This is a genomic window from Kitasatospora sp. NPDC029367 (genome assembly GCF_055569135.1).
The window spans coordinates 1-46,057 of sequence record NZ_JBVHYH010000076.1 but is presented as its reverse complement, the minus strand read 5'-3'; the positions used below and the strand labels follow the sequence as shown (position 1 = coordinate 46,057).

The following is a 46,057-nucleotide window of genomic DNA, read 5'->3' as shown; positions in this document are numbered from 1 at the left end:
ACCCCCCCCCCCTCCCTCGCGGCACCCCCCCCCCCCCCCCCCCTCCCCCCCCCCCCCCCCCCCCCCCCCCCCCCCCCCCCCCCCCCCCCCCTCGCCCGGCTACTCCATGCCCGCCAGGACCAGCGGGAGGCGGCGCACGCCGTCGGCGACCAGCTTCACCGGCACGCCCCAGTCCTGCTGGTGCACGTGGCAGGCCGGGTACTCGATCTCCGGGTCGTCGTCGCAGGAGGCGGCCATCGCCGAGACGTGCAGCACGCCCTCGGTCACCTCGTCGGAGAGCACCAGCTCGCGGGAGAGGGCGGAGTCCGCGCCCGCACCGGAGACCAGCAGCTCGGGCGGGGTCGAGCTGACCAGCAGCCGGGTGGACGGGCCGTAGCGCTCGTCCAGCTTCTGGCCGCTCGGCGCCTCGAACACCACGTCCAGCCGCAGGGCGCCCGGGGCGACCTCGGTGGCCGCGCGCTGGGTGCGGTGCGCCACCGACTCCACCCGTACCGCCTCCTCCGGCAGCCGCAGCCTGGTCAGCCGGTGCCGGGCCGACTCGACCACCACGATGTCGCCGTCGACCAGCACCGCCCCGGAGGGCTCGCGCAGGTCGGTGGCCAGCGTGGTGACCTCGCCGCTCGCCGGGTCGAAGCGGCGCAGCGCGTGGTTGTAGGTGTCGCTGACGGCCACCGAGCCGTCCGGCAGCACGGTGACGCCCAGCGGGTGCTGGAACAGGGCCTGGTCGGCGGCGCCGTCCCGGTGGCCGAAGTCGAACAGCCCGGTCCCGACGGCCGTTTCGACCGCGCCCGTTTCACGTGAAACGAAGCGCAGCGCGGAGGTCTCCGAGTCGGCGACCCAGAGCCGCTCGCCGTCCGCGGAGACCGCGAGGCCGGACGGCTGGGCGAACCAGGCCTCGGCGACCGGGCCGTCCACCAGGCCCTCGTTGGTGGTGCCGGCCGCCACGCCGACCGTGCCGGCAGCCGGGTCGTACGCCCACAGCTGGTGCACGCCCGCCATCGCGATCCACAGTTTGCCGTCGAACCAGGCGACGTCCCACGGCGAGGAGAGGTCCACCTCGCGGGCCGGGCCCTCGGTCGGCGAGCCCTGCCACCACTGGCGGCCGGTGCCCGCCAGGGTGGTCACGCTGCCGTCGGCCAGCCGCACGCCGCGCAGCGCGTGGTTCACGGTGTCCGCGACGACCACGTCGTAGTCGTGGCCCTCCGGCAGCAGCGCCAGGCCCTGCGGCTCGCTGAACCGCGGGCTGGTGCCGTCCACCAGGCCGCGCTGCCCGTCACCGATCCGGCGCACCACCTTCTCGCCGTCCTCGGCCAGCTCGACCAGGGAGTGGTGGCCGGAGTCGGCCACCAGGAAGTGGCCGTTCGGGAGCCGCACCGCCTTGCCGGGGAACTTGAGGTCCTCGCTGCTCGGCTCCGGCGGCACGTACGGGCCGTCGCCGCGGCGCAGTGTGCCCTTGGCCTCGTGCTCCGCCTCCAGCTCGGCCACCAGCCGGGCGATCGCGTGGGCGTGGCCCTCACCGGCGTGCTGGGCCACCACGTAGCCCTCGGGGTCGATCACCACGAGGGTCGGCCAGGCCCGGACGGCGTACTGCTTCCAGGTCGCCAGGGCCGGGTCGTCCAGCACCGGGTGGTGCACCTCGTACCGGGCGACGGCGTCCACCACGGCCTGGTGGTCGGCCTCGTGCACGAACTTGGGGGAGTGCACCCCGACGATCACCACGGTGTCGCGGTGCCGCTCCTCGAGCTCGCGGAGCTCGTCCAGGACGTGCAGACAGTTGATGCAGCAGAAGGTCCAGAAGTCCAGGACGGTGATCTTGCCTCGGAAGTCGGCGAGGGTGAGGGTCTTGCCGCCGGTGTTCAGCCAGCCGCCTGCTCCGATGAGTTCGGGGGCGCGGACGCGTGCACGAGATGCCATGGGTGTATCCAACCGTATTGGGGGTGGGGGCATTCCGGGGGTGTGTGGGGGCCGCTGCGCGGGGCTGGGGTGTGGGGGTGGGCTTTCGGGAGGGTGGGTTGGTCCGGGGGCGGTTCCGGGGGTGGGCGCTCCGGGGGCTGGATGATTTTCGGACCGCCGACCCTCATGGTGGGGGGTGCTCGCCGTTGGCGGTCTGAAAATCACCCGTCACGCCCCTCTCCGCACCCACCCCCTCCACCGCCCCCTCCCGCAGCGCGTCCCTCTCGCCTGGGTCGGGTGGGGGGAGGGGGGTGGTGGGGGTGGGTGGGTTGGTGCGGGTTGGGGGGTGGGGGTTGGGGGGTTGCTGAGGGGTGGGTTGGTTGGGGGTGGGGGTGGTGCGGGTCAGGGGAGGAGGCGGAGGTCGGTGGTGGGGTGGGTGGCGGTCTGGTGGCGGAGGAGGTGGGGGCCGAGCCAGAGGGCGAGGTCGAGCTGTTCGCCGGGGCGGGTGAGGGTGGCGGTGAGGTGGTCGGCGAAGGCGTCGAGTTGGTCGGGGGTGACCTGGCGGCCGGTGTAGCGGGTGGTGTGTTGGGTGGGGAGTTCGGCGGCGCGGGCGGCGAGGGCGCGGGTGATGTCGTCGGGGCCCGGGGGTGGGGAGGGGGTGGTGGGGGTGCTGGGCGTGGTGGGCGTTTCGGTGCCCCACCAGAGGGTCAGGTCGACGTCTGCGGGCTCTGGGCCGAGCAGGGTGCGGGCGGCCGTCCAGTAGCCGTCGGCGCCGGAGGCGTCGATGCCGAAGGTGGCCTCCACCAGGCCGTGGCGGCGCAGCAGGGCGATGGTCTCGCGGGCGTGGGCGCGGAGCACTGCGTAGGTGTCCAGGGGGTACGGCTCGCGTCGGGCGGGGGTGAGTACCAGCCAGTGGTCGTAGCGGTGCTCGGTGGCCCGGCCGGGGCGGGGGCCGAGGAGGTCGGCGGGGTCGGTGGAGATGCGGACCCGCATGGTGCTGCCGCCGTCCGGGGCGGGGGTCTCGCCCCAGGGCCCGCCGTCCGCCCCGTACCGGAGGCCGAGCAGGGTGGCCAGTTCGCCGCTGGTGGGGGCGAGGCCCGCGGGCCAGCGCAGGTGGAGGTCGGCGTCGACGGACACGGGGGGCTCCTGGGGCTGCCGGGCGGGGGTGCTCGGATGCTACGGGTGCGGAAGATCGGCCTGCCAGCGGATTTCGCCGTCCACGGTGTGCGGGGTGGGGTGCAGGCCGAGGGTGCGGGCGATGTGGGCGGAGGCGAGGGGGTGGGGTCCTGCGCGCGGCGGTGCTTTGCGGTGGGGGTGGGGGAGGGTCGAATGGGTGGTTCGAGTTCGACGACGGAGGAGGTCCACGTGCGGTATCTGGTCAGGGAGAAGCTGTTCGCGGTCGGTGACGACTACTGGATCGAGGACGACCGGGGGCACAAGGCCTACCTGGTGGACGGCAAGGTGCTGCGGCTGCGGCACACCTTCGAGCTCAAGGACGTGCACGGGCGCGTGGTCGCGGTGGTGAAGGAGAAGATGCTCACCGTCCGCGATGCGATGAAGATCGAGGACGCCGACGGCGAAGTGGTCGCGACCGTACGGGAGAAGCTGTTCACCCCGTTCCGCGACAAGTACCTGGTGGAGCTGGCCTCCGGCGGCGAGCTCAGGATCCACGGCGATCTGATCGACAAGGACTACCGGGTGGAGAACCACCACGGCGACCAGCTCGCCCGGATCTCCCGCAAGTGGTTCCGGGTCCGCGACAGCTACGGGGTGGAGGTCGCCGACGGGGCGGACACCGGGCTGCTGCTCGCGATCGCGGCCTGCGTCGACCACCTGGTGGCGGAGGAGCACTGAGTCATCGGTCGCCGTGCCCCCAGCCCTTCCGACCTCGTCGCTCACCTCGGGGTAACCACCCACTCCGAAGTGCGTACTTGATCACGGACGCGGCTGGGCCGAGGCTGATCGGCATGGCACAGAACACAGTTGAGACCTCGCCCAGGACCCCCGTCACCCTGCTCGGCCTCGGCGCGATGGGCACCGCGCTGGCCCGTACCTGGCTCGCCGCCGGGCACCCGCTCACCGTCTGGAACCGCACCGCCGCCCGTGCCGAACCGCTCGCCGCCGAGGGCGCCGTGGTGGCGGCCACCGTCGCCGAGGCCGTCGCCGCCGGGCGGCTGGTGGTGGTCTGCCTGCTCGACGACGACTCCGTCGAGCAGGCGCTGGACGGGGTGGAGCTGGCCGGGAAGGACCTGGTCGACGTGGTCACCAGCACCCCCGAGCAGGCCCGGGCCCGGGCGGCCTGGGCCGAGGCGCGCGGGGCCCGCTACCTGGACGGCGGGATCATGGCCGTGCCGCCGATGATCGGCGTCCCGGAGGCCGGGGCGTACGTCTTCTACAGCGGTTCGGCGGAGGTCTTCGAGGAGTACCGGGAGGTGCTGGGCGTGCCGGCCGGGGCCCGGTACGTCGGCGCGGACGCCGGGTACGCGGCGCTGCACGACGTGGCGCTGCTCAGCGCGATGTACGGGATGTTCGCCGGGATCGCCCACTCCTTCGCGCTGGTCCGGGGCGAGGCGGTGGCGCCGGGCGAGCTGGCGCCGCTTCTGCGGGAGTGGCTCACCGCGATGGCCGGATCGGTCGAACGGACGGCGGCGCAGCTGGAGAGCGGGGACTACACGAGTGGCGTGGTCTCCAACCTGGCGATGCAGGTCGCGGGCAAGGGGACGCTGCTGCGCACCGCCGAGGAGCAGGGGGTGAGCGTCGAACTGCTGTCCCCGTACTTCCGGTTGATGGAACACCGGTTGGCGCTCGGCAGCGGCGCCGAGGACCTCACCGGAGTGGTCGACCTGCTGCGGCGGTGAGGGCCGGCCGGTAACGTACCGGCATGGCTGACCTTGAAGAACGCGCCAATGTCGTCGCGTCCGGCCCCCGGCAGACCGGGGCGGGGGTGGGCGTCCGCCGACGCCGCGCCGCCGACCTCGCCGACTGCGTACGGGCCCTGGGCGACGTCCACACCACCGACGGCTACCCCGCCGAGTGGCCCGAGCGGCCCGCCGCCTGGCTCAGTCCGGACGGCCTGCTGGCCGCCTGGATCGCCGAGGCGGACAACCGGATCGTCGGCCACGTCGGCCTGGTCCGCAGCGGCCCCGGCGACCTCGCCCCCGGGCTGTGGAGCCTGCGCACCGGCGGCAGACCGGAACTCACCGCCCTGATCGGCCGCCTGTACGTCGCCCCGGCCGCCCGCGGCCGCGGGGCCGGCACCCGGCTGCTCGCCCACGCCGTGGTGCACGCCCGGACCCTCGGGCTGCACCCCGTGCTCGACGTGCTCGCCACCGACACCGCCGCCCTGGCCCTCTACCGCCGCCTCGGCTGGACCCTGCTCGGCAGCGGTGAACAGCGCTGGGCCTCCGGGCGCACGGTCGACGTGCACTGCTTCGCCGCGCCGCGGGGGTAGGGCCGGCGGGTGCGGCTCGGCGGCTCGGGCGATCGGGCGGCTCGGGCGATCGGGCCGCCGGACGTCAGTTCCGGGTGTAGAGCGGCAAGCCGTGGGCGGCCGCCGTTGCCGCGATCATCAAATCCATGCGGTGAGGCCGGGGATCGCGCTTGACCTGGATGGTGAGCGCGGTCAGCGTGCCGAATCTCCGAGCTGCCTCCCGGTCGAACGGGAGCGTGGTGAACCGGCAGGAGCCGTGGGTCGATCTGAGGCAGGTGTCGAGCAGCCCGCGTTGGTGTCGCCCGGTCACGCCTGCTCCCACGGGTCGTCGTCGCCGACCCGGTCCTCGTCGCCGTAGAAGGCATCGGCCTTCGGCACGGATCTCTGCTGCGTCGATCACGGGTGCGTTCTGCCACTTCCGTTGGAGCTCTTCGACGGGGACGAACCGGCGGCGACTGCTGATCGGCCGGACCTCGGCGATCGCGGTGCCGTTTCGGGTGATGTGGTAGATCTCTCCGGCTTCGACGTCGTCGAGCACGGCCTTGGACCGCGCCGCGAGTTCGCACTGCGTGATGGTCTTCATGGAGCCATTGTGTTGCGGCGAAGGCAAGGGGATCCCCCGGCGGGGGGAGGGGGATGGTCATGCCGGGGGAGGCCGGGGCCGGGGCGGGTGGGTGAGCCTGGGGCCATGGTGAACAGGGAGTGGGTGCGGGACGGTCGGGCGGTGGTCGGCTGGGGCCTCGGGTACGCGGGGTTCGGGGCGGGCTGTGGGCTGAGCGGGACGGCGCTGTGGGGGACCGGCTGGGTCGGGTGGGCGGTCGCCGGGGTCGGGGTGGTGGCGGTCGGGGCGGGGTGGGCGGCGGCACGGGGGCGGCCAGGGCGGTGGCTGACCGGGGGGTTGTGGCTGCTGTGCGGGCTGGCCGCGGCGGCGTCCTGGAGCCTGCTGATGGACGTGGTGACGCTGCTGTTCGGGCAGGCCGTGGACAGCGTCCCGGACGCGGTGCACAAGGTGCTGGCGGCGGCCGGGGCGCTGCTGCTGGCGCGCACCGCGCGGGCCCGGGGGCCGGTCCCGGCTCGGGCGGCCTTGCGGCCGGCGCCCTCGGCGGCCCCGGCCACCGTCCAACTCGCGGCCTGGGCGGGGACCTTGGCCTTCGTGCCGTACCTGGTGATGAAGCTGGTCTGGGCCTTCGGCGGCAGCTTCGCGGGGATCAGCGGCGACCGGATGTACGCCGACTACGTGCGCAACGGCTCCTCCGGGCTCTGGCTCACCCTGGAGCGCTGGGGGCTGGACGGCACCGTGCTGCTGGCGGCGGTCGGGGTGTTCCTGCTGTGGGGGCTGGTGCGGCCGTGGGGGCAGGTGTTCCCCCGCTGGACCCTGCCGCTGCGCGGCCGGCCCGTACCGCGCTGGCTGCCGCTCACCCCGGCGCTGATCGGCGCGGTCACGCTGGCGCCGTACGGGCTGCTCGGGATCGGCTACCTGTCGCTGTGCGCGGCCGGGGTGGCCGAGATGCGGGTGGGCGCGCTGGGGACGCCGGAGCAGGCGATGCAGATCGGGTGGGTGGGGATGTGCGCGTTCGCCGGGTACGGCATGGCGCTGGCGGTGGCCACCCGCTCCTACTGGCGGCGGACCGGGGCGTGAGCGGGGCCGGGGAGCGAGGGGTGTTTGCTGAGGCGGCAACAAAGCTTGCCGATACGGGATGGTCGGTCGCAGCCTGGCGGTGGAAGCTACCTTCGACCCACCGACCCATGCACCGGAGAGGGAACACCATGTCCGCACACCAGCACGGGCAGCACCAGCACGGCCACGGGCAGGTCCCCGCCGCCGACCTCGACTGGGACGCGCTCGCGGCCCACCTGGAGCGGGAGGCCGACCTGCGGGCCGACGCCGTCACCGCGGCCGGGCAGTGGCTCGCCGGCCTCGCCGGGGACGGCACCGTCCGCCGGATCCTCGACGTCGGCGCCGGGCCCGGGGTGATCGCCCAGCAGCTCGCGGCCGTCTTCCCGGCCGCCGAGGTGGTCGCCGTCGACCGGTCCGCCGCCCTGCTGGAGCGCGCCCGGACCCGCTCCGGCGGTCGGCTGGACACCCAACAGGCCGACCTGCCCGCCGAGTTCGACAAGCTCGGCGAGGCCGACCTGATCTGGTCCGGCAACGCCATCCACCACCTCGGCGACCAGCAGGCCGCGCTCACCGCGCTGGCCGGACGGCTGCGCCCCGGCGGCCTGCTCGCCGTCGCGGAGAGCGGCCTGCCGCCGCGCTTCCTGCCCCGCGACTTCGGCCTCGGCCGGCCCGGCTTCCAGGCCCGGCTGGACGCCGCCCACGAGGACGGCTTCACCGCCATGCGGGCCGAACTGCCGGACGCCACCGAGGAGATCGAGGACTGGCCGGCCATGCTCCGGCGGGCCGGACTCGAACCCAGCGGCACCCGGACCTTCCTGGTCGACCACCCGGCGCCGCTGGCCCGCCCCGTCCGCGAGTACCTGCACACCCAGCTGGTCCGGCGCCACGACCAGCTGGCCGAGGCGATCGACCCGCAGGACCGGGCGACCCTGGAGGCGCTGATCGACGAGGACGCGCCGACCGGGATCCTGCGGCGGGCGGACGCCTTCTACCTGTCGGCGATGACGGTGCACACCGGGCGCAGGGGCTGAGCGGGCCGCCGCGCGGGGCCGGGATCCCGGCTGGGGTCAGGGGGCGACCTGGAGGAAGGCCAGTACGGCCAGGACCCGGCGGTGGTCCTCCTCGGAGGGGGGCAGGTCGAGTTTGAGGAAGATGTTCGCGGTGTGCTTCTTCACGGCCCGCTCGGTGATCACCATCCGCTCGGCGATGGCCCCGTTCGAGCGTCCCTCCGCCATCAGCTCCAGGACTTCGCGCTCACGCGGCGTCAGGCGCTCCAGCGGACCGCTGCGGCCGGTGTTGTTGACCAGCATCGCGATCACCTGCGGGTCCAGCGCGGTGCCGCCCGCCGCCACCCGGTGGACCGTCGCCACGAACTCGTCGGGGTCGAAGACCCGGTCCTTGAGCAGGTAGCCGATCGCGCCGCTGCCGTCGGCGAGCAACTCCTTGGCGTAGAGCTGCTCCACGTACTGGGAAAGCACGAGCACCGGCAGACCGGGGATCTGCCGGCGCGCTTCCAGAGCCGCCTGCAGGCCCTCGTCGGTGAACGTCGGGGGGAGTCGTACGTCGACGACTGCCACGTCCGGCCGTTCGGTGAGGAGGGCCTGCAACAGGTCCGGTCCGGTGTCCACCGCGGCCACGACCTCGAAGTCGTAGGCCTGCAGCATCCGGACCAGACCGTCCCTCAGGAGGAAGAGGTCCTCCGCGAGTACAACTCGCACGGCAGCTCCATCGTCAGGGTCGTGGGGCCGCCGAGCGGACTGCGGACGGCCAGGACTCCGTCGAAGGTAGCAAGCCGGCGCTCCAGGCCGCGCAGGCCGGTGCCGCGCGAGGGGTCGGCGCCGCCGGTGCCGTCGTCCGTGACCTGGGCCTTCAGGGTGCCGTTCTCGTACCAGAGTTGGACGTCGACGTGGCTCGCGCTGGAGTGCTTGGCGGCGTTGGTGAGCGCCTCGGAGACGGCGAAGTAGACGGCGGACTCGACCGGGGCCTCGGGGCGGCCGGGCAGTTCGGCGGAGACCGTCACGTTCAGCGGGCTGTCCATCCCGAGGGCCCGGACGGCGTCGGCCAGGCCGCGGTCGGCCAGCACCGGCGGGTGGATGCCGCGGACCAGGTCGCGCAGCTCGTTCAGGGCGGAGGCGGAGGCCTGGCGGGTCTCGGCGAGCAGCTGCTTGGCGGCCTCCGGGTCACGCTCGACCAGCCGCTCGGCGACGCCCAGGTTCATGCCCATGGCCACCAGCCGGGCCTGGGCACCGTCGTGCAGGTCCCGCTCGATCCGGCGCAGTTCGGCGGCCTGGGTGGTCAGCGCGTCGCGCCGGGTCTCGGTGAGGTGGGCGACCTTGCGCTCGGCGGCCAGCGCCTCGGCCCGGGCGGTCGGGCCCAGCAGCGCCTTGGCGAGCCTGGTGTGGCCGCGCAGGGCGGCCGGGGCGAGCGCCAGGCCGGCCAGCATCACCGGGACGCCGAACAGGGCGGCGGTGCCGGCGGCAGCCGAGTCGGTGACGTGGATCCACAGGTACCAGGTGTTGCCGCCGTGGTCGGAGATCGACTGCCAGACCTGCGGCAGCACCAGGCCGAGGACGCCGTAGCCGACCACCAGGAGCGGGAACAGCGCCACCGTGAGGCCGATCACCGGATCGACCAGCAGCCAGAGCAGATCGCGCCAGGTGGCCTGGTCCGACAGCAGCGCCTGGCAGCGCTTCCAGGCCCCCTGGAGGCCGGGCGCCGTCTCCGGCAGCGGCTGGTAGGGGTCACGGATCTCGACGCCGGCCCAGCGGGCGGCGAGCCGGCGCCGCAGCCCGGCCAGGCCGCGGACCGCGAGGATCGTGGGCGGCACCAGCAGCGCACCGACCGCGAGGCCCATCAGCGAGGCGGCGACCGAGGCGGCGACCAGCAGCAGCAGCTGCGGCACGGCGAACGCGGCCAGCGCGGGGCCCCGCAGCAGGGACCGGACGGCGTGGCCCAGCATGCCGAGCGGGTTGCGCCGGCTGCGGCCGCCCGTGGTGTCGGTGTTCTGCACGTTGTTCACAACTCCCGTGGTGATGCTGCTGGTCATGACCGCTCGGCCCTTTCCGTGACGGCCTCGCGGCCGGTATCCCTACCCGTTGCTTGCTGACGACATCCAGACTGCCGCCCGCCGTCGCTCCGATCACTGGGCCCTGGACCCCTGTTGGTGGTACCTGGGTACACCCCCCGATCGACGCCCAGAGGCCATGTCCCGGAAACGGTGCCCGGCCTAGTGTTGCGGGTGTCGGGAAGCGACCCGCCGCAAGGGCGCCGGAGCTTCCACAAATCACTTGTATCGAACGGGAGTTCATCATGAGCGTGCGACGCGTCGAGGGGAACCGGCCGCTGGTCCGACGGGGTTGGGTGCGACTGGTCCTGGTGCTCGCGGCGATCGGTCTGTTCCTGTACGGGCTCACGCCGGACCGGGCCCACGCGGCCACCGCGACGGCGGGCAGCGGGAGTTCGGCGGCGGCGGGCGGCTCGACGGCGCCACCCGACCCCGGATCGGTGAAGCGGCTGTTCGACGAGCTCGTGCCGAAGCTGCTCGCCGAGCACCGGATCCCCGGCGCGGCGGTCAGCGTGGTGGCCGGCGGCCGGCAGGTCTTCGCCGGTGGCTACGGCGTCTCCGACGTGCCCGGGCACAAGGCCGTCGACCCCGACCGGACCGCGTTCTTCATGGGCTCCGACGCCAAGGTGTTCACCGCTGTCGCCGTCCTCCAGCAGGTCCGGGCCGGGAAGTTGGACCTGCACGCGGACGTCAACACCTACCTGTCCAAGTTCAGGATCGAGGACAGCTACCCGGGGCACCCGGTCACCGTCGAGAACCTGCTCACCCACACCGGCGGCTTCGACGACACCTTCATGGGGCTGGCCGAGGCCGGGCCGCAGCACGTCGGGAGCCTGGGCGACGCGCTGGCCGCCCACCAGCCGGACCGGGTCCGGGCCCCCGGGGTGGTCGCCGCGTACGACAACTACGGTGTGGCGCTCGCCGGTTACCTGGTCGAGGTGGTCTCCGGCCAGCCCTTCGACCAGTACGTCGCCCAGCACGTGCTGCAGCCGCTCGGGATGGAGCGCACCACCTTCACCCAGCCCCACCCGGCCGCCGTCGACGCCGAACTCGCCCACGGCTACCGGCCCGATGGCGACGGCCAGACCGAGACCAAGGGCCTGTACGGGCCGCTCACCCCGACCGGCGCGGCCGCCGTCACCACCGTCACCGACATGGGGCGGCTGATGCTCGCCCTGCTGAACGGCGGCTCCCTGGACGGGCGTTCGGTCCTGGACCGGGACGGCACCGCGCAGCTGCTCGCCCGGCACTTCGGGCCCGACCAGCGGATGCCCGGGATGGCGTACCTGCTCGAACAGCGCAACCGCAACGGACAGCAGCTGCTGGTCAAGGACGGCGACGTGCCCGGATTCCACAGCAACCTGGCGCTGCTGCCGGAGCGGGGCGTCGGGCTGTACGTGACCGTCAACGGGGACGGGGAGGACTCCACCGGGGGATGGCTGACGCAGCAGGTGCTCAACGCCTTCGTGGACCAGCTCTACCCGGCGCCGGCCGCCGCCGCACCCGCGGTGGTCGGCGGGGACCTCGGGAAGTTCACCGGGGACTACCGGTCGACCAGGGTCAGCCAGTCCAACCTGACCAGGGCCTCGGCGCTGATGGGGTCCGTGCACGTGGCCGCGCAGGGCGCGGAGCTCGTCGTGAGCGGGCCGGTGAGCCGGGATCCGCAGGCGGGCGAGACCCGGTGGCAGCAGGTGGAGCCGGGGCTGTTCCAGCAGGTGGGCGGCAGCGCCCGGATCGCCTTCGAGCTGAACGAGGACGGGGACGTCGTCTCGATGCTGACGGACGGCGACCCGACCGTCGCCTACCAGCCGCTGGCCTGGTACCAGGCGCCGGAACTGCACCAGCGGGTGGCGCTCGGGAGCCTGGTGGTGCTGGGGCTCACGGTGATCGGGTGGCTGGTCGCCGCGGTGGTGCGGTCGGTGCGGGGCAAGGGGCGGGCCGGGGCGCCGGCGGCCCGACTGCTGGGGTGGGTGACGGGGCTGGTGCTGGTCGTGGCGACCGGGTGCTTCGCGCTGCTGACCTCGGACTCCAACGCCCTCAACCAGACGCTGTTCCTGGGGGATTCGGCGCTGCTGACGGTGGTGCCGGCGATGTACCTCGGGGCCCTGGGGCTGACCCTGCTGACGGTGGTCTGCGCGGTCCTCGCCTGGACGCGGGGCTGGTGGGGGGTGTTCGGTCGGCTGCACTACACGGTGGTGGCGGTGGCGGCGGTGCTGTTCCTGGTGCTGGCCGGGGGCTACGGCCTCATCGGGACGGGGCACTTGGCGGGCTCCTTGGATCTGATCGGGTGAGGTGGGAGCGGACGGTCACGGCCCCCGGCGGCGCGCCGGGGGCCGTCGGGCGTCGGGCGTCAGGCGACGATCTGCCAGGAGGTGGTGGGGACGGGCGGGCGGAGGGAGACGTCGTGCCAGCGGACGGTGCGCCGGGTGGGCGGGGCGGTGGCGGCTGCCGCGGTCAGGGCGGCCCGGTGCTGGAGGAGGAGGACGGTGAGGGTGGCGGCGATCTCCTCGGGGGTGAGGTCCTGGTCGGTGCGGAAGAGGACGGGGCGGCAGGGCGCGGGGCGGAGGACGGCGGGGCGGTCGGTCACGGGAGTCTCCGGGTGAGGGAACCCCGACGGCCCCGACGCGGGGCGTCGGGGCCGTCGAGGGGGGTGGGTGGGTCAGGCGTGCTTGACCAGGAGGAGGCGGTGCATGGGGGTGTCGAGCAGGGCGACCCGGCGCAGGCCGGCGTCGGCGAGCCACTGGTCGTAGTCGTGGACGGTGAAGGCGTCACCGCCGCCGGTGGCGAGCATGGAGGCGGCGAAGAGGCGGAAGAAGCGGTTCTGGGTGTTCCCGTCGGTGCTGTCCTCGTCGACGATGTGGTCGGCGATGGCGATGACCCCGTCCTCGGTGAGGGCCTTGGCCGAGCGGAGGAGGAGTTCGCGGGCCGACTCGGGGGTCTGGAGGTGGAAGATGTTGACGAAGAGGGCGACGTCGACGCCGGTGCCCCAGTCGTCGGACCAGAAGTCGGCGATCTCCGGGTTGAAGCGGTCGGCGACGCCGAGGCGGTGGGCCTGGGCGTTGGCGATCGGGACGATCCGCTCGGCGTCCAGGGCCCGGGCGTTGAGGCCGCTGAACTCCTGGAGCAGCAGCTGGCTGTAGATGCCGGTGCCGCAGCCGACGTCGAGCAGGGTGCGGCCGGCGCCGTCGGTCCAGCCCTGCTCGCGGAGGGCGCCGGCGAGGGTGGCGGTGATCGGCGGGGCCCAGAAGTTGATGCCGCGGACGAGGGAGGTGTAGTCCTCCTCGGAGATCTGGTTGAGCTGCTGGGAGCCCTCGGAGTTGCGGGCGCCGGTGCGGACGTTGGTGGCGAGGTTGCGCCAGGCGCCCCAGGCGACGTTGCGGTCGTGCCGGATCTTGCCGACCAGGCTGTACAGGCCCTCGGGGGCGAAGACGTCGTGCATCTCCGGGGGCAGGGTGTAGACGGCCTGGCCGTCCGCCGCGCGGCTGCGCTCGACCACGTCGTAGGCGGCCAGGCCGTCCAGCAGGACGCGGGTGGCGCGCAGGTCGGTGCCGAGCCGGCTGGAGAGCTCGCCGGCGGTGGCCGGGGCGGCGATCAGGGCGGTGAAGGCGCCGAGGTCGTGGGCGGCCTCGATGACGCCGGTGGCCCAGATGCCGATGAGGTGCTCGTACATCCGGTGGGCGGCGTTGACGCCGGTGCCGCGGCCGGGGAGCAGCTCGGTGTCGACGAGCGGGGTGTGGTTGTCGAAGCTGCGCACGGCGGGGATGGTCATGGTCGTTTCTCCTAGTCGAGGTGGGCGGTGCGTCTGGTGCGTCCGGTGCGTCTGGTCACAGGACGATTCCGCCGTCGATCTGCAGGACCGAGCCGGTGAGGTAGGCGGACTGCGGGCCCGCCAGGAAGGCGACCGAGTCGGCCACCTCGTCCGCCGTGCCGAAGCGGCCGAGCGGGATGTGCTTGAGGGCGTCGGTGCGTTGGGCGTCGGTGAGCACCGAGGTCATGTCGGTCTCGATCATGCCGGGGGCGACCGCGTTGACCCGGACCCCGTACCGGCCGACCTCCTTGGCCAGGGCGCGGGTGAGCGCGATGATGCCGGCCTTGGAGGCCGCGTAGTTGCTCTGGCCGGGGTTGCCGTAGACGCCGGAGACGGAGCTGAGGGTGATGATCGAGCCGCCGCGGCGCTTGACCATCGGGAAGGCCACCGCGCGGCAGAGGTTCGCGGTGCCGGTCAGGTTGGTGTCGGTGACGGACCGCCAGTCGTCATCGGACATCAGGAGGAGCGGCTTGTCGCGGGTGATTCCGGCACTCGCGACGGCGACGGTGATCGGGCCGAGCTCCTCCTCGGTACGGGTGACCCAGGCCCGGACGGCGGCGGCGTCGGTGACGTCGACCTTCGCGGCCAGGACGGCGGCGCCGAGGGCGTCGAGCTCCTTGCCCAGGAGGTCGGCGGCCTGCCGGTCGGACTGGTAGCAGAAGCTGACCGGGTGCCCCTCGGCGGCGAGCCGCAGGGCGGCGGCCTTGCCGATGCCGCGGGAGCCGCCGCTGATCAGGACGGTGCCGGGAGTGCTCATCGGTCACCGCCGGTGAGGCGCAGGACGGCGCAGGCGGCCAGGCCCTGGTGGTCGAGCGAGGCGATCACGGCGAGGCGGCCGGCGGCCGCGGGGTCGTGCTCGGCCAGGGACAGGACGGTGGTGAGGGAGAAGACGGTCGCGGCGGAGCCGGTGTCGCCGAGCAGGTCGGGGACCCGTTCGACGGCCTCGGCGCCGACCAGCTCGGCGAGTCGGTCGCGGGCCGGCTGCCCGGTGACGGCCGCGGCCCAGACCTGCTCGGGGGTCGCGCCGGCCTGGGCGAGGGCGTCCCGGACGGTGGCGGCCAGGGCCGCCTGCGGGTCGTCGTCGACGTCCAGGCGGACGTCCAGGGCGAGCAGTTCGGCCAGCACCCGGCGGCCGGGCGGCAGGGTCCGCGCGGTCTCCACCAGCAGGACGGCGCTGCCCTCGCCGCCGGGCCGGTCGCGCTCCCCGGCCAGCCACTCGCGGGTCTCGGACTGCTCCTCCACCGCGCCGACCAGGGCGCGTTCGGCGCGGCCGGCCGCCAGCAGGCGGCGGGCGTAGCCGAGGGCGAGCAGGCCGCCCGCGGCGCCGCCGGCCAGGGTGGTGTTGGGGCCCTTGAGGTCGAAGCGGATGGCGGTGGCCGCGGCCGGGCCGTTCATCAGCACGTTCGGCATCAGCTGGGCGGGCACGTCGTAGGGCTTGTCGCCCTCGAAGGAGGCCCGGCTGAACCCGGCGGCGCTCTGGGCGCTGCCGAGGGTGGTGCCGAGGACGAGGGCGGTGCCGCCGCCGGTGGCGATCGGGCTCTGCGCGGCCTCGGCCTCGCCGAGCAGTTCGCGGACGGCGGTGACGGCCAGGCCGGTGGCCCGGTCGAAGGTACGGGTACCGGCCTTGCCGAGCACCTTGCGGGGCTCGAAGTCGGGTACCTGGTGGGCCGGTTGCCCCCGGCCGACCCCGGCCGCGAACGCGTCGCGGCCGAGGCCGAAGGGGGAGACCGCGGACCATGCGGTGATCAGCGGCCGGTCCCGATGGATCGTGGTCGAGCTGGTGCGCTCGCTCATCGGCTGGGCTCCTCCTCGTGGCGCCCCAGGACGACGGAGGCGTTGTTGCCGCCGAAGGCCAGTCCGTTGTTGACCACCACCCGGAGGTCCGCGGGGACGGAGTGGTTGGGCACGCAGTCGATCTGGCACTGGGGGTCGGTGGTGCGGTGGTTGACGGTGGGCGGGACGAAGCCGTGGGCCAGCGCGAGCGCCGAGGCGGCCGCGCCGAGCGCGCTCGCCGCGCCCATCGAGTGGCCGAGCATCGCCTTGAGGGCGACGGTGCGCGGCGGGGTGTCGCCGAAGACCTCGCGGATCGCGCGGGTCTCGGTGATGTCGTTGGTGGGGGTGCCGGTGCCGTGGGCGGAGACCAGGTCCACCTCGGCCGCCTTGACCCCGGCGTCGTCGAGCGCCAGCTCCATGCAGCGGGCGACGCTCGACTGGTCGGGGGCGGTGGGGTGGTGGGCGTCGCAGTTGAGCCCGTAGCCGAGCAGTTCGGCGTAGATCCGGGCGCCGCGGCGCCGGGCGGAGTCGAGCGTCTCCAGGACGAGGACCCCCGCGCCCTCGGCCGTGAGGAGCCCTTCGCGGTGCGCGTCGAACGGACGGCAGACGTCGGAGGAGACCAGGCCGAGCCGGCTGAACCCGGCGAAGGTGCGGCGGCAGATCGCGTCCGCGCCGCCGACGACGGCGATGTCCGCCTCGCCGGTGCGTACGGCGTCGAAGCCGTCGCCGATCGCGTAGTTCCCGGCCGCGCAGGCGGTGCCGAGGACGGCCGGGACGACCCGGGGGAGCCGCAGCTCCCGGGCGATCGCCAGGGCCAGCTGGTGGGCCGGCAGGCGGCCGGCCACCAGCTGGTCGGCCGGGTGCTCCGGACCGTTGGCGACCGACTCCGCCATCAGCTTGTCCAGCTCGGGCGCCTCGCCGTCGGTGGTGCCGATGGTGATCTGGGCGCGGAGCCCGGCGAGCTCCTGCTCGTCGAGCCCGGCGTCCCGGACGGCCATCCGGGCCGCCGCGACGGCGAACTGGGTGGCGCGGCCGAGCTCCTCGACCGGGAGGCGGTGGATCCACTGCTCCGGCTCGAAGCCCTCGACCTCGTGGCCGGAGGTGCGCAGGAACCCGGTGGTGTCGAAGCTGGTGATCGGACCGGCGCCGCAGCGGCCCTCGCGCAGGGCCGAGGTGAAGTCCTCGACCCCGTTGCCGATGCTCGACAGGACGCCGATGCCGGTCACCACCACGCGCTGCGGCGCGGTCATCGGGCGGTCGCCCGGGACAGGACCTCCAGCACGGCGCCCAGGTTGACCATGTTGGGCAGCTCCTCCTGCGGGATGGTGACGTGGAACTCCTTCTCCAGGCGGGCGAGGACCTCGATGGCGTTCAGCGAGTCGGCGCCGTAGTGGTCGATGAAGTGGTCGGTGAGGGTCAGTTCGTCCAGCTCGAGGTCGAGGCAGTCGGCGACGATCTCGCGGACCTTGGACTCGTCGATGGCGACGGCGCTCATGGGTGCTCCTCAGGTGGTGTCGGATCGGTGGTGCTCGGGTCGGTGGTGCTCTGGTCGGTGCCGTTCGGGTTGCTGCTGTTCGGGTTGCTGCTGTTCGGGTTGGTGCTGTTCGGGTCGTGGTGCCCGGCCGGGTCGTGGTGCCCGGCCCGGTCAGGCGGTGGCGTCGATCAGGCTCTGCGGGCGCAGGTCGGTCCAGGTGCGCTCGATGTGGTCCAGCGCCTCCTGCCGGGTGCAGGCGTCCTTGACGGTCCGCCAGCCGGCCGGGACCTCCGCGAAGGCGGGCCAGAGGCTGCGCTGGTTCTCGTGGTTGGCGAGGACGAGGAAGGTGCCCTGCTCGTCGTCGAACGGATTGCTCATGATTTCTCGGTCCTTTCGGAAATCCCGGAAATCGTCCGGTGCTCGGGCGCAGTGCCCCCGGGGCGGAATTTCCGGGGTGGCCACCGGTATTTCGGTGCGGTTTTTCAGGATTCGTTGCGGAGGGCGGCGGAGAGGGTCTTTCCGATGGATCGGGCCGGCGCCGGTTCGAGCATCGAGTCGTGGTCGCTGTCGACCGGGTGCCGGAGGATCCGGCCGGTCACGTGCGCCTGCCAGGATTCCTCGTCCGGGTCGCCCGGGGCGCGGCCCCGGGTGGCCGCGAACAGGAGGAGGTCCCCCTGGAAGCGGCCGGGGCGGTGGGCCTCGCCCAGTGCGCTGTGGGTGCGGATCACGCCGAGCAGTCGGACCAGCTCGGTCTCGTCCAGCTCCGCGAGCGCGTTGCCGGCCTCGGCCAGGCGTCGGCGTGCGGTGCCGAGGTCGAGCGGGCCGTCGCCGCGGAGGCCGGCCCGTTCGAGCAGTTCGGCGAGGACGGCCCGGTCGTCCGGTACGTCCTCGGCCGGCGCGCCGGTCCCGGGGTAGCCGTCCAGGTCGGCGAGCAGTTCGACCTGCTCGCCGCGGGCCTGCAGCTGGACCGCGATCTCGTGGGCGACAAGCCCTCCGAACGACCAGCCGAGAATACGATAGGGCCCGGCCGGCTGGATTTCCAGCATTTCGCCGAGATATTTTTCGGCGATTTCCCGGACGGACTCCGGGGTCTTTTCCGGGGAGCGTAGCGCGCCGGTCTGGAAAGCGTACACGGGAATGTCCGCGTCAATTTCCGCGGCGAGCGTCAGGAACGGCCAGCCGAGGCCGACCGCGCCGTGCACGCAGAACAGCGGGCGGCTGCCGCCGGTCGGCCGGACCGCCAGGACCGGCGCGAACGGGTCCTCGGGCGCACCGGTGCCGTCGACCGTGCCGTCGGCCCGGCCGGCCACCAGGGCCAGGCCGGCCACGGTGCGGTGGGCGAAGACGTCGGCGGGGGTGAGCGAGAGCCCGGCCGCGCGGGCGCGGCTGACCAGTTGGATCGATTTCAGACTGTCGCCGCCCAGCTCGAAGAAGCCGTCCTCGGCCCCGACCCGGTCCAGGCCGAGCACCTCGGCGAAGACCCGGGCGAGGGCGCGTTCGACCGGCCCGTCGGGCGCGCGGCCGTCCGAGCGGGCCACCGCCCGGTCGTCGGCCGCGGGCGCGGGCAGCGCCTTGCGGTCCACCTTGCCGTTCGGGGTGAGCGGCAGGGCGTCCAGCTGGACGTAGGCGGCCGGGAGCATGTACTCCGGCAGTACGGCGGCCAAGTGGGCCCGCAGCGCGGCCGGTTCGGGCCGTTCCGGGCCGGCCGGGACGACGTAGGCGACCAGCCGGCGGACGCCGGGCGAGTCCTCCCGGTCGGTCACCGAGGCCCGTTCGACCAGCGGATGGTCCGTCAGGACGGCCTCGATCTCGCCGAGTTCGATCCGGAAGCCGCGGATCTTCACCTGGTGGTCGACCCGGCCGAGGTAGTCGACCGTGCCGTCCGGCCGCCAGCGGGCGAGGTCCCCGGTGCGGTACATCCGGGAGCCGGGCGGCCCGTACGGGTCGGCGGTGAAGCGTTCGGCGGTCAGGCCGGGGCGGTCCAGGTAGCCGCGGGCGAGGCCGGTGCCGGCCAGGTACAGCTCGCCGACCACCCCCGGTGGCACCGGGCGCAGTGCGGCGTCCAGCAGTCGGATCCGGTTGCCGGCCAGGGCGCGGCCGATCGGCGGGGTGCCGGTGTGGTCGGGCGGCAGGTCGGCGACGAGCGACCAGATGGTGGTCTCGGTCGGGCCGTACAGGTTGCTGACCTTCGCCGCGGCGCCGGTCAGTGCGGCGGCCAGGGCCGGGTCGAGGGCCTCGCCGCCGGTGAGCACGTGCATCCCGGAGAGCGCTTCGGGCCGGGCGGTGACCAGGGCGTGCCACAGCGTCGGGGTGGCCTGCATGACGTCCGCCCCGGTGGCCAGGGCGAGGTCGGCGAGCAGGTCCGGGTCGCGGACGGTGTCGTGCGGGGCGACCACCAGCCGGGCGCCGCCGAGCAGCGGGCAGAACAGTTCCAGGTTGGCGATGTCGAACCCGAAGGTGGTGACCGCCAGCAGGGTCCGCCCGGGGGCCAGGCCGATCCGTTCGGTGAAGTCCAGCAGGTGGTTGACCAGGGCGCCGCGCGGCACCACGACGCCCTTGGGGCGGCCGGTGGAGCCCGAGGTGTAGATGACGTAGGCGGCGTGCTCGGGCCGCACCGGGCCGGCCAGCTCGGCCGGGCGCAGGTGCTCCGGGGGCTGCTCGTCGACCCGGGCGCGGGTGGCCGGATCGTCCAGCAGCAGGAGCCGGCCGGCCTCCAGGCCGGGGACGGCGGCGGCCACCGCGGCGGTGCTGACGGTCAGCACCGGCTGGGCGTCCTTGACCATCCCGGCGATCCGGTCGGGCGGGTAGGTCGGGTCGATCGGCAGGTAGGCGGCGCCGCTCTTGACCACCGCCAGCGCGGCGACCACCAGGTCGGCCGAGCGCGGCAGCGCGATCGCCACCAGCCGGTCCGGCTCCGCGCCCTGGGCGACCAGGGTGCGGGCGAGCCGGTTGGCCCGCCGGTGCAGCTCGGCGAAGTCGAGTTGCAGGCCCGGGAATTCGAGCGCGATCGCGTCCGGGTGGGCGTCCGCGACGGCTTCCAGCAGGGCGGCCAGCGACTGCCCCTCGCCGAGGGCGGCGGCGCCGTCGCCGAGGGCGAGCAGCTCCTCCCGCTCGCCGGGCAGCAGCACCGGGGCGGCGCCGATCGGTTGGTCCGGCCGGTCGACCAGCTCGCCCAGCAGGTGCACCAGCCGGTCGGCCAGCCGCTGGGCGCCGGCCGCGCCGAACAGGTCGGTGCTGTACTCCAGCCGGCCCGTCAGTCCGCCGGGGCCGTCCGGGCCGGTGAGCTCCGCGAGTTCGAAGCACAGGTCGAGCCGGGCCACGCCGAGCTCGGCCGCGCCCGCCTCGGCGGTGACGCCGGGCAGCTCCAGCCGGGCGGCGGCGTTGTTGTGCAGGGCCAGCAGGGTCTGGAACAGCGGGTTGCGGCCGTGGGCGCGCTCCGGGCCGAGGGCGTCGACCAGCTTCTCGAACGGCAGGTCCTGGTGGGCGTAGGCGCCCAGGTCGACGGCCTTCACCCGGTCCAGCAGTTCGCGGAAGGTCGGGTCGCCGGAGAGGTCGGTGCGCAGCACCAGGGTGTTGACGAACATGCCGACCAGGTCGTCCAGGGCGTCGTCGGTGCGGCCCGCGATCGGGGTGCCGAGCGGGATGTCCTGGCCCGCGCCGAGCTTGCCGTACAGGGTGGCCAGCGCGGCCTGGAGCACCATGAACAGGCTGGCCCCGCTCTGCCGGGCCAGGGCGACCGCCCGCTGGTGCAGTTCGGCGGGGACGGTGAAGCGGACGGCGGCGCCGCGGTAGCCGGCGGTGGCCCGGCGGGGGGCCTCCACCGGGAGCTGGAGCTCCTCCGGCAGTCCGGCCAACTGCTCCTTCCAGTAGGCGGTCTGGCGGTTGAGCAGGGACTCCTCGTCGTCCTCGGCGCCGAGCAGTTCGCGCTGCCAGAGCGCGTAGTCGGCGTACTGCACCGGCAGCGGCGTCCAGGCGGGCGCGCGGCCGGCCAGCCGGGCGGCGTAGGCGGTGGAGAGGTCGCGGGCGAGCGGCCCGTTGGACCAGCCGTCCCCGGCGATGTGGTGGATCACCACGACCAGCAGGTGGTCCTCGGGGCCGGCCGCGAGCAGGGTGGCGCGGATCGGCGGCAGCTTCGCCAGGTCGAAGCCGACGGTGGCGAACTCCGCCGCGGCCTCGGCGAGTTCCGCCTCCGGCAGTTCGCGGACGGGCAGCTCGACGGCGGCCCGCTCGACCGGGAGGACCAGCTGGTACGGCAGGCCGTCGCGGTCGGGGAAGACGGTGCGCAGGCTCTCGTGCCGCCCGACCACGTCGGTCAGCGCGGCGGCCAGCGCGGCGCGGTCCAGCGGGCCGCGCAGCCGCAGCGTCCACGGCAGGTTGTAGGTGGCGGAGGGGCCCTCCAACCGGTCCAGGAACCAGAGCCGCTGCTGGGCGTACGACAGCGGCAGCAGCTCCGGGCGGGCCCCGGCGGCCAGCGCGGGGCGGACGGCGTCCTGGGTGAGCCGGCCGGCCAGGGCGGCCACGGTGGGCGCCTCGAAGACGGTGCGCAGCGCCAGTTCGGCGCCGAGCAGCGTGCGCACCCGGCTGACCAGCCGGGTGGCGAGCAGCGAGTGGCCGCCGAGCTGGAAGAAGTCCTCGTCGATGCCGACCGCGGGCCGGTCCAGCACCTCGGCGAAGGCGGCGCAGAGCACCTCCTCCTGCGGGGTGCGCGGGCCGCGGCCGGTCGGGGCGGTGAGGTCGACCTCGGGCAGCGCCTTGCGGTCCACCTTGCCGTTGGGGGTCAGCGGCAGGGCGTCCAGCACCACCAGGGCGGAGGGCACCATGTACTCGGGCAGCAGCGCGGCGGCCGCGGCCCGGCAGCGGGCCGGGTCGACCGGGCCGGTCAGGTAGCCGACCAGCCGGGCGTCACCGGCCCCGCCGCGGCGGACCACCACCACGGCGTCGCCGACCTGCTCGATCGAGCGCAGCGCGGCCTCGACCTCGCCGGGCTCGATCCGGTGGCCGCGGATCTTGACCTGGTGGTCGACCCGCTCCAGGAACTCCAGCTGCCCGTCGGGCCGCCGGATCACCCGGTCGCCGGTGCGGTACATCCGGGCGCCCGGCAGCGGGCTGAACGGGTCGGCGACGAACACCGCGGCGGTGCGGCCGGGCTGGTCGAGGTAGCCGCGGCCGACGCCGCGCCCGCCCACGTACAGCTCGCCGGGGACGCCGTCCGGGACGGGGCGCAGCGCGTCGTCCAGGACGTACAGTCCGGTGCCGCGCACGGCCCGGCCGATCGGGGCGCGCACCGAGTCCAGCTCGGCCGGGGAGCCGATCACGGCGTGGGTGACGTCGTCCGAGCACTCGGTCGGCCCGTACGCGTTGACCAGCGGGATCGCCGGGTAGCGGGCGAACCAGCGGTGCGCCAGGTCGGCGGGCAGCGCCTCGCCGGTGACGACCAGCTTGCGCAGCCCGTCCAGGAGGGGCGGCTCGGCGCCGTCGTCCCAGCTGTCCAGGGCGGTGCGCAGCAGCGAGGGGACGACCTCCAGCACGGTGACGCCCTCGGGGGCGACCAGGCCGAACAGGGCCCGTGGGTCGGCGGCGAGCTCGCGGCCGGTGACCCGCAGCCGCCCGCCGACGACCAGCGCGGCGAGCATCTGCCAGACCGAGATGTCGAAGGTGACCGGGGCGTTGTGGACCAGCACGGTGCGCCCGTCCAGTTCCAGGTCGGCGACCTTGGCGAGCAGGTGGTTGACCATGCCCGCCCGGTGCACCATGGCGCCCTTGGGGCGGCCGGTGGAGCCCGAGGTGAAGATGACGTACGCCAGGTCGTCGCCGGTGCCGCGCGGGGCGGGCGGCCGCTTGGCGGTGTCCGTTCCGAGTTCCAGCACCGGGACGTCCAGGCCGGCCCCGGCCAGCAGTTCGGCGGCCAGGGCGCGCTCGCCGGGGCCGACCAGCAGGGCGCTGATCCGGGCCTCGGCGGCCAGTACGGCGGCGCGTGCGACCGGCGCGGTGACGTCCAGCGGGAGCCAGGCCGCGCCGGCGCCGAGCACGCCGAGGACGGCGGTGACGAAGCCGCAGCCGGGCGGGGCCAGCACCCCGACCGGGCCGGTCCCGGCGCCGGCCCGGGTCAGGGCCCGGGACACGGCGCCGGCCCGGGCGGCCAGTTCGCGGTAGCCGAGCCGTTCGGTGCCGTCGGAGACGGCGACGGCGTCCGGGGTGGTCCGGGCGAACTCCTGGACCCGTGCCACCACGTCCGTCCACGGGTCGGTCTCGGCCGGCTCCGGGGCGGGGACGGCCAGCCGGGCGCGTTCGCCGGGCAGCAGCAGGTCCAGCTGTCCGAGCGGGCGGTCCGGCTCGGCCTGGGCGGTGCGCAGCACGTGCAGCAGCCGCTCGGCGACGACGGCGGCCTCGGCCGGGGTGAACCGGGCGGTGTCGTAGCCGATCTGGAGGCGCAGCCGCTCGCCGGGCAGCGCCATCAGGCTGAGCGGGTAGTGGTTGGCGTCGCCGGCCCTGAGGCCGGTCAGCCGCAGTCCGGCGACCTCGCCGGCCAGCGCCTGCGGGTCGAGCGGGTAGTTCTCGAAGACCAGCACGGTGTCGAAGAGGTCGCCGACCCCGGCGTTGCGCTGGATGGTGTCGAGGCCGAGGTGCTGGTGCGGGAGCAGCAGGGACTGGCGGTCCTGGAGCGCGGACAGCAGCTCGGTGAAGCTCTGCGCCGGGTCCAGGTCGACCCGGACCGGCAGGGTGTTGATGAACAGGCCGACCATGCCCTCGACGCCGGGCAGCTCCGGCGGGCGGCCGGAGACGGTGCCGCCGAAGACGATGTCGCGCAGCCCGGTGAGGGTGCCCAGCACGGTCGCCCAGGCGCCCTGCACCACGGTGTTGACGGTCAGCCCGCGGGTGCGGGCCCAGCCGGTGAGCGCGGCGAACTCCCGCGCGTCCAGCTCGACGGCGTGCTCGCCGGGCATGCCGCGCCGGCCGGGTTCGGCGGCGGCCGTGCCGGACAGCCGGGTGGGCTCGGTGAAGCCCTCCAGCGCGGCCGTCCAGGCCGCCTCGGCCGCCGCCCGGTCCTGCCGGGCCAGGTGGGCCAGGTAGGACTTGTACGGGGCGGGGCGGGGCAGCGAGGCGCCGCCGTCGGCGTAGCAGGCGAACAGTTCGCGCACCACGACGGGCATGGACCAGCCGTCGAACAGGATCTGGTGGGAGGTCAGGACCAGCCGGTGCTCCCGGTCGCCCAGCCGCAGCAGGCTGAACCGCAGCAGCGGCGGGCGGGCCAGGTCGAAGGGGCGCAGCCGGTCGGCTTCGGCCAGCTCGTCGGCCGCGGCGGGCGTGTCCCGCAGGTCGACCTCGCGCCAGTCCAGCGCGACCTCGCGCGGCACGATCTGCACCGGGTCGCCGTTCTTGCGGTAGCGGAACGCGGCCCGCAGGTTGGGGTGCCGCTCCAGCAGGGCGGTGACCGCCCCGCGGAGCCGGGCCGGGTCCATGTCGCCGGCCAGGTCCAGCACCAACTGCACGGTGTAGACGTCAAGTTCCTCGCGGTGGTACTGCGCGTGGAACATCAGTCCTTCCTGCAGCGGTGCCACCGGCAGGATGTCGCTCAGATTGGAGCTCCGTCCGGGGCGTCGCCCGGTGCGGGGCTCGGCCGAGGCCGTGGTCACAGCTCGTCCCCCCAGTCGTTCATCTCGTCCTCGAATTCGTCGATCTCGTCCTGGCTGAGTGCCACCAGGTCGAGGTCGGACGGTGTCCAGCCGCCGGCGCCGGGCTCCCGGGTGTGCTTCACCAGGGCCCGCAGGGCGGTGAACCAGCCGTCGGCCACGGCCTCGGCGTCGGCCTGCGCCAGCGCCTGGCCGGCCCAGGTCCAGCGGGCGCTCAGCCGCGGTCCGTCCGGGCCGTCCTCGGTCACCGCGTTGACGTCCAGGACGTGCGGCAGCGGCATCCCCGGGTCGGACCCGGCGGCCAGGGCGGCGGACTGCTCGGTCAGCGACCAGTCCTCGCCGGTGGGCGCGGGCAGCCGGCCCAGGTAGTTGAAGCCGAGCTGCGGCCGGGCGGCGCCGGACAGCTCATTGGCGCTGTGCCCGTCCAAGCTGTGCCCGTCCGGGCCGGGCTTGTCCAGGTACCGCAGCAGGCCCCAGCCGAGCCCGTGTCCGGGCACCATCCGCAGGTGCTCCTTGACCAGCTTGAGGCTGTGCCCGGCGGCCGGGCCGCCGGCCAGCGCCTCCGCCAGGTCCACCGGGCCCGGGTCGAGCCGCAGCGGGTAGGCGGTGGTGAACCAGCCGACCGTGCGGGACAGGTCCACGCCGGGGGCGAACTCCTCGCGCCCGTGGCCCTCCAGCTCGACCGGGACGGCGCCCTCGGGCCGCCCGGTGCGCCGCCGCCAGTCGGCGACGGCCAGCGCCAGGGCGGTCAGCAGCACGTCGTTCACCTCGGCGTGGAACGCCCCGGTGACCTCGGTGAGCAGCGCCGCCGTGGTGTCGGTGTCCAGGACGCGGTGCAGCGTCCGGGCGGTGGCCGCGGTGTCCACCGCCGGGTCGGCGGCCCGGTGGCCGAGCGGGGCCTGCCCGCCGGCCGACTCGGCGCGCCACCAGTCGAGTTGGGCGCGCACCTCGGGCGTGCCCGCGGTCCGCTCCAGCAGCCCGGACCAATGCCGCAGCGAGGTGCCGACCGGTTGCAGCCGGACCGGCTCGCCGGCCCGTACGGCCGCGTGGGCGCGGGCCAGGTCGGGCAGCAGCACCCGCCAGGACACCCCGTCGACCACCAGGTGGTGCAGGGTGAGCAGCAGCTCGCGGCCGGCCGGGTGCCAGAGCGCCCGGACCATCCCGCCCTGGTACGGCGCCAGCCGCTCGCGGTTGGCGACCGCCTCGGCGGGCCAGTCGGCCGCCGGGCCGTCCAGGACGGAGAGCAGCGCGCCCGCGTCGACCGTGCCGGGCTCGCCGATCAGCAGCGACCAGTCCGGCAGCAGCCGCAGCCGCAGCCCGTCGTGGTGGTCCAGCAGGGCCTGGAGGGCCGCGGTGAGCGACTCCCGGGTGGCGTCGGCCGGGGTGCGGACCAGCACGGCCTGGTGGAAGCCGTCCACCGGCCCGCCGAGTTCGCGCAGCCAGTGCCCGATCGGCAGCTGGCCCAGCGGGCCGACGCCGTCCTCGGTGCCGACCGTGGCGACCGCCTCCGGCCCCTCGGCGTCGCGGGCCACCACGGCCAGCGCCGCCGGGGTCCGGTGGGTGAAGACGTCCTGCGCGGTGACCACCAGCCCGGCCGCGCGGGCCCGGCTGACCAGCTGGATGGAGACGATGCTGTCGCCGCCCAGGTCGAAGAACCCGTCGTCGGCGCCGACCCCGGGCAGTCCGAGCACCTCGGCGAAGACCGCGCAGAACGCGGCCTCCCGGGCGTCGGCCGGGGCCCGGCCGGTGGAGGCGGCGGCGTAGTCGGGCGCGGGCAGCGCCCGGCGGTCCAGCTTGCCGTTGCCGGTCAGCGGCAGGGTCTCCAGCGGGACGAACGCGGAGGGCACCAGGTAGTCGGGCAGCTCCGCGGCGAGTGCGGCGCGCAGCTCGCCGACCGGCAGGCCGGCCGGGGTCACGTAGGCGACCAGCCGCTTGTCCCCGGGGCGGTCCTCGCGGACGATCGCGGCGGCCTGCTCGACGCCCGGCTGCGCGAGCAGCGCGGTCTCGATCTCGCCGAGCTCGATCCGGAAGCCGCGCAGCTTGACCTGCTCGTCGACCCGGCCGACGTAGTCCAGCTGGCCGTCGGCCGTCCAGCGCACCAGGTCCCCGGTGCGGTACATCCGGTCGTTCGAGCCGCCGTTCGAGCCGCCGTACGAGTCGGCGTACGGGTCGGCGGTGAAGCGCTGGGCGGTGAGCTCCGGCCGGTGCAGGTAGCCCAGGGCCACCCCGGCGCCGGCCACGTACAGCTCGCCGATCACGCCCGGCGGGACCGGCCGCAGGGCCTCGTCCAGCACGTACACCCGGGCGCCGGCCAGCGGTCGGCCGATCGGCGGCTTGACCGCTCCGGCCAGTGGTTCGCTGACGGTGGCGCAGACCGTGGTCTCGGTCGGGCCGTACGCGTTGAGCATCCGCCGGCCCGCGGACCAGCGCTCGACCAGCTCGGGCGGGCAGGCCTCGCCGGCCGTGATCAGGGTCAGCCCCTCGGGCATCGGCAGCCGGGCGGGCCAGGCGGCGAGCACCGTCGGCGGCAGGCAGACCACCTCGATGCCGGCCGTCGCGACCAGCTCGGCGAGCGGCTCGCCGGGCGCCCGGTCGGCCTCCGCGGCCAGCACCAGGACGGCGCCGCCCAGCAGCGCGGTGAGCAGCTCCCAGGCGGCGGCGTCGAAGCTGAACGAGGCGAACTGGAGCAGCCGGGTGCCCTCGCCGACGCCGAAGCGGTCGTGCTCGGCGGCCAGCGCGGCCACCGCCCGGTGCGGCACCAGCACGCCCTTGGGGCGGCCGGTGGAGCCGGAGGTGTAGATCACGTACGCCGGGTGGTCCGGCCCCAGCGGGGTGGTCCGTTCGGCGTCCGTCGGGTCGTGCGCGGGGGCGGCGGCGATCGCGGCGGCGGTCGCCGGGTCGTCCAGCAGCAGCACCGGTGCGTCCTGCTGCTCCGGCAGCCGCCCGGCCACCGAGCCGTGGCCGAGCACGGCCAGCGGGGCGGAGTCGGTCAGCAGGTAGGCGATCCGCTCGCGCGGGTACGCCGGGTCGACCGGCAGGTAGGCCGCGCCCGTCTTGAGGACCGCGAGCACCGCGACGACCGCGTCGACCGTGCGCGGCAGCGCCAGGGCGACGATCCGTCCGGGGCCCGCGCCCAGGGCGATCAGGTGGTGGGCGAGCCGGTTGGCGCGCTCGTTGAGCTCGCCGTAGCCGACCTCGGCGCGCACGGCGCCGTCCTCGAACCAGCGCAGCGCGGGCCGCTCGGGTGCGCGGTGCGCCCGCTCCTGGAACAGCGCCGGCAGCTGGACCGCGCCGACGGTGGTCGGGGTGGCGGCCCCGCTCCAGGAGCCGAGCAGCCGCTCGCGCTCCTCGGGCAGCAGGGCGTCCAGGCCGCTGAGCGGCCGGTCGGGCTCGCCGGCCAGCAGGCCGAGCAGGTGGGTCAGGCGGTCCGCCAGGCCCTGGGCCGTCCGCTCGGTGAACAGGTCGGTGCTGTACTCCAGGGTGCCGGTGAGGCCGTCCGGCTCGCCGCTGGCGCCGTGCCGCTCGACCAGTTCGAAGGCCAGGTCGAACTTGGCCGTGCCGTTGCCGACCGGGCTGACCTCGGCGGTGATCCCGGGCAGCTCGGGGCGGGCCCCGGCGTTGTTCTGGAAGGCGAGCATCACCTGGAAGAGCGGCTGGCGGGCCAGCGAGCGCCCGGCGCCGAGCCGGTCGACCAGCTTCTCGAAGGGCACGTCCTGGTGGGCCAGGGCGGCCAGCACGGTCTCCCGGGCCCGGCCGACCAGTTCGCGGAAGGTCGGGTCGCCGGACAGGTCGGTGCGCAGCACCAGGGTGTTGACGAAGAAGCCGACCAGGTCGTCCAGGGCGCCGTCGGTGCGTCCGGCGACCGGGGTGCCGAGCGGGATGTCGGTGCCGGCGCCGAGCTTGCCGAGCAGTACGGCCAGCGCCGCCTGCACCACCATGAACGGGCTGGCGCCGGTGGACCGGGCCAGCTCGGCCAGGGCGCGGTGCGCCCCGGCGTCCAGCCGCAGCGGCACGGTGGCGCCCCGGTAGCTGGGTACGGCCGGCCGCGGGAAGTCCACCGGCAGTGCCAGTTCCTCCGGGAGCCCGGCCAACTGGGTGGCCCAGTAGTCGAGCTGACGACTCATCAGACTCGCCGGGTCGTCCGGCTCGCCGAGCAGGCGGCGCTGCCAGAGGGTGTAGTCGGCGTACTGGACGGGCAGTTCGGCCCAGGCCGGGGCCCGCCCGGCCAGCCGGGCGCGGTAGGCGGTCTGCAGGCCGTCGACCAGCGGGCGCACCGACCAGCCGTCGGCCGCGATGTGGTGCTGCACCAGCAGCAGCACGTGCTCCTCGACACCGGTCTCGAACAGCACCGCGCGCAGCGGCGGTTCGACGGCCAGGTCGAAGGGGGCACCGGCCCGGGCGGCCAGTTCGGCGTCCAGCTCCTCGGCCGGGCGGCCGGTGAACGGCACCACGGGCAGCTCGGGGCAGGCCTCGCCGACCGGCAGCACCAGCTGGTGCGGGCGCCCGTCCTCGGCGGGGAAGACGGTGCGCAGGCTCTCGTGCCGGGCGACCACGTCGGCCAGTGCCTCGGCGAGCGCCGCCCGCTCCAGCGGGCCGGTCAGCCGGACCGCGTGGGACAGGTGGTAGGTGGCCCCGGCCGCGTCCAACTGGCTGAGGAACCACAGGCGTTGCTGCCCGGGGGAGAGCGGGATGCGCTCCGGCCGCGGGCCGGCGGTGAGCTTCTCCCGGGCCGGCGCGGCGCCGTCCAGGGCGAGGGCCAGCGCGGCCGGGGTGGGCGCCTCGAACAGGGTGCGGATCGGCAGTTCGACGCCGAGCCGGGCACGCAGCCCGGTGACCACCCGGCCGGCCAGCAGCGAGTGCCCGCCGAGCGCGAAGAAGTCGTCGTCGGCGCCGACCCCGTCCAGCTCCAGCACCTCGGCGAACAGCGCGCACAGCAGCGCCTCGCGCTCGGTGGCCGGGGCCCGCCGCTCGCCGCGCAGCGCGCCGAAGTCCGGGACGGGCAGGGCCTTGCGGTCCACCTTGCCGTTGGGGGTCAGCGGCAGCGCCGCCAGCGGCACCAGCACGGCCGGGACCATGTAGTCGGGCAGCACCCGGGCGAGTTCGGTGCGGACGGCGGCCGGGTCGGCGCCGCCGGTCAGGTGGGCGACCAGCCGGGCGCCGCCGGAGGGGTCGCGGGCGACGGTGACCACCGCGTCGGCGACGCCGGGGACGGTGCGCAGCGCGGCCTCGACCTCGCCGGGCTCGATCCGGTGGCCGCGGATCTTGACCTGGTGGTCGACCCGCTCCAGGAACTCCAGTTGGCCGTCGCCGCGGTGCACCACCCGGTCGCCGGTGCGGTACATCCGGGAGCCGGGCGCGGCCGCGTACGGGTCGGCGACGAAGGCCCCGGCGGTGCGCCGCGGGTCGTTCAGGTAGCCGCGGCCGACGCCGCGCCCGCCCACGTACAGTTCGCCGGGCTGGCCGGCCGGGACGGGCTGGAGCGAGTCGCCGAGGACGTAGAGCCGGGTGTCGCGGACCGGGCGGCCGATCGGGGCGCGCACCGAGTCCAGCTCCGCGGGGGAGCCGATCAGGGCGTGGGTGACGTCGTCCGAGCACTCGGTCGGCCCGAAGGCGTTGACCAGCGGGATGCCGGGGCGCAGCGCGAACCAGCGGCGGGCCAGGTCGGCGGGCAGCGCCTCGCCGGTGACCACCAGCCGGCGCAGCGCGGGCAGCGCGGGCAGCGGGGCGCCGGCCTCCCAGGAGTCCAGGGCGGCGCGCAGCAGCGAGGGGACGACCTCCAGCACGGTGACGCCCTCGGCGTCGGCGAGCGCGAACAGGGCGCCCGGGTCGGCGGCGAGCTCGCGGGAGACCACCCGCAGCCGGCCGCCCGCGACCAGCGGGCTGAGCATCTGCCAGACCGAGATGTCGAAGGTGACCGGGGCGTTGTGCACCACGGTGTCGGCCTCGGACAGTTCCAGGTCGGCGTGCTTGGCGAGCAGGTGGTTGACCATGCCGTCGCGGTGCACCATGGCGCCCTTGGGGCGGCCGGTGGAGCCCGAGGTGTAGATGACGTAGGCGAGTTCGGCGGGGCCGCCGGCGGGCGCCAGCAGCTCCTGGTCGCGGGCGTCGTCGAGGGCGAGCACGGCGGGGCGTTGCGGCAGGGCGCCGAGCAGGGTGTCGGCGTACGGCCGCTGGTCCTCGCCGTGCAGCAGGACGGCGGCGCCCGCGGCCTCGACCAGCGCCGCGCCGCGGGCGGCCGGGGCCTGGACGTCCAGTGGGAGCCAGGCGGCTCCGGCGCCGAGCACGCCGAGGACGGCGGTGACGAAGCCGGTGCCGGGGGCGGCGGCGATCGCCACCAGCCGGTCCGGTCCGGCGCCGGCGGCGAGCAGCCGGCGGGAGAGCGCGCTGGCCCGGGCGACCAGCTCGGCGTAGTCGAGCCGGCCGGCGTCGTCCTGGACGGCGACGGCGCCGGGACGGGCCTGGGCGAGCGCGCGGATCCGGGGCACCACGTCGGTGAAGGCCTCGGGCTGCTGCCCGTAGCTGTTCCACTCGACCAGGACGCGCTCGCGCTCGGCGGCGGGCAGCGCGGTGATCCGGCCGACCGGCAGCTCGGTGGAGACGGTCGAGAACTCCTCCAGGTAGCCGAGCAGGGCGTCCCGGAAGAGGTCGAGCCGCTCCTGCGGGTAGCGGTCGGCGTCGCCGTCGACGCGCAGCTCGCAGCCGTCCTCGCCGCTGTCCAGGAAGAGGATCTGGAGGTCCGGGACGGGGCCGGTGGACAGGTTGCGGACCAGGGCGCGGCAGTCGCCGAGGGCGAACTCGCCGCCGGTCTGCAGCACGTTGACGGTGGGGCCGAAGGTGCGGCCGGCGTCGCCGGTGAGCCCGAGCTCGCGGCGGATCGCGTCGTGCCGGTGGCGCTGGTGGCGCAGCGTGCCGCGCAGAGCCGCGGCGACCTGGGTGAGCAGGCCGTCGCGGCCGAGCGCGGGGTGGGCGTCGAGCGGCAGCGGCAGGAAGTTGGCGCGCATGCCGGGGACGGACTGGGCGAGCGGGGTGGTGCGGGCGGCGACCGGGAGGGTGAGCACGACCCGGTCGGTGCCGCAGAGTTGGGCGAGGCAGCCGGCGGTGGCGCCGATCAGCAGGGTCTGCCAGGTGACCCGCTCGGCCCAGGCGGCGTCCTGCAGCCTGGTGACGGTGGCGGCGGGGATCAGGCCGGTGCTGCGCAGGGTGTGGCGGGCGGGCGGGCCGAGGTGGCCGGAGAGCACGGTGGGTTCGATGCCGTCGGCCAGCCGCTCGGCCCAGTAGGCGCGGTCGCGCTGGTGGGCGGGGGAGGCGAGGTAGTCGCGCTCCTCGGCGAGCAGTTCGGCGAGGGTCGGGTCGACGGCGGGCTCGGCGTCGGGCAGGTCGTACTCGGCGGCGAGCCGGCGGTAGACCAGGGCGCGGCTGAACCCGTCGACCAGGATGTGGTTGGCCCGGACGTAGAGCCAGGCCAGTTCGGGGCCGATCAGGACGAGGGTGGCGGCGAAGGCGTCGGGGCCGAGGGTGGACGGACGGCGTCCCTCGGACTCCAGGAACGCTTCGGCCGCGGCGCGCGGGTCGGGCTCGCCGGTCAGGTTGAGCACCGGGAGGGGACGCTCGCGGGGCGGTTCGACGATCTGCACCGGCAGGCCGTCGCGCTCGGCGAAGCGCACCCGCAGGCACTCGGTGCGGTTCTGCACGCGCTGCCAGGCGGCCCGCAGCCGCTCGTGGTCCAGCGGGCCGGTCAGCTCCAGGACGTCCGCCATGGTGAACACCGGGTTGCCCGGGTCCAGCTGCTGGGCGAACCACATCTCGCGCTGGGCGTCGGACAGCGGCAGTTCTCCGGGCCGCCCCGGTTCAGGAAATTCAGAAAACAGCGCTGTATGACGCATCGTCATCTTACCCCCGTGGCAATGGCGTTGGGCGGCGTACGGCGGTCTACGGCATCGAGCGCGTCGGCGCCGTAGATGTCGCGCACCCAGGCGCTCTGGTAAATGGTGTCGAGGTAGCGGTCGCCCAGGTCCGGCGAGACGGCGACGGCGACCACGTCCTGGCCGAGCCGGTGTTCCGCCAGCCAGGCCGTGGCCCCGCTGACCACCGTCCCGGTGGAGCCGCCGAACAGGAAGCCGCCGCGGGCCAGTCGGTGACAGGTGCGGACGGTGTCCAGTTCGGGCACGTGCACCACGTCGTCGACGAAGCTCTCGTCCAGCAGGGCCGGCCGGACGCCGGCGCCCAGGCCGGGGAGCATCCGCGGGCCGGGCTCGCCGCCGAAGGTGACCGAGCCGACGCTGTCCACCGCGACGATCCGGGTGTCCGGCCGGTGCTCCTTGAAGTAGCGGGCGCAGCCCATCAGCGTGCCGGTGGTCCCGGCGCCGACGAACAGCAGGTCGAGGTCCGGGAACTGGCGGTGGATCGACGGCGCGGTGGTGCGGTAGTGGGCGCGCCAGTTGTCCGGGTTGGCGTGCTGGTTGAGCCAGACGTAGCGCGGCGAGGAGGCGCACAGCTCGCGGACGAAGTCCAGCCGGGCACCGAGGAAGCCGGTCTCCGGCGACGGCTCGGTGATCATGTGGACTTTGCCGCCGAGTGTTTCGATCAGCTGCCGGGTGGACAAGTTCGTACGTGGGTCGACGACGCAGATGAACTGATAGCCCCGGACGGAGGCGATCATGCTCAGCGCCATCCCCAGGTTCCCCGAGGAGGACTCCACCAGGACGGAGTCCCGGTTCAGCCGGCCGTCCCGCTCGGCCGCGTCGACCATGCTGAGGGCCGCCTTGAGCTTGACGGAGCCGGCGAAGTTGAAGCCCTCGCACTTGAGGTACAGCGGGTAGTCGAACATCGCCCGGAGGTCGACGAAGAGTTCGTCCTCGTTGAACTCCTGCGGCGTTCTGATGATGGGCATCGCCCGTTCCCCTTCGGTGTCAGGAGAGTGACGGGACGTCAGTCCCAGATGATGTCGTCGCCGTGCGCGGAACCGGTGGCCGGGCCGGCCGGACCGACGGTGGTGCGGGCGGTGGTGACGGTGGTGCTGCTCATGGTGAACCCCCGGTGGCAAATGGAGCCGCGGGCCGTGGAATCGGCGGCGGCGGAACGACTTCGGGCGGATGAGTGCCCTGCTGGGTCCGGTCCCCGTGCCGGGCCGCTGGGAGGTCAGTCCCAGATGATGTCGTCGCCGTGCACGGAGCCGGTGCCCTTGGCGACCGGACCGTCCCAGATGATGTCGTCGCCGTGCACGGAGGCGGTCGTCACGCGGACCGGGACGGCCTTGGTGACCGGGCCGTCCCAGATGATGTCGTCGCCGTGGACGGAAGTGGTGCGCGCCTCGGCCGGGGCGGCCACGGCGGTGGCGGCGCCGGCGACCGGCGCGGTGAGGGCGGCGCCGGCGACCAGCAGGCCGAGGACGGCGGCGGTACGGGCGGCGACAATGGTGATGCTGCTCATGGTGAACCCCCGGTGGCAATAGGGCCGCGGGCCGTGAAATCGGCGGCGGCCGAGAAACAGACGAAACGGATGAGTGCTGTGCCTGGTTCAATTCCCGCGGTGAATGACCGCGCGGGACCGGCTCTCGAATCCTGCGGAAGGGGGTTCCGGCCCCCTTCGGCGTGACCAAGTCTGTCTCGCACACACGTTCCGTGCCACAGTTCTCCATGTCAGGGTCCTGCCCTGGCAGCACCCTGCACAGCGCCCGCCCCGGAGCTCACTCCTCCAACAACGGCAGCCGGTCGTCGCTGAATTCGGCCGCCAGCCGCCATCCGCGCAGTTCAGGCGCGTCACGCAGGCAACGGCGGGTGATCCGTTGCGCTGCGGAATCCGGCTCTCCGGATTTCGCGGGGCCGAGAAAGAAGACCAGATCGGCACCGAGCGGGTCGATCTCGACGTAAACGTGCTCCAGTCCGTCGGCCGGCTCGGCGGCGTTCCGGAGTAGTTCGACGAGTTTGTCGGGCGTGACCTGTTCCGGTTCGACGATACCCCGAACCAGACGTCCGACAGTGATATACATGTCAAATCCTCTCGTGGGTGGACCCGCTCGAAGTCCGCAGGTAAGGGCCTGGGCCCCAAAACGCGGTGGTTGTGGGCTGGGTGTCGTAACATGCCCCCGAGATCCGGCAATGACGTGGCGTCATCAGGTTCGCAACATCGGGGGGGCAGGCGGTGCTGTCAGTGTTAGGACTGGATCCCGACGCCGAGGCCGTGTACCGGACGGTGCTGGCCAGGCCTGAACTCGGAATCGCCGGAGTGGCACAGGAGCTCCAGTGGCCCGAACAGCGCGTCCGGGAGGCCCTGGACGGACTGGCCCGGCTCACCCTGATCAGGCACTCCGAGCTGCAGCCCGGGCACCTCCTGCTGGTGAACCCCGAGGTCAGCCTCGCCATGCTGATCGGCCGCCAGGAGGTCGAACTCGCCGAGCGGCAGCGCCAGATAGCGCACAGCAGGCTGGAGGCGGCCAAGCTGGTCGCGCAGTACGCCGAGAGCCGCAAGGGCGAACGGGGCCTGGGCGTCGAACAGTTGGAGGGCGTCGACCAGATCCGGCTCCGGCTGGAGGAGCTCTCGCACTCGTGCGTCAGCGAGATCATGGGATTCGCGACCGGCGGCGGACAGTCGCCGGCCGCCCGAAGAGCCGGCCAGGTCGCCGACCAGGAGGTCTTCGACCGGGGCGTGCAGATGCGCAGCATCTACCTGGAGAGCGCCGCCAACGACGGCGGCACCATCGCCCACCTGGAGTGGCTCACCGAGCGGGGCGCCCGGGTGCGGATAGCCCCGTCGCTCCCGATGCGCCTGGTGATCTTCGATCGCAAGGTCGCGGTCGTCCCCACCGATCCGGACGACACCAGCGTGGGGGCCCTGGTGCTGTCCGGTCCGGGACTGGTCTCCGCGCTCTGCGCGCTGTTCGAGTACGTCTGGGAGAACGCCGCCCCGTACGGGAAGGCCCCGACCAAGGGGGCCGAGGGCCTCAACCCGCAGGCGATGGCGGTGCTCAGCCTGCTCGCCCAGGGCCACACCGACGAGGTGGTGGCCCGCAAGCTCGGGGTCTCGGTGCGCACCTCGCGCCGGATCACCGCGGAACTGATGGCCTGGCTCGGCGGCCGGAGCCGCTTCCAGGCCGGGGTGATCGCCGGTGAGCGCGGTCTGCTGCAGGGCGGTGCGCCGCCGCGCGAGGGCGACTGAGAGCAGCCCTCCGGCGGCGCGCGGACGCGGCCGGCCGGACCGGACGGGACGACTGCCGTCCCGTCCGTCCCGGCCGGCCGGGTGGTGCGTCAACGCGTCACCGCGGTGCGGTAGACCCGCAGGTTGACCGGGACAAGCACCGCGAGCAGGGCCGCCACCACGATCACCGCGAGCAGCACCGGGTGCCGGTCCGGCAGGCTGGTGCCGACCACCGTCGGGGCGTTGCCCCACAGCTCGCGGCAGGCCGAGGCCACCAGGCTGACCGGGTTCCACTCGGCCACCGCGCGCAGCCAGGCGGGCAGCCCGGACAGCGGCATGAACGAGTTGGACAGGAACGACAGCACGACCAGGAACAGCGCCGAGATGCCGTTGATCGCCTCGGCGTTGCGCATCAGCATGCCGACCAGCGCGCCCAGCCAGAGCATCGCGTAGGCGAAGGCCAGCACCAGGACGAAGCCCAGCGCCGCCGAGCCGACGTCCGTGTGGATCCGCCAGCCGACGCCCAGGCCGGCCAGGGAGACCGCGAAGGTGGCGGCCGCGGCGGTCAGCAGGTCGGCCGCGGTGTGGCTGACCAGTACGGCGGAGCGGCCCATCGGCAGCGAGCGGAAGCGGTCGATCAGCCCGGTGCGCAGGTCGGTGGCCACGCCCAGCGCGGCCACGCCGACGCAGGTCAGGCCGACCTGGGCGAACACCCCGGCCATCACGTAGTCGTGGTACTCGCCGGAGCCGGTCACGGTCACCACGCTGGCGAACAGGTAGCCGAGCACGACCACCATGGTCACCGGGGTCAGGGTGATCGCGATGATCTTCTCCGGGGTGCGCCGCAGGTGCCGCAGGTGGCGGCCGATCAGCGCGGCGGTGTCTCCGAGGGCCGTGCCGAGGCCGGCCGGGGCGCCGATGTCGCTCACTGCTCGTCTCCCGTCCGTCCGGCGGCGGCCGCCACCGGTTCCCGTTCGCCCTGCCCGCCCTGCTTGCCCGCTTCGCCCTGCCCGGGCCGCTCGTCCTGCCCGGCCCGCGGCTCCGGTGCGTCCGATGCGCCCGGTGTGAGCGCCGGAGCGCCCGCCTCGGGGGCCCGGCCGACCTGGGTGCCGCGCCCGGTCAGGTGGAAGAACACGTCGTCCAGCGAGGGACGGCGCAGCGCGAAGTCCGTCACCGGCACCCGGGCCGTCTCCAGGGCGACCGCGGCGGCGGCGATGGTGCCGATGCCGTCGGCCAGTTGGACGGTGATCCGGCGCCCGGTGCGGTCCACCTCGGGCTGGGCGGCGGCCACCGGGGCGAGCACGGCCAGCGCCTGGGCGACGGCCGCGTCGGTGCCGACGCCCACCTCCAGCCACTCCTCGCCGACCTTGCGCTTGAGCTCGTCCGGGGTGCCCTCGGCGATCACCGTGCCGGTGTCGATGACCAGGATCCGGTCGGCCAGGAAGTCGGCCTCCTCCAGGTACTGGGTGGTGAGCAGCACGGTCACCCCCTGGGCGACCTGCTCGCGGACCATCTCCCAGAGCACCAGCCGGCTGGCCGGGTCCAGCCCGGTGGTCGGCTCGTCCAGGAACAGCACCTCGGGCCGGCCGATCAGCGCGGCGGCCAGGTCCAGCCGGCGGCGCATGCCGCCGGAGTAGGTCTGGGCCGGCTTCTCGGCGGCGTCCTCCAGCTCGAACCGGGCGAGCAGCTCGGCCGCCCGCTCCCGGGCACCCTTGCGCCCCAGGTGCAGGAGCCGGCCCAGGAGTTCGAGGTTCTCGCGACCGGTGAGCAGCCCGTCGACGGCGGCGTACTGACCGGCCAGGCCGATCCGCCGGCGCACCTGGCGCTGCTGGCGTACGACGTCGAAGCCGGCCACCTCGGCCCGCCCCTGGTCCGGTTCCAGCAGGGTCGCCAGCAGTCGGACGGTGGTGGTCTTGCCGGCGCCGTTGGGGCCCAGCAGGCCGAGCACGGTGCCGGCCGCGACCTCGAGGTCCACGCCCCTGAGCGCGTGGTGCTCGCCGTATCTCTTGCCGAGTCCGGTCGCCCTGATTGCGGTGTCCATCATTCATTCCCCCTTCCACGGAGGTCTGTGGATCGTTCGGAAAGCAGACGCCGGAACACATTCCGGCGCGGAATCGTGAAATTCAGTGGAATCGTTCGGAGTCGGCCCTCGGGCCCGGTCGGGTGCTCGCGCACTCGACGACCGGTCGGTCGCACGGGGCGGCCGGCCGACTTTCCCGAATCATCGGCCCGGCGTCACTCGAATGTGGTCCGCTCGAATGGTTGTCCCTCAACGGGGACCGACCGTAGCACCGGGGAAACGGGGCCGGTAAGGGGCTCCGGCCCGGCTCCGCTGGCAGCAGCTTGCCACCGCAGGATGCTGCAACTCCCAGGGGCTCCAAAGCCGTTCGCGAGGGCCTACGGTCATGGGTATTCCCCCGGTCCCCCTCAAGCCGGTGAGGACACATCCAACCCGTCTGTCGCCACCGCGGCTTGATCATTGCCGCCGATCGCAGGAGAGGTAATGGCACGTCAGAGCAATTTCGCGGCCCGGCTGGGCGAGTGGAGTGCCCAGCACCGCAAGACCGCCGTCTTCGGCTGGATCATCCTGGTCATCCTGGTCACCGTGCTCGGTGGCATGGTCGGGCAGAAGAGCCTGACCCAGGCCGACTACGGGACCGGGGAGTCCGGCAGGGCCGCCCAGGTCCTCAAGGACGCCGGGATCAACGACCCGGTCAACGAGCTGATCCTGGTCCACAGCGACGCACTGACCGCGGACTCCGCGGAGTTCCGCGGCGCCGTCCAGGCCGCCGCCGACGCGGTCAACAAGACCGGTCTCGCGGAGAACCTGCGGGACCCGTACACCACCCAGGCCTTCTCGGCCGACAAGCACTCGGCGCTGATCATGTTCGCCGTCACCGGCGACCCGGACACCGCGGCCGACCGGATCGACCCGGTGATCACCGCCGTCCAGGACACCGCCAAGGCCCACCCCCAGGTGACCCTCGGCGAGTTCGGCGGCGCGACCGCCCTCAAGGGCATCAACGACAGCCTCGGCGATGACTTCACCCGCGCCGAACTGACCGCCCTGCCGGTCGCGTTGGGCATCCTGCTGGTGGTCTTCGGCGCCTTCGTGGCGGCCGTGCTGCCGGTCGCCCTGGCGGTCACCGCCTGCATCGGCGCGCTCGGGCTGCTCGCGCTGAGCAGCCAGGCGGTGCCGGTGGACGGCATGACCAACTCGGTGATGTTCCTGATGGGCCTCGCCGTCGGCGTCGACTACTGCCTGTTCTACCTGCGCCGCGAGCGCGAGGAGCGGGCGGCCGGCCGGGACAAGGCGACCGCGCTGCGGATCGCGGCCCACACCTCGGGCCACTCGGTGATGGTCTCCGGCCTCACCGTGATGATCGCGATGGCCGGCATGTTCCTCTCCGGGCTGACCGTCTTCGAGGGCTTCGCGATGGCCACCATCGAGGTCGTCGCGGTCGCGGTGGTCGGTTCGATGACCGTGCTGCCGGCCCTGATGTCGATGCTCGGCGACAAGGTCGCGTCGGGCCGGATCCCGTGGATCAGCAAGCGCCGGCAGGCCGCCGCGGCGAGCCCGAAGCCCGCGAACGCGCTGCTGCGCGGCGTGCTGGCCCGCCCGGGGATCTTCGCGCTGCTGTCCGCCGCGGTGCTGCTGGTGCTGGCCCTGCCGGCGCTCGGCATGAAGACCGAGAAGCTCGGCATGGACAAGCTGCTGCCCTCGGACAACCCGCTGGTCTCGATCTCGCAGCGGATCGACCGCGAGTTCCCCGGGTCGCCCTCGCCCGCCACCGTGGTGGTCAAGGCCGACAACATCGACTCGCCGCAGGTCGCCAAGAGCATCGAGGACTTCAAGCAGGCCGCCCTGGCCTCCGGGAAGACCGGCAACCAGATCGACGTGCGGTACTGGAAGGACAAGAACATCGCCCAGATCAGCGTTCCGCTGGCGGGCAGCGGCACCGACGCCACCTCCAAGGCGGCCCTGTCGGCGCTGCGCGGGCAGATCGTCCCGCAGACCCTGAAGACCGTTCCGGGCACCACCGCGCTGGTCGCCGGTGACCTCGCCTTCTCGGTCGACTACAACGACCAGCTGGACCGCAGCATCGTCCCGGTGTTCGCCTTCGTCATGGGCGTCACCTTCCTGCTGATGCTGTTCTCCTTCCGCTCGCTGACCATCTCGATCACCTCGATCCTGCTCAACCTGCTCTCGGTGGCGGCCGCCTACGGCGTGATGACCGCGGTGTTCCAGCACGGCTGGGGCGCCTCGCTGGTGGGCACCAAGGCGCCGGGGGCGATCGAGTCCTGGATGCCGCTGTTCGTCTTCGTGGTGCTCTTCGGCCTCTCGATGGACTACCACGTGTTCGTGGTCTCCCGGATCCGCGAGGCGTACCTCTCGGGCAAGTCCAGCCGGGAGGCGGTCGGCCTCGGCATCCGCAACACCGCCGGGGTGGTCACCAGCGCCGGTCTGATCATGGTCGCGGTGTTCGCGGTCTTCGGCACCCTGGGCATGCAGGACTTCAAGCAGCTCGGCATCGGCCTGGCGGTCGCGGTCCTGCTGGACGCCACCCTGGTCCGCGCGGTGCTGCTGCCGGCGGTGATGGCCCTGCTCGGCGACGGCAACTGGTACCTGCCGCGCTGGCTGGGCGGCGGCCGCACCACCCGCGCCGCGCACGCCGCCGGGGCGAACCCCGCCGCCGGCCGGCCCGAGCCGGCCGACAGCGCCTACGTCGGCTGACCAGGCCCCGCCCGACCCTCCGCCCCGCCCGATCCTCCGCCCCGCCCGACCCTCCGTCCCGCCCGATCCCCGCCCGCACCGGGCGGACCCGACTGGAGCCACCACCGTGTTCGAGTTCAGAGTCATCGACGGCACCACCGCCCGCGAGCTCATCGCGGGAGCCCGCCCGCGGATCGTCCAGGAGGTCCGGGAGACCTACCTGACCCACGGCGCCGGCGAGTCCGTGAACCCCGACAGCTACTTCCTGCGGTTCCCGGCCAAGCCGGACGCCCGGATCATCGCCCTGCCGGCCTACCTCGGCGGCGGCGTCGGAGTGGCCGGGATCAAGTGGATCAGCAGCTTCCCGGCCAACATCGAGCGGGGCTTCCCGCGCGCCTCGGCCGCCCTGCTGCTGAACGACTACGAGACCGGCTACCCGTTCGCCGTCCTGGAGGCCTCGCAGATCAGCGCGGCCCGTACCGCGGCCTCCGCCGTGCTCGCCGCCGAGGTGCTCAGCGGCGGCCGTACGGCGGGCCGGCTGGCGGTGGTGGGCGCCGGCATCATCGCCCGCAACATCCTGGAGTTCTTCGGCGCCCAGCAGTGGGAGATCGACGAGCTGGTGGTGCACGACCGCAAGGCCGAGTACGCCCGGGCGCTGGTCGACCACGCCGACGCCGAACTCGGCTACCCGGCCAGGGTGGTGGAGAGCCTGGACGAGGCGCTCAAGGGCGCCGACGTGGTGGTGCTGGCCACCACCGCGGGCGAGCCGTACATCCTCGACCCGGAGACCTTCGCCCCCGGGCAGCTGGTGCTCAACATCTCGCTGCGCGACCTCGCGCCGGAGATCATCGGCGGCGCGTACAACGTGCTCGACGACGTGGAGCACTGCATGAAGGCGAACACCTCTCCGCACCTGGCCGAACAGCTCTACGGCAACCGGGAGTTCGTCACCGGCACGCTGGCCCAGGTGATCGAGGGCGAGGTCGCCGTCGGCACCGACCGCCCGGTGGTCTTCTCGCCCTTCGGCCTCGGCGTGCTCGACCTGGCGGTCGGCGCGCTGGTGCACGACGAGGCGGTGGCGGCGGGTCGGGCGACCGAGATCCCCGGCTTCTTCGCGGAGACCACCCGCTGGTAGCCCCCGCCCCGGGCCCGCCGACCCCGGACCCGCAGACCCCGGGCCCGCCCCCCACGAAGGGCCCGGCACCACCGACGAGGGCCCCGACCGCCGCCCGGCGGTCGGGGCCCTCGCGGTGTTCCGCCCGCGCCGGGGCTCAGCCCTCGGAGCCGCCGAAGCGCGCCGTCCAGGCCGCCAGGTCCTCCTCGGTGATCTTCGCGAACAGCACCGGCGGCACGGTGAACGGTGTCCCGGCCGGGACGAGGTCCAGCGCCCGGGCCTCGTCCCCGTCGATCCAGGTCCGGGTGTCCCCGTCCAGCGCGAAGGCACCGCGCATCGCGGCCGCCGTGGTCGGGATGAACGGCTCGGACACCACCGCGTACAGGTGGATCAGGTTCATCGCCGTCCGCAGGGTCAGCGCCGCCGCCTCCGGGTCCGTCTTCACCTGGAGCCAGGGCGCCTTCTCGTCCAGGTAGGCGTTCCCGGCGCTCCACAGCGCGCGCAGCGCCTGCGCCGCCTTGCGGAAGTTGAGCGCCTCCAGCTGGGCCTCGTACTCGGCCAGCAGGCCGGCGGTCTGCTCGCCGAGCCGTTCCTCGGCCCCGCCCGGCGCGGCCCCGGCCGGGACTTCGTCGCCGAAGCGCTTGCGGCTGAACGAGAGCACCCGGTTCACGAAGTTGCCGAGGGTGTCGGCGAGGTCCTTGTTGACCACCGAGGCGAAGAGGTCCCAGGTGAAGCTGGAGTCGTCCGACTCGGGGGCGTGCGCCATCAGGAAGTAGCGCCAGTAGTCGGCGGGCAGCAGCTCCAGCGCGACGTCGGTGAAGATGCCGCGCTTCTGGCTGGTGGAGAACTTCCCGCCGTAGTACGTCAGCCAGTTGAAGGCCTTGACGTAGTCGACCTTCTTCCACGGGCGGCGCGAGCCGAGGATCGTCGCCGGGAACATCACGGTGTGGAACGGGACGTTGTCCTTGGCCATGAACTCCGTGTAGCGGACGGTGTCGTCGGCCTCGTACCACCAGGACTTCCAGTCCCGCGGCTGCCCGGCCGGGGCGGCGTCCGCCCACTCCTTGGTGGCGCCGATGTACTCGATCGGGGCGTCGAACCAGACGTAGAACACCTTGCCCTCGGCGGCCAGTTCGGGCCACACGTCGGCCGGCACCGGGACGCCCCACTCCAGGTCGCGGGTGATCGAGCGGTCCTGGAGGCCCTCGGTCAGCCACTTGCGGGCGATCGAGGAGGCCAGCACCGGCCAGTCGTCGCCGTGCGTGGCGATCCAGGCCTCGACCTCCTCGGTCAGCTTCGACTGGAGCAGGAACAGGTGCCTGGTCTCCCGGACCTCGAGGTCGGCGCTGCCGCTGATCGCCGAGCGCGGCTCCAGCAGGTCGGTCGGGTCCAGCACCCGGGTGCAGTTCTCGCACTGGTCGCCGCGCGCCTTGTCGTAGCCGCAGTGCGGGCAGGTGCCGACGATGTAGCGGTCCGGCAGGAAGCGGCCGTCGGCGTTGGAGTACACCTGGCGGATCGAGCGCTCCTCGATGAAGCCGTTGCGGTGCAGCTCGCGGGCGATCTCCTGGGTGATCTCCCGGTTCTGCGGCGAGGAGCTGCGGCCGAAGTGGTCGAAGGACAGTCCGAAGCCGTCGTACACCGCCCTCTGGGCGTCGTGCGCCCGGGCGCAGAACTCGGCGACCGGCAACCCGGCCTCCTGGGCGGCCAGTTCGGCGGGCGTGCCGTGCTCGTCGGTGGCGCAGATGTACAGCACCTCGTGGCCGCGTTGGCGCAGGTAGCGGGCGTGGACGTCCGCCGGGAGCATCGACCCGACCATGTTGCCCAGGTGCTTGATCCCGTTGATGTACGGAAGGGCGCTGGTGATCAGGTGCCGAGCCATCCTCGGATGCTCCGAATTCTCCGGCACGCGCACCCCACCCGGAGTGCGGTGCCAGGCGCAGGGGTCCATTGTGGGCTGCCAAGCCTACCGCCGCCCGTCCCGCCGCCGGGCCCGCGGCGGGGGCAGCGCGGCCTCACGGACGGGTGAAGTCGGCGTACCGGTCGAACTCCCCGGCCTTGACCCCGCGGACGAACGCCGCCCACTTGCGCGGCGTCGTCCGCACGACCACCTCGGGAAGGTCCGACTCGCGGATCTCCACCATGCCGCCCGACGCCCTGACCTCCACGCAGTCGGTGCTCTCGCCGCTGGCCGACGCCTTGCGCCACACGTTCATGCGAAATCTTTCAGTATGACCCGGATGAAGTCCCGGGAGTCGGCCACCCCGAGCGCGATCGCCGCGGTCTTCTCCTTGATCTGTCGGTAGGAGGCCAATTCCACTTCGGAGTGCACGAACTTCGGCCCGTGCGTGAGGTCGATCTGGACGGTGTCGAGCTCCGGGACGGGCCCGCGGGCGAGATACAGGCTCTCCCCGGAGCCGGTGTAGGTGGGCACGCTGAACGGGATCACCCTGATCTCCAGCCCCGGGCGCTCGGAATTCGCCAGCAGGCTCTGCAGCTGGTCGCGCAGCACTGCCGGGCCGCCGAACTGCATCCGCAGCGCGGACTCGTGCAGGATCGCGCTGTACGGCTTCGGGCGGTCGACGAAGATCTGCTGGCGCCGGATCCGGAATGCCTTCCGGACCTCCGCCTCCTGGCGGTGCTGTGCGGGGAGCCGCTCGAACACCGCGGCCGCGTAGTCCGGGGTCTGCAGCAGTCCGGGGATGAAGGTGCTGTTGAGGATGGAGAGCGACTCGGCGTGGTGCTCCATCTCCGCGATGTCGACGATGCCGCTGGGCATCCGCCCCCGGTAGCCGTCCCACCAGTACTTCCGGCGGTCCTGCGTCATGGCGAGCAGCGCGTCCAGGTACGGGCCGTCGGGGCAGCCGCAGGTGCGCGCCCAGGTCCGGAGCCGGTCGGCGCTGATCCCCGACTTCCCGTTCTCCATCTGGGAGATCTTCGGCAGGTCGGTGCCGATCGTGGCGGCCAGGCTCTTGGGCGTCACGCCCACGCGTTCGCGCATCTTGCGCAGCTCGATCCCCAGGCGCTGCTGGCGGACGGTCGGCGACAAGCGGGGTGGCATGACTCTCATCTCCGGATCGCGGCTTCGGTCGATGCTTCCGGTGAAGTGTGACGTGGACACCGGGCCCTAGCCAGCGAATTGGGGGATACCCCACGATGGAGTGAACGTCCAGTCCCTCGGTAGCAACTCTGGCACCCTGACCCTATGGTCATCCGTGTCACTCGCTGACTTGTTGTCGCCTAAACAGTCGCCAAGTCGCCTATCGGCCCTGCCAATCAGCCGTAAATACACCCAGATGCACGGTCAGGGCGTTCGGCATCACCGACCGGAGACAGCCGTGCCCCTTCCTCCCCCTCCCGGCCCCCCGCACCCGCGCCCCCACCGCCCCCACCTTCCCCAGCGCATTTCCGCACCCCGGTGAATGCCCTTCTGGTCGCCGGATTGTCCGCCCTCCTCCTCGCCGTCCTTTTCGTCGGCTGGCTGGTCTGGCTGGTCAACATGCAACCCCGGGAACTCCGCGCGACGAAAAGGGAGTTGATCCCGCGCCATTCCGCCCCCGCCGAGCACGAATAACACCCGGGCCGGGGCCCGCCGTCAGCCGCGGGCGAGGCGGTCGGTCAGGCGGGCCTTGGCGGGGGGCCACTCGTCGGCGAGCATCGAGAAGTAGGCGCTGTCGCGCCAGGTGCCGGTGGGGCGCAGGCGGTGGCGGCGCAGGACGCCCTCGAACTGGGCGCCGAGGCGCAGGATGGCGTTGCGGGAGCGCTCGTTGAGGGCGTCGGTCTTCCAGTAGACGCGGCCGGTGCCGAGGTCCTCGAAGGCGTGGGTGAGCAGCAGCAGTTTGGCCTCGGTGTTGACCGCGGTGCGCCAGACGGAGCGGGCGTACAGGGTGCCGCCGATCTCGACGGACTCGTCCACGGGGTTGATGTCGTGGTAGCCGGTGATGCCGACGGCGGTGCCGGTCGCGAGGTCGACGGCGGCGAACCACACCGAGTCGCCCCGCTCGGCCCCGGCGACGCGGGTGTCGAGGATGCGGCCGAGCTCCTCCTCGGAGGCCGGCGGGAGGTCCATGGTCCAGCGCCAGACCTCGGGGTCGGAGCCGACGGCGGCCCAGAGGTCGGCGAGGTGGTGGCGCCCCAGCGGCTCCAGGCGGATGTGGCGGCCGGTGAGGGTGGTGGCGGTGGGCGGCTTCGAGGTCATGCCCCCGAACGTAGCGCGCCTCTGCACTAGAGGCAATGGTTGTATGCACTAGTGCAATGGGCCGATGGTAAAGGGAAGGGCCCCGGGGGGGGGGGGGAAGGGGGGGGGGGGGGGCCCCACCCCCCCCCCTCCAAAAGAAAACCAATCTCTCGCCCCTCTCTCCCCTCCCCCCCCCCACCGCCAGCGGGGTGATGGTAGCCCCGCATTAAC

31 protein-coding genes and 2 pseudogenes are annotated in these 46,057 nt (G+C 73.9%); 9 read left to right on the top strand and 24 right to left on the bottom strand.

The genetic code is table 11. The annotated features are described in order from the left end of the window. Positions 1-99 precede the first annotated feature (99 nt). The gene (locus tag ACZ4W5_RS31070; RefSeq protein ID WP_360239617.1) at positions 100-1,914 is read right to left on the bottom strand and encodes an NHL domain-containing thioredoxin family protein; all 1,815 of its coding nucleotides are present in this window, start codon (positions 1,912-1,914) and stop codon (positions 100-102) included. Between the two features lie 381 nt (positions 1,915-2,295). Beyond that, positions 2,296-3,030 carry a hypothetical protein gene (locus ACZ4W5_RS31065; RefSeq protein ID WP_465658291.1) on the bottom strand — a complete coding sequence of 245 codons (735 nt, stop codon included), beginning with the start codon at positions 3,028-3,030 and terminating at the stop codon, positions 2,296-2,298. 228 nt (positions 3,031-3,258) lie between these two features. Between ACZ4W5_RS31065 and ACZ4W5_RS31060 the strand changes: the two genes are divergently transcribed. The 3 genes from ACZ4W5_RS31060 (at position 3,259) to ACZ4W5_RS31050 (ending at position 5,344) form a co-directional block, all read left to right on the top strand. Next, a complete protein-coding gene (locus ACZ4W5_RS31060; RefSeq protein WP_465658289.1) occupies positions 3,259-3,747 on the top strand; it encodes an LURP-one-related/scramblase family protein in 489 nt (162 codons plus the stop codon). Positions 3,748-3,860: 113 nt separating this feature from the next. Next, entirely contained in the window at positions 3,861-4,751 is an 891-nt protein-coding gene (locus tag ACZ4W5_RS31055; RefSeq protein WP_465658288.1) for an NAD(P)-dependent oxidoreductase, read from the top strand. 23 nt (positions 4,752-4,774) lie between these two features. Beyond that, complete coding sequence (locus ACZ4W5_RS31050) at positions 4,775-5,344, top strand: GNAT family N-acetyltransferase (protein ID WP_465658286.1); 570 nt, start codon at positions 4,775-4,777, stop codon at positions 5,342-5,344. Positions 5,345-5,408: 64 nt separating this feature from the next. On the opposite strand, the gene ACZ4W5_RS31045 is transcribed toward ACZ4W5_RS31050, so the two are convergent. Next, positions 5,409-5,906 carry a hypothetical protein gene (locus tag ACZ4W5_RS31045; RefSeq protein WP_465658284.1) on the bottom strand — a complete coding sequence of 166 codons (498 nt, stop codon included), beginning with the start codon at positions 5,904-5,906 and terminating at the stop codon, positions 5,409-5,411. A 105-nt stretch (positions 5,907-6,011) separates the two neighbouring features. Here ACZ4W5_RS31045 and ACZ4W5_RS31040 point away from each other — a divergent pair, with 105 nt between their 5' ends. Both ACZ4W5_RS31040 and ACZ4W5_RS31035 read left to right on the top strand, forming a co-directional pair. Then, the gene (locus ACZ4W5_RS31040; protein ID WP_465658282.1) at positions 6,012-6,962 is read left to right on the top strand and encodes a hypothetical protein; all 951 of its coding nucleotides are present in this window, start codon (positions 6,012-6,014) and stop codon (positions 6,960-6,962) included. Between the two features lie 128 nt (positions 6,963-7,090). Next, positions 7,091-7,972 (top strand): class I SAM-dependent methyltransferase, encoded by an 882-nt coding sequence (locus tag ACZ4W5_RS31035; protein WP_465658280.1) that lies wholly within the window; start codon positions 7,091-7,093, stop codon positions 7,970-7,972. A 36-nt stretch (positions 7,973-8,008) separates the two neighbouring features. Here the strand turns inward: ACZ4W5_RS31035 and ACZ4W5_RS31030 are convergent, their stop codons facing one another. After that, positions 8,009-8,659, bottom strand: coding sequence for a response regulator transcription factor (locus ACZ4W5_RS31030; protein ID WP_360242524.1), 651 nt, complete (start codon positions 8,657-8,659; stop codon positions 8,009-8,011). After that, positions 8,623-9,987 (bottom strand): sensor histidine kinase, encoded by a 1,365-nt coding sequence (locus ACZ4W5_RS31025; protein ID WP_465658278.1) that lies wholly within the window; start codon positions 9,985-9,987, stop codon positions 8,623-8,625. The genes ACZ4W5_RS31030 and ACZ4W5_RS31025 overlap by 37 nt, the downstream gene beginning before the upstream one ends. 263 nt (positions 9,988-10,250) lie before the next feature. On the opposite strand from ACZ4W5_RS31025, the gene ACZ4W5_RS31020 reads away from it, so the two are divergent. Next, positions 10,251-12,296 (top strand): serine hydrolase domain-containing protein, encoded by a 2,046-nt coding sequence (locus ACZ4W5_RS31020; RefSeq protein WP_465658276.1) that lies wholly within the window; start codon positions 10,251-10,253, stop codon positions 12,294-12,296. 59 nt (positions 12,297-12,355) lie between these two features. Here the strand turns inward: ACZ4W5_RS31020 and ACZ4W5_RS31015 are convergent, their stop codons facing one another. The 13 genes and pseudogenes from ACZ4W5_RS31015 to ACZ4W5_RS30955 form a co-directional block, all read right to left on the bottom strand. Beyond that, entirely contained in the window at positions 12,356-12,592 is a 237-nt protein-coding gene (locus ACZ4W5_RS31015) for a hypothetical protein (protein ID WP_465658274.1), read from the bottom strand. A gap of 72 nt (positions 12,593-12,664) precedes the next feature. Continuing rightward, positions 12,665-13,774: a class I SAM-dependent methyltransferase gene (locus ACZ4W5_RS31010; RefSeq protein ID WP_465658272.1), complete on the bottom strand. Its 1,110-nt coding sequence runs from the start codon at positions 13,772-13,774 to the stop codon at positions 12,665-12,667. 55 nt (positions 13,775-13,829) lie between these two features. Further along, entirely contained in the window at positions 13,830-14,570 is a 741-nt protein-coding gene (fabG, locus tag ACZ4W5_RS31005) for a 3-oxoacyl-ACP reductase FabG (RefSeq protein ID WP_360242509.1), read from the bottom strand. Next, positions 14,567-15,607 (bottom strand): beta-ketoacyl synthase N-terminal-like domain-containing protein, encoded by a 1,041-nt coding sequence (locus ACZ4W5_RS31000; protein ID WP_465658270.1) that lies wholly within the window; start codon positions 15,605-15,607, stop codon positions 14,567-14,569. The genes fabG and ACZ4W5_RS31000 overlap by 4 nt, the downstream gene beginning before the upstream one ends. Then, positions 15,604-16,836, bottom strand: coding sequence for a beta-ketoacyl-[acyl-carrier-protein] synthase family protein (locus ACZ4W5_RS30995; RefSeq protein WP_360242503.1), 1,233 nt, complete (start codon positions 16,834-16,836; stop codon positions 15,604-15,606). Before ACZ4W5_RS30995 ends, ACZ4W5_RS31000 begins: the two co-directional genes overlap by 4 nt. Beyond that, positions 16,833-17,081 (bottom strand): acyl carrier protein, encoded by a 249-nt coding sequence (locus ACZ4W5_RS30990; protein ID WP_360242500.1) that lies wholly within the window; start codon positions 17,079-17,081, stop codon positions 16,833-16,835. Before ACZ4W5_RS30990 ends, ACZ4W5_RS30995 begins: the two co-directional genes overlap by 4 nt. A gap of 150 nt (positions 17,082-17,231) precedes the next feature. Then, positions 17,232-17,438, bottom strand: a complete 207-nt coding sequence (locus ACZ4W5_RS30985; protein WP_465658268.1) for an MbtH family protein — start codon at positions 17,436-17,438, stop codon at positions 17,232-17,234. Between the two features lie 104 nt (positions 17,439-17,542). Then, positions 17,543-18,493, bottom strand: a pseudogene (locus ACZ4W5_RS30980) (thioesterase domain-containing protein); the annotation flags it as partial. Positions 18,494-18,685: 192 nt separating this feature from the next. Further along, positions 18,686-24,619: pseudogene (locus ACZ4W5_RS30975) on the bottom strand (amino acid adenylation domain-containing protein); the annotation flags it as partial. 71 nt (positions 24,620-24,690) lie between these two features. After that, a complete protein-coding gene (locus ACZ4W5_RS30970) occupies positions 24,691-32,580 on the bottom strand; it encodes an amino acid adenylation domain-containing protein (RefSeq protein WP_465658266.1) in 7,890 nt (2,629 codons plus the stop codon). After that, on the bottom strand, positions 32,577-33,581 hold the full coding sequence (gene sbnA, locus ACZ4W5_RS30965) for a 2,3-diaminopropionate biosynthesis protein SbnA (protein WP_360242491.1): 1,005 nt from the start codon (positions 33,579-33,581) through the stop codon (positions 32,577-32,579). Before sbnA ends, ACZ4W5_RS30970 begins: the two co-directional genes overlap by 4 nt. 248 nt (positions 33,582-33,829) lie before the next feature. After that, entirely contained in the window at positions 33,830-34,120 is a 291-nt protein-coding gene (locus tag ACZ4W5_RS30960; RefSeq protein WP_360242488.1) for a hypothetical protein, read from the bottom strand. Positions 34,121-34,376: 256 nt separating this feature from the next. After that, the gene (locus ACZ4W5_RS30955) at positions 34,377-34,679 is read right to left on the bottom strand and encodes a hypothetical protein (protein WP_360242485.1); all 303 of its coding nucleotides are present in this window, start codon (positions 34,677-34,679) and stop codon (positions 34,377-34,379) included. A gap of 161 nt (positions 34,680-34,840) precedes the next feature. Between ACZ4W5_RS30955 and ACZ4W5_RS30950 the strand changes: the two genes are divergently transcribed. After that, positions 34,841-35,845, top strand: a complete 1,005-nt coding sequence (locus ACZ4W5_RS30950; protein WP_360242482.1) for a helix-turn-helix transcriptional regulator — start codon at positions 34,841-34,843, stop codon at positions 35,843-35,845. Between the two features lie 89 nt (positions 35,846-35,934). On the opposite strand, the gene ACZ4W5_RS30945 is transcribed toward ACZ4W5_RS30950, so the two are convergent. Both ACZ4W5_RS30945 and ACZ4W5_RS30940 read right to left on the bottom strand, forming a co-directional pair. Next, positions 35,935-36,753: an ABC transporter permease gene (locus tag ACZ4W5_RS30945; protein ID WP_465658264.1), complete on the bottom strand. Its 819-nt coding sequence runs from the start codon at positions 36,751-36,753 to the stop codon at positions 35,935-35,937. After that, positions 36,750-37,865, bottom strand: a complete 1,116-nt coding sequence (locus tag ACZ4W5_RS30940; RefSeq protein WP_465658293.1) for an ATP-binding cassette domain-containing protein — start codon at positions 37,863-37,865, stop codon at positions 36,750-36,752. The genes ACZ4W5_RS30945 and ACZ4W5_RS30940 overlap by 4 nt, the downstream gene beginning before the upstream one ends. Positions 37,866-38,327: 462 nt before the next feature. On the opposite strand from ACZ4W5_RS30940, the gene ACZ4W5_RS30935 reads away from it, so the two are divergent. Together ACZ4W5_RS30935 and sbnB are read left to right on the top strand one after the other, a co-directional pair. After that, positions 38,328-40,559 carry an MMPL family transporter gene (locus ACZ4W5_RS30935; RefSeq protein WP_465658262.1) on the top strand — a complete coding sequence of 744 codons (2,232 nt, stop codon included), beginning with the start codon at positions 38,328-38,330 and terminating at the stop codon, positions 40,557-40,559. Between the two features lie 106 nt (positions 40,560-40,665). Then, positions 40,666-41,673, top strand: a complete 1,008-nt coding sequence (gene sbnB / locus ACZ4W5_RS30930; protein ID WP_360242470.1) for a 2,3-diaminopropionate biosynthesis protein SbnB — start codon at positions 40,666-40,668, stop codon at positions 41,671-41,673. A 136-nt stretch (positions 41,674-41,809) separates the two neighbouring features. On the opposite strand, the gene metG is transcribed toward sbnB, so the two are convergent. The 4 genes from metG to ACZ4W5_RS30910 all read right to left on the bottom strand — a co-directional run bounded on the left by metG (position 41,810) and on the right by ACZ4W5_RS30910 (position 45,847). Next, a complete protein-coding gene (gene metG, locus ACZ4W5_RS30925; protein ID WP_465658261.1) occupies positions 41,810-43,531 on the bottom strand; it encodes a methionine--tRNA ligase in 1,722 nt (573 codons plus the stop codon). Between the two features lie 133 nt (positions 43,532-43,664). Next, the gene (locus ACZ4W5_RS30920; protein WP_360242465.1) at positions 43,665-43,865 is read right to left on the bottom strand and encodes a DUF397 domain-containing protein; all 201 of its coding nucleotides are present in this window, start codon (positions 43,863-43,865) and stop codon (positions 43,665-43,667) included. Further along, the gene (locus ACZ4W5_RS30915; RefSeq protein ID WP_360242462.1) at positions 43,862-44,710 is read right to left on the bottom strand and encodes a helix-turn-helix domain-containing protein; all 849 of its coding nucleotides are present in this window, start codon (positions 44,708-44,710) and stop codon (positions 43,862-43,864) included. Before ACZ4W5_RS30915 ends, ACZ4W5_RS30920 begins: the two co-directional genes overlap by 4 nt. A 534-nt stretch (positions 44,711-45,244) precedes the next feature. Beyond that, positions 45,245-45,847, bottom strand: coding sequence for a GNAT family N-acetyltransferase (locus ACZ4W5_RS30910; protein ID WP_465658260.1), 603 nt, complete (start codon positions 45,845-45,847; stop codon positions 45,245-45,247). Positions 45,848-46,057: the final 210 nt, after the last annotated feature.

Bases quoted from the DNA above. Each gene is read 5' to 3' on its own strand.
- ACZ4W5_RS30940 (WP_465658293.1), bottom strand. From the start codon at position 37,865: ATGGACACCGCAATCAGGGCGACCGGACTCGGCAAGAGATACGGCGAG.
- ACZ4W5_RS31040 (WP_465658282.1), top strand. From the start codon at position 6,012: ATGGTGAACAGGGAGTGGGTGCGGGACGGTCGGGCGGTGGTCGGCTGG.
- ACZ4W5_RS30970 (WP_465658266.1), bottom strand. From the start codon at position 32,580: ATGACGATGCGTCATACAGCGCTGTTTTCTGAATTTCCTGAACCGGGG.
- metG (WP_465658261.1), bottom strand. From the start codon at position 43,531: ATGGCTCGGCACCTGATCACCAGCGCCCTTCCGTACATCAACGGGATC.
- ACZ4W5_RS31020 (WP_465658276.1), top strand. From the start codon at position 10,251: ATGAGCGTGCGACGCGTCGAGGGGAACCGGCCGCTGGTCCGACGGGGT.
- ACZ4W5_RS30915 (WP_360242462.1), bottom strand. From the start codon at position 44,710: ATGCCACCCCGCTTGTCGCCGACCGTCCGCCAGCAGCGCCTGGGGATC.
- sbnA (WP_360242491.1), bottom strand. From the start codon at position 33,581: ATGCCCATCATCAGAACGCCGCAGGAGTTCAACGAGGACGAACTCTTC.
- ACZ4W5_RS30955 (WP_360242485.1), bottom strand. From the start codon at position 34,679: ATGTATATCACTGTCGGACGTCTGGTTCGGGGTATCGTCGAACCGGAA.
- ACZ4W5_RS31010 (WP_465658272.1), bottom strand. From the start codon at position 13,774: ATGACCATCCCCGCCGTGCGCAGCTTCGACAACCACACCCCGCTCGTC.
- ACZ4W5_RS30960 (WP_360242488.1), bottom strand. From the start codon at position 34,120: ATGAGCAGCATCACCATTGTCGCCGCCCGTACCGCCGCCGTCCTCGGC.
- ACZ4W5_RS30995 (WP_360242503.1), bottom strand. From the start codon at position 16,836: ATGACCGCGCCGCAGCGCGTGGTGGTGACCGGCATCGGCGTCCTGTCG.
- ACZ4W5_RS31000 (WP_465658270.1), bottom strand. From the start codon at position 15,607: ATGAGCGAGCGCACCAGCTCGACCACGATCCATCGGGACCGGCCGCTG.
- ACZ4W5_RS31055 (WP_465658288.1), top strand. From the start codon at position 3,861: ATGGCACAGAACACAGTTGAGACCTCGCCCAGGACCCCCGTCACCCTG.
- ACZ4W5_RS31035 (WP_465658280.1), top strand. From the start codon at position 7,091: ATGTCCGCACACCAGCACGGGCAGCACCAGCACGGCCACGGGCAGGTC.
- ACZ4W5_RS30990 (WP_360242500.1), bottom strand. From the start codon at position 17,081: ATGAGCGCCGTCGCCATCGACGAGTCCAAGGTCCGCGAGATCGTCGCC.
- ACZ4W5_RS31050 (WP_465658286.1), top strand. From the start codon at position 4,775: ATGGCTGACCTTGAAGAACGCGCCAATGTCGTCGCGTCCGGCCCCCGG.
- ACZ4W5_RS31045 (WP_465658284.1), bottom strand. From the start codon at position 5,906: ATGAAGACCATCACGCAGTGCGAACTCGCGGCGCGGTCCAAGGCCGTG.
- ACZ4W5_RS30985 (WP_465658268.1), bottom strand. From the start codon at position 17,438: ATGAGCAATCCGTTCGACGACGAGCAGGGCACCTTCCTCGTCCTCGCC.
- ACZ4W5_RS30935 (WP_465658262.1), top strand. From the start codon at position 38,328: ATGGCACGTCAGAGCAATTTCGCGGCCCGGCTGGGCGAGTGGAGTGCC.
- ACZ4W5_RS31025 (WP_465658278.1), bottom strand. From the start codon at position 9,987: ATGACCAGCAGCATCACCACGGGAGTTGTGAACAACGTGCAGAACACC.
- fabG (WP_360242509.1), bottom strand. From the start codon at position 14,570: ATGAGCACTCCCGGCACCGTCCTGATCAGCGGCGGCTCCCGCGGCATC.
- ACZ4W5_RS30920 (WP_360242465.1), bottom strand. From the start codon at position 43,865: ATGAACGTGTGGCGCAAGGCGTCGGCCAGCGGCGAGAGCACCGACTGC.
- ACZ4W5_RS30910 (WP_465658260.1), bottom strand. From the start codon at position 45,847: ATGACCTCGAAGCCGCCCACCGCCACCACCCTCACCGGCCGCCACATC.
- ACZ4W5_RS31070 (WP_360239617.1), bottom strand. From the start codon at position 1,914: ATGGCATCTCGTGCACGCGTCCGCGCCCCCGAACTCATCGGAGCAGGC.